Source organism: Thermoleptolyngbya sichuanensis A183 (genome assembly GCF_013177315.1).
Classification (GTDB): domain Bacteria; phylum Cyanobacteriota; class Cyanobacteriia; order Elainellales; family Elainellaceae; genus Thermoleptolyngbya; species Thermoleptolyngbya sichuanensis.
This window is the reverse complement of sequence record NZ_CP053661.1, coordinates 2,414,048-2,471,718: the sequence shown is the minus strand read 5'-3', so window position 1 is coordinate 2,471,718 and position 57,671 is coordinate 2,414,048. Positions and strand designations below refer to the sequence as shown.

42 protein-coding genes and 1 pseudogene (1 of these 43 cut by a window edge) are annotated in these 57,671 nt (G+C 57.5%); 20 read left to right on the top strand and 23 right to left on the bottom strand.

Annotated features, from left to right (window positions below):
* Nucleotides 1-884: the 5' portion of a gamma-glutamyltransferase family protein gene (locus HPC62_RS10355; protein WP_172355407.1), read on the bottom strand. 706 nt of this gene lie to the left of the window's left edge; the window shows 884 of its 1,590 coding nt (coding positions 1-884); it begins with the start codon at nt 882-884; its stop codon lies off the left edge, out of view.
* A 158-nt stretch (nt 885-1,042) separates the two neighbouring features.
* Here HPC62_RS10355 and HPC62_RS10350 point away from each other — a divergent pair, with 158 nt between their 5' ends.
* The 4 genes from HPC62_RS10350 (at nt 1,043) to HPC62_RS10335 (ending at nt 5,052) form a co-directional block, all read left to right on the top strand.
* On the top strand, nt 1,043-1,789 hold the full coding sequence (locus HPC62_RS10350; RefSeq protein ID WP_172355405.1) for a precorrin-2 C(20)-methyltransferase: 747 nt from the start codon (nt 1,043-1,045) through the stop codon (nt 1,787-1,789).
* 28 nt (nt 1,790-1,817) lie between these two features.
* Nucleotides 1,818-3,074: a hypothetical protein gene (locus HPC62_RS10345; RefSeq protein ID WP_172355403.1), complete on the top strand. Its 1,257-nt coding sequence runs from the start codon at nt 1,818-1,820 to the stop codon at nt 3,072-3,074.
* Nucleotides 3,075-3,089: 15 nt separating this feature from the next.
* Complete coding sequence (locus HPC62_RS10340) at nt 3,090-4,142, top strand: bifunctional heptose 7-phosphate kinase/heptose 1-phosphate adenyltransferase (RefSeq protein WP_172355401.1); 1,053 nt, start codon at nt 3,090-3,092, stop codon at nt 4,140-4,142.
* A gap of 322 nt (nt 4,143-4,464) precedes the next feature.
* A complete protein-coding gene (locus HPC62_RS10335; RefSeq protein WP_172355399.1) occupies nt 4,465-5,052 on the top strand; it encodes a YdcF family protein in 588 nt (195 codons plus the stop codon).
* A 201-nt stretch (nt 5,053-5,253) separates the two neighbouring features.
* Here HPC62_RS10335 and HPC62_RS10330 read toward each other — a convergent pair whose 3' ends face one another.
* The 6 genes from HPC62_RS10330 to rpaB all read right to left on the bottom strand — a co-directional run bounded on the left by HPC62_RS10330 (nt 5,254) and on the right by rpaB (nt 10,548).
* The gene (locus HPC62_RS10330; protein WP_172355397.1) at nt 5,254-5,547 is read right to left on the bottom strand and encodes a DUF2288 domain-containing protein; all 294 of its coding nucleotides are present in this window, start codon (nt 5,545-5,547) and stop codon (nt 5,254-5,256) included.
* Between the two features lie 329 nt (nt 5,548-5,876).
* Complete coding sequence (locus HPC62_RS10325; RefSeq protein ID WP_172355395.1) at nt 5,877-6,509, bottom strand: lysophospholipid acyltransferase family protein; 633 nt, start codon at nt 6,507-6,509, stop codon at nt 5,877-5,879.
* Between the two features lie 36 nt (nt 6,510-6,545).
* Entirely contained in the window at nt 6,546-7,436 is an 891-nt protein-coding gene (gene fabD, locus HPC62_RS10320) for an ACP S-malonyltransferase (protein WP_172355393.1), read from the bottom strand.
* A 101-nt stretch (nt 7,437-7,537) separates the two neighbouring features.
* Nucleotides 7,538-8,542, bottom strand: coding sequence for a beta-ketoacyl-ACP synthase III (locus HPC62_RS10315; protein ID WP_172355391.1), 1,005 nt, complete (start codon nt 8,540-8,542; stop codon nt 7,538-7,540).
* Nucleotides 8,542-9,615, bottom strand: coding sequence for a phosphate acyltransferase PlsX (gene plsX / locus HPC62_RS10310; protein WP_172355389.1), 1,074 nt, complete (start codon nt 9,613-9,615; stop codon nt 8,542-8,544). The genes HPC62_RS10315 and plsX overlap by 1 nt, the downstream gene beginning before the upstream one ends.
* Before the next feature lie 201 nt (nt 9,616-9,816).
* Complete coding sequence (gene rpaB / locus HPC62_RS10305; RefSeq protein ID WP_197673308.1) at nt 9,817-10,548, bottom strand: response regulator transcription factor RpaB; 732 nt, start codon at nt 10,546-10,548, stop codon at nt 9,817-9,819.
* Nucleotides 10,549-11,034: 486 nt separating this feature from the next.
* Between rpaB and radA the strand changes: the two genes are divergently transcribed.
* Complete coding sequence (radA, locus tag HPC62_RS10300; RefSeq protein WP_172355387.1) at nt 11,035-12,555, top strand: DNA repair protein RadA; 1,521 nt, start codon at nt 11,035-11,037, stop codon at nt 12,553-12,555.
* 94 nt (nt 12,556-12,649) lie between these two features.
* Here the strand turns inward: radA and HPC62_RS24295 are convergent.
* Nucleotides 12,650-12,733 (bottom strand): annotated as a pseudogene (locus HPC62_RS24295) (aspartyl protease); the annotation flags it as partial.
* A 267-nt stretch (nt 12,734-13,000) separates the two neighbouring features.
* On the opposite strand from HPC62_RS24295, the gene ppk2 reads away from it, so the two are divergent.
* Together ppk2 and HPC62_RS10290 are read left to right on the top strand one after the other, a co-directional pair.
* Entirely contained in the window at nt 13,001-13,975 is a 975-nt protein-coding gene (gene ppk2, locus HPC62_RS10295) for a polyphosphate kinase 2 (RefSeq protein ID WP_172355385.1), read from the top strand.
* A gap of 265 nt (nt 13,976-14,240) precedes the next feature.
* Entirely contained in the window at nt 14,241-16,415 is a 2,175-nt protein-coding gene (locus HPC62_RS10290; protein ID WP_172355383.1) for a glutamine synthetase III family protein, read from the top strand.
* 365 nt (nt 16,416-16,780) lie between these two features.
* On the opposite strand, the gene HPC62_RS10285 is transcribed toward HPC62_RS10290, so the two are convergent.
* Nucleotides 16,781-17,281, bottom strand: coding sequence for a GNAT family N-acetyltransferase (locus tag HPC62_RS10285; protein WP_172355381.1), 501 nt, complete (start codon nt 17,279-17,281; stop codon nt 16,781-16,783).
* Nucleotides 17,282-18,076: 795 nt separating this feature from the next.
* On the opposite strand from HPC62_RS10285, the gene HPC62_RS10280 reads away from it, so the two are divergent.
* Together HPC62_RS10280 and HPC62_RS10275 are read left to right on the top strand one after the other, a co-directional pair.
* On the top strand, nt 18,077-18,670 hold the full coding sequence (locus tag HPC62_RS10280) for a diheme cytochrome C (protein WP_172355379.1): 594 nt from the start codon (nt 18,077-18,079) through the stop codon (nt 18,668-18,670).
* Nucleotides 18,671-18,874: 204 nt separating this feature from the next.
* Entirely contained in the window at nt 18,875-19,648 is a 774-nt protein-coding gene (locus tag HPC62_RS10275; protein ID WP_172355377.1) for an HAD family hydrolase, read from the top strand.
* 71 nt (nt 19,649-19,719) lie between these two features.
* Here the strand turns inward: HPC62_RS10275 and HPC62_RS10270 are convergent, their stop codons facing one another.
* Entirely contained in the window at nt 19,720-20,316 is a 597-nt protein-coding gene (locus HPC62_RS10270; RefSeq protein ID WP_228721745.1) for a CPP1-like family protein, read from the bottom strand.
* Between the two features lie 1,181 nt (nt 20,317-21,497).
* On the opposite strand from HPC62_RS10270, the gene HPC62_RS10265 reads away from it, so the two are divergent.
* Nucleotides 21,498-22,214, top strand: a complete 717-nt coding sequence (locus HPC62_RS10265) for a response regulator transcription factor (RefSeq protein ID WP_172355373.1) — start codon at nt 21,498-21,500, stop codon at nt 22,212-22,214.
* Between the two features lie 721 nt (nt 22,215-22,935).
* On the top strand, nt 22,936-26,481 hold the full coding sequence (locus tag HPC62_RS10260) for a PAS domain-containing protein (RefSeq protein ID WP_172355371.1): 3,546 nt from the start codon (nt 22,936-22,938) through the stop codon (nt 26,479-26,481).
* Here HPC62_RS10260 and HPC62_RS10255 read toward each other — a convergent pair.
* On the bottom strand, nt 26,435-27,430 hold the full coding sequence (locus HPC62_RS10255; RefSeq protein ID WP_172355369.1) for a hypothetical protein: 996 nt from the start codon (nt 27,428-27,430) through the stop codon (nt 26,435-26,437). The genes HPC62_RS10260 and HPC62_RS10255 overlap by 47 nt on opposite strands.
* Before the next feature lie 313 nt (nt 27,431-27,743).
* Between HPC62_RS10255 and HPC62_RS10250 the strand changes: the two genes are divergently transcribed.
* From HPC62_RS10250 to HPC62_RS23415, 3 genes are all read left to right on the top strand, one after another.
* Nucleotides 27,744-29,159, top strand: a complete 1,416-nt coding sequence (locus HPC62_RS10250) for a tetratricopeptide repeat protein (RefSeq protein ID WP_172355367.1) — start codon at nt 27,744-27,746, stop codon at nt 29,157-29,159.
* 164 nt (nt 29,160-29,323) lie between these two features.
* Nucleotides 29,324-32,083, top strand: a complete 2,760-nt coding sequence (locus tag HPC62_RS10245) for a pre-peptidase C-terminal domain-containing protein (RefSeq protein ID WP_172355365.1) — start codon at nt 29,324-29,326, stop codon at nt 32,081-32,083.
* 236 nt (nt 32,084-32,319) lie between these two features.
* Nucleotides 32,320-33,135: a CAP domain-containing protein gene (locus HPC62_RS23415; protein WP_225906683.1), complete on the top strand. Its 816-nt coding sequence runs from the start codon at nt 32,320-32,322 to the stop codon at nt 33,133-33,135.
* A 49-nt stretch (nt 33,136-33,184) separates the two neighbouring features.
* Here HPC62_RS23415 and HPC62_RS10235 read toward each other — a convergent pair whose 3' ends face one another.
* Nucleotides 33,185-33,568, bottom strand: a complete 384-nt coding sequence (locus tag HPC62_RS10235; protein ID WP_172355363.1) for a hypothetical protein — start codon at nt 33,566-33,568, stop codon at nt 33,185-33,187.
* A 160-nt stretch (nt 33,569-33,728) separates the two neighbouring features.
* A complete protein-coding gene (locus tag HPC62_RS10230) occupies nt 33,729-35,210 on the bottom strand; it encodes an AAA-like domain-containing protein (protein ID WP_172355361.1) in 1,482 nt (493 codons plus the stop codon).
* A 119-nt stretch (nt 35,211-35,329) separates the two neighbouring features.
* On the opposite strand from HPC62_RS10230, the gene HPC62_RS10225 reads away from it, so the two are divergent.
* Nucleotides 35,330-36,247, top strand: a complete 918-nt coding sequence (locus HPC62_RS10225) for a histone deacetylase family protein (protein ID WP_172355359.1) — start codon at nt 35,330-35,332, stop codon at nt 36,245-36,247.
* 294 nt (nt 36,248-36,541) lie between these two features.
* Here the strand turns inward: HPC62_RS10225 and HPC62_RS10220 are convergent, their stop codons facing one another.
* Complete coding sequence (locus tag HPC62_RS10220; RefSeq protein WP_225910627.1) at nt 36,542-38,140, bottom strand: aminobutyraldehyde dehydrogenase; 1,599 nt, start codon at nt 38,138-38,140, stop codon at nt 36,542-36,544.
* 264 nt (nt 38,141-38,404) lie between these two features.
* Here HPC62_RS10220 and HPC62_RS10215 point away from each other — a divergent pair, with 264 nt between their 5' ends.
* A complete protein-coding gene (locus tag HPC62_RS10215) occupies nt 38,405-41,137 on the top strand; it encodes an MGH1-like glycoside hydrolase domain-containing protein (RefSeq protein WP_172355357.1) in 2,733 nt (910 codons plus the stop codon).
* A 215-nt stretch (nt 41,138-41,352) separates the two neighbouring features.
* On the opposite strand, the gene HPC62_RS10210 is transcribed toward HPC62_RS10215, so the two are convergent.
* Nucleotides 41,353-42,354: an ABC transporter ATP-binding protein gene (locus HPC62_RS10210; protein ID WP_172355356.1), complete on the bottom strand. Its 1,002-nt coding sequence runs from the start codon at nt 42,352-42,354 to the stop codon at nt 41,353-41,355.
* 334 nt (nt 42,355-42,688) lie between these two features.
* Here HPC62_RS10210 and HPC62_RS10205 point away from each other — a divergent pair, with 334 nt between their 5' ends.
* Nucleotides 42,689-44,506 (top strand): MASE1 domain-containing protein, encoded by a 1,818-nt coding sequence (locus tag HPC62_RS10205; protein WP_172355355.1) that lies wholly within the window; start codon nt 42,689-42,691, stop codon nt 44,504-44,506.
* Between the two features lie 100 nt (nt 44,507-44,606).
* Nucleotides 44,607-45,692 carry a 3-isopropylmalate dehydrogenase gene (gene leuB / locus HPC62_RS10200; RefSeq protein WP_172355354.1) on the top strand — a complete coding sequence of 362 codons (1,086 nt, stop codon included), beginning with the start codon at nt 44,607-44,609 and terminating at the stop codon, nt 45,690-45,692.
* Between the two features lie 132 nt (nt 45,693-45,824).
* On the opposite strand, the gene rsmI is transcribed toward leuB, so the two are convergent.
* From rsmI to HPC62_RS10185, 3 genes are all read right to left on the bottom strand, one after another.
* The gene (rsmI, locus tag HPC62_RS10195) at nt 45,825-46,649 is read right to left on the bottom strand and encodes a 16S rRNA (cytidine(1402)-2'-O)-methyltransferase (RefSeq protein WP_172355353.1); all 825 of its coding nucleotides are present in this window, start codon (nt 46,647-46,649) and stop codon (nt 45,825-45,827) included.
* Between the two features lie 55 nt (nt 46,650-46,704).
* Nucleotides 46,705-47,376, bottom strand: coding sequence for a glutathione S-transferase family protein (locus tag HPC62_RS10190; protein ID WP_172355352.1), 672 nt, complete (start codon nt 47,374-47,376; stop codon nt 46,705-46,707).
* A gap of 233 nt (nt 47,377-47,609) precedes the next feature.
* A complete protein-coding gene (locus HPC62_RS10185; protein ID WP_172355351.1) occupies nt 47,610-47,753 on the bottom strand; it encodes a hypothetical protein in 144 nt (47 codons plus the stop codon).
* Nucleotides 47,754-48,273: 520 nt separating this feature from the next.
* Between HPC62_RS10185 and HPC62_RS10180 the strand changes: the two genes are divergently transcribed.
* Nucleotides 48,274-51,348, top strand: coding sequence for a HEAT repeat domain-containing protein (locus tag HPC62_RS10180; RefSeq protein WP_205370100.1), 3,075 nt, complete (start codon nt 48,274-48,276; stop codon nt 51,346-51,348).
* A gap of 374 nt (nt 51,349-51,722) precedes the next feature.
* On the top strand, nt 51,723-52,211 hold the full coding sequence (locus tag HPC62_RS10175; protein WP_172355350.1) for a Crp/Fnr family transcriptional regulator: 489 nt from the start codon (nt 51,723-51,725) through the stop codon (nt 52,209-52,211).
* A 261-nt stretch (nt 52,212-52,472) separates the two neighbouring features.
* Here the strand turns inward: HPC62_RS10175 and HPC62_RS10170 are convergent, their stop codons facing one another.
* The 5 genes from HPC62_RS10170 to tmk all read right to left on the bottom strand — a co-directional run bounded on the left by HPC62_RS10170 (nt 52,473) and on the right by tmk (nt 57,671).
* On the bottom strand, nt 52,473-52,691 hold the full coding sequence (locus tag HPC62_RS10170) for a hypothetical protein (protein WP_172355348.1): 219 nt from the start codon (nt 52,689-52,691) through the stop codon (nt 52,473-52,475).
* Between the two features lie 138 nt (nt 52,692-52,829).
* Nucleotides 52,830-53,267: a calcium-binding protein gene (locus HPC62_RS10165; protein ID WP_172355346.1), complete on the bottom strand. Its 438-nt coding sequence runs from the start codon at nt 53,265-53,267 to the stop codon at nt 52,830-52,832.
* 556 nt (nt 53,268-53,823) lie between these two features.
* Nucleotides 53,824-55,320, bottom strand: coding sequence for an MBOAT family O-acyltransferase (locus HPC62_RS10160; RefSeq protein WP_172355344.1), 1,497 nt, complete (start codon nt 55,318-55,320; stop codon nt 53,824-53,826).
* A 720-nt stretch (nt 55,321-56,040) separates the two neighbouring features.
* Nucleotides 56,041-57,045 (bottom strand): DNA polymerase III subunit delta', encoded by a 1,005-nt coding sequence (holB, locus tag HPC62_RS10155; protein WP_172355342.1) that lies wholly within the window; start codon nt 57,043-57,045, stop codon nt 56,041-56,043.
* Nucleotides 57,030-57,671, bottom strand: coding sequence for a dTMP kinase (gene tmk / locus HPC62_RS10150; RefSeq protein WP_172355340.1), 642 nt, complete (start codon nt 57,669-57,671; stop codon nt 57,030-57,032). Before tmk ends, holB begins: the two co-directional genes overlap by 16 nt.

Here is a 57,671-nt window from a genome sequence, read left to right as displayed (position 1 = left end):
TCGATTTGCCAATGGAAACTGTCGGCCGAATCGCGGGGATAGCGCCCCAGGTCAACGCCTTCCAGAATGTTGAGCGCCATCAGTGCGGCGATGCCCTGGCCGTTGGGCGGCGGTTCCCACACCGTCAGGTCGCGGTAGGTCGTCGAAATTGGCGTAACCCAGTCGGCGGTATGACTTTCCAGATCTGCCAGCGTCAAAAATCCGCCCGTGCTGGCAGCAAAGCGGGTGAGGTTCTGGGCCAACTCGCCGGTGTAAAATGCCTCGCCGCCGGATTGGGCGATCGCCCGCAGGGTTCTGGCATGGCCCTCGCTGCGCCAAATTTCGCCCGCTCTAGGAGCGCGATCGCCCGCAAAAAACACCCGCTTGAACGGCTCAAATTCTTTCCCTTGCAGCGGCAAAAACACCCGCTCTGCCCGTTGCCATGCCCGCGCTGTCTCTGGCGACACCGGAAAGCCCTGTTCCGCATAGCGAATCGCAGGTTCAAACAATTGCTCGAAGGGGATCTGGCCCCACCGCTGCCAGAGCAATCGCCAGCCCGACACCGCCCCCGGCACCGTCACCGCCCGCCAGTCACACAGCGGCACTGTAGCCGAGTCGCCAAAGTCTGCCCGCGCCAGCCCTTGGGGACTCCGCCCCGACGCATTCAGCCCGTGCAGTTGCCCGTCCCACACCAGCGCAAACGCATCCGCCCCAATGCCGTTGGAGGTGGGTTCTACGACCGTCAGGGCGATCGCCATCGCCAGCGCCGCATCCACCGCATTCCCCCCTGCCCAGATCATCTCTGCCCCCGCCATCGTGGCTAGTGGCTGACTCGTCGCCATCGCGCATCGCTGCCCCATAATGACGCGACGACCGGAGGGATAGGGATAGTGAGTGAGGGTCATGCGGAAGCCTAGCAGTAGGAAATCTAGTGGGTCAGGGAAATAGAACGAAGCGTCATGCTGGATAGCATGATAGGGAGAGAGTTGCGTTGAGAACAGCAGGCTCTCCTCGTTTCCTCCCCCCATCATCTCACCCCCCTCCCAAACTCCCAATCTCCTTTATGACAGGTACCCTCTACGGCGTGGGCGCTGGCCCCGGCGACCCAGAACTCATTTCTGTGAAAGGGCTGCGGCTGTTGCAGTCGTCGCCCGTGGTGGCGTTTCCGGCGGGGCTAGGGGGCAAGCAGGGCGTAGCGCAGCAGATTGTGGCGCAGTGGCTGCGGCCAGACCAGGTGCAGTTGGCGCTGGACTTTCCCTATGTGCAGGAGGAGGCGACCCTGAGGCAAGCCTGGGAAACGGCTGCGGCACAGGTCTGGAACTATTTGCAGCAGGGCGACGACGTGGTGTTTGTGTCGGAAGGTGATGTCAGCTTCTACAGCACCTTTACCTATTTGGCGCAGACCGTGATGCAGCAACACCCCGAAGCGCAGGTAGAGACGATTCCTGGCATCTGCTCTCCAATGGCGGCGGCGGCGGCGCTGGGTCTGCCGCTGACTGTGCGGGCCGAGCGGCTGGTGGTGCTGCCCGCTTTATACACCGTTGCAGATTTGGAAACGGCGCTGGATACGGCGGATGTATTGGTTTTAATGAAAGTGAGTTCAGTGTACGAACAAGTCTGGCCTGTGCTGGAGCGGCGCGGTCTGCTTCAGCACAGTTACGTGGTCGAGCGGGCCAGCCAGCCCACGCAGGTAATCCATGCCGACTTGCGCGATCGCCCTTCGCTAAAGCTGCCCTATTTTTCGCTGTTGTTGGTGAAGTGTGGCACAGATCAGCAATTGCCGACCCCCACTCTGACCTCCCTACGCTAAAATTTCAGAGGCTTTCGACGAAGCGCGTATGACGTATTACTCTGCTGAACCCTATCCCGAAAATTGGCTGCAACGGTGGTCGCAGGAGCCGCTGTTCTGGGCGGCGCTGGCTTCAGTAGGGGCGCATCTATTGCTGTGGGCGTTTTTGCCGTTTTTGCCGGGGCAAAAGCTGCCGACCGAGCGACAGGTGCAGCGGCCTGTGTCGCTGGTGCAACTCACGCCGGAGGAACTGAGCCGCGTTCCCAGTTTTGCCCAGCCAAATTTGGAATTGCCCACCTTCTCGAATCCTTCTACGACGCTGCCGCAGCCCGCGCCGGGGTCGTCCTTTAGCCTGTCGCCGCTGCCGGGGCAAACGGGGCGATCGCCCTCTGCGCTGCCGCCCTTCTTTGTGCCGCCTGCGCCGCCCTTGCCGCCCTTGTCGTCCCTCAGTCCTCGCTTTAGCGCCACTAGCCGCCCCCGGACGACGCTGCCGCCTAGATCTACCTTTACGCTGCCCCCATCGTCCGCGCCCTCGTCGATTCCGTCGCTTGTGCCCTCGCCCTCTCCGTCAATTCCATCGCTAGACCCAGAGTTTTCCATCGATGGGCCCTCGCTGCGGCTGCCCTCTGGCTCCCAAAACAATTCGCCCCTGTTCCCCACGCCGCCGTCGGTGATTGCCAGCCCCTCGCCTGCGCCGTCGATTGCGGCCTCGCCCAGCCCCACAGCCTCGCCCAGTCCGGCGGCTTCTCCGACGGTCGAGGCCTCCCCAGCGCCCAGTCCTGCGGCTTCTCCGGCGGCTCCCAGTTCTCCAGCGGCTTCGCCAACCCCGACCGCACCTGCTCTGTCGCCTGCTCAGCAGCTCGCAGCCCTCCAGCGCGATCGCCCGGAACTGTTTGCCTACAATCCCCAGGGGACGAAGCCCGATGAGGCGAATCTGGCCTACATTGCCTGGTTTGAGCAGCTTGGCGTGGAAATTCCCGATCCCGATGCGGTGCGCCCCCGCGAGATTGCGGTCGAACTGCCGCTGAATGCTTGCCTGCTTCAGCTAGAGCTGGATGAAGATAAAGTGCCGTCGGCAGTGGTTGGTGTGGTGGTAGATGCCGAAGGCAAGCAGGTGCAGCCGCCGACGCTGCTGCGGAGTTCTGGCTACGGCATTTTGAACGCTGATGCGATCGCCGTCGTGCGGACTCGCCCAATTGAAAACACCACAGGCGAAACTCGTCCCTATTTGTTTGAAGTGAAATATTCGCAGAAGAATGAGCGCTGCCCAGACCTGCCTGTGCCCGCTCCGTCGCCTGCCAGCTAGAGAGGAGACAAGCGCATGGTAGAGGCAGCGTTTCTGGAACACCTGCGGGCGATCGCCCCCCGACTGAACGCGCTAATGGATCGGTTTACCGAGGCGCGGGTCATGGTAGCGGGTGACCTGACGCTAGACGAGTTTCTGACGGGGCAGGTGGAGCGGCTGTCGCGGGAGGCTCCGGTGCTGATCCTGCGGCACGAGGAGACGCGGCAAATTCCCGGCGGCGGCGCAAACGCGGTCTATAACCTGGCGAAACTGGGGGCGCAGGTCAAGGCCGTCGGGTTGGTGGGCAAAGACGAGCAGGGTGCAGTGCTGCGGCGCATTTTCGAGGCGGCAGGCATCGACACAGGCGGCATTTTGCTGGACGGCGATCGCCCCACGGTCACCAAAACGCGCATTTCCGGCCATGCTCGTCAGTCTGTGACGCAGCAGATCGTGCGGGTCGATCGCAAGTCCGACGCGCCCGCTGATCCAGACTTGCAGTTGGCGCTGGCGGACTATATTCGGCAGCACCTCAATACCGTAGACGCGGTGGTCTGTTCGGACTATGGCGACGGCGTGCTGAGTGCCCCGGTGATCGAGGCCGCCTTGCAGCATTCTCTCTGTGTCGTGGATACCCAGATCGACCTGCATCGCTTTGCTGGAGCCACGGTTTTCACGCCCAATCTGCCGGAAGCAGAGAAAGCCGTGGGCTATGGAATTACAGGGGGCGATTCGCGAAGCGCTCCTTCCGGGAATCGCCTTGCCCAGGCAGGAGCCGACCTGCTGCGTCTGACCCGCGCCCAGCACATGCTGATTACTCGCGGCGAGGAGGGCATGAGCCTGTTTAGCCAGGACGGTTCCCAGCACCACGTTCCTGCGTTTAACCGGACGGACGTGTTTGACGTGACAGGCGCGGGGGATACCGTGGTGGCGGCGCTGACGCTCGGGCTAATCGTCGGCGCAACACCCGTAGAAGCGGCGATCCTGGGCAACTTGGCCGCCAGCATTGTCGTCCGTCAATTTGGTACAGCTACGACCAGCGTGGCGGAAATGAAAGCTGCCCTCCGGAGCCTGGTGGAAGCCAGCAAGTAACCCGCTAATAATCGAAAGATTTCTATGGCCTGTTGGGATCTGCCCTAAAGTGATGCGATAGAGTGTAAGCACTTGAGTCGCCGTCTGCGGAGTCACCGTCTGCGGAGTCACCGTCTGCGGAGTCACCGTCTGCGGAGTCACCATCTGCGGAGTCACCGTCTGCGGAGTCACCGTCTGCGAAGAGACAATCGCCCAAATCGCACCCATGAAGTGCGGTGAGGCAAGTTCCCATGCCCACTGGGATTGCGGAAAAAGGTTTAGCTGGTTACCTTTTAAGGGTTCTCTCAAGTAAGATTGCTTCGGATTTGGATTACGCTGCGCCATGTCTTCTATCTTTCCTACCACTCGTCGTCGCCAGCGGCAATTTGGGCTTGCCAAACTGCTGGGTTTTGCCCTGGTTTTGGGGCTGGGCTATATTGCGCTCAAGGAGGTCAGGACTTTGCTGCGAGAGCCAGAGGCGGTGCTGGTGTTGGGTGGGTCAACGGCGCGAGAGCAGTTTGCAGCAGAGTTTGCTCGAAAGCATCCCGATCTGCCCGTTTGGATTTCGTCGGGCAGCAATCCAGAATATGCGGAATGGGTGTTTAGGGAGGCAGGAATTGAGCGCGATCGCCTCCGGTTGGACTATCGAGCAGTGGATACCCTCACCAACTTCACAACGCTGGTAGATGAGTTTAAGGCCCAGGGGATCAGCAGCATTTACCTAATTACGTCTGACTACCATATGCGCCGCGCCCGGGTGATTGGCAAAATCGTCTTGGGCAGCCGGGGTATCGAGTTTAAGCCAGTGGAAGTGCCTTCGACGCAGCCTGCCGAAACGACTGATAAGGTGGTGCGAGATGCCGCCAGAGCCGTGCTGTGGGTGACGACGGGGCACACGGGCGCGACGCTAGGCCGCTACTTTCGAGACTAGCCTCAGCCAGAAATCGGTCGCCTTGATCGGGCACATCCCAGTTGTGCAAGGTTGCCCTCATTCCCCAGCCCCTTCTCCCAAAGCGGGAGAAAGGGAGCCGGATTGGAAGTCCCTCTCCCGCCTTGGGAGAGGGATTTAGGGTGAGGGTTGTAAAAGTGGGATATACCCCCTTAATCCCATCATCTCTACGCCAATTCATCCCTACGCCAACACGTCTTGCACCAGTACGTAGGGCTGCAAAATCAGCGCGTTGAATCGCTTGTTGCGACTGCTGTTCCAGGTTTTGATTTGCTCAGGGCTGGGTTTTTGGATCAGTCCTTCGTCAATCCATCGTTGCACCGTTGTGGTGTGATCCGAGGCGATCGCCACGCCCACATCCAGCAAATCCAGACCTGTGGCCACCAGCACTAGCGCATTCCGCTCCGCATGGGGCATGAGCCAGTCCCACTCTGCCTCGCCCATCGTGCCCGCCAGCTCTGCCCGCAAATCCTGCATTCTGACAACCCTCGCTACTCAACATGGTTGGTCTAGTTCTATAGACCGCAGTTCGATGAGATTCCCCTAAAATCGGGCGGTTCCCTTACAAAAACTCTATAGACCTTCTCTGTAGACCTTAAGACCTTAAGACTTTACTGAGATCTGACTCAAAGTACAAATCATGTCATGTTCGTCGCACTGCACGCTGCAATGTAAAGCCCCGCATTCCAAATGTGGCTTGGACTTAGGAGTGCAAACCGCAAGCCCCTAAGCACTTCAGATTCCAACCCTCACCCTTGGACTTTCTCAGCCCAATCCGAGTTTTATTTATAATTCTTAACATAAATTTACCGCCCCAGGTCGTGCATTGCATGAATTGTTTCTACACAGCGCTGCGTGACCTGCTCTAGGGCAGCGCGATCGCCCGCTGGCGGCTGAATGGGCTGTCCTATTCGCACTGTAATGGGTACTGGGCGGGGAAATCGACTGCCCTTGGGGAGAATTGCCTCTGTACCCCAGAGGCTAACGGGTAGCAGGGGAGCTTGCACCTTAGACGCAATCATCGCCGCACCCAGCTTGGCGTCGGGAATGCGGCCGTCGGGGGTGCGCGTGCCAGAGAGGAAAATTCCCACCGCCCAGCCCTGCTCAAGCTGATGCAGGGCCGCTCGAATGGCGCTGCGATCCGCCGAACCCCGCTTTACTGGATAGGCTCCATAGAGGGCGATCGCCTGCTTTAGCACGGGCACGCGAAACAGTTCTTCCTTGGCCATGTAGGACACGGGCCGCCGCACACAGCACGACAGCAGCGGCGGATCAAAGTCGCTGGCATGGTTTGCCACCACAATCAGCGGCCCGCGCTGGGGGACGTTTTCCAGTCCATAGACCCGCCCGCGAAAGTAAAACCGCAGCATCGGTGCCACCACCGACCATTTGAACAGGTGGTAGAGGGCAAGGCTGACCGGGGGTTCGCGATCGCGCATGGTAGGACTGTTGGGTTGACGGGGAGTTCAGCGGCATCACACGGCCACGCGCTCGATGTCGGCGATCGCCCCCACGTTTTCCAGCGCTACGTCCGGGCAGGTGCGCTTGATAATACCCGTCAGCACCTTACCAGGGCCCACTTCGATAACCCGCTCGATGCCTGCCTGGGAAAGCTGGAGGGAGATTTCGCGCCAGCGGACGGAACCCGTCATCTGCCGATCGAGGCGGTCTCTTAGCACAGCAGCATCGGTGGCGGGCGTGGGGTCTACGTTCGACAAGACGGGGACTTGAGCCGTCTGAAACGCCACGCTATCCAGCACCGTGCGAAATTCTGCTGCCGCCTCCGCCATCAGGGGCGAGTGGAATGCGCCGCTGACGTTGAGCTTGACGGCCCGCTTGCACTTGACCCCAGACATGATGGATTCCACGGCGCTCGGCGTTCCCGAAATGACCACCTGACCGTCGTTGTTGTCGTTTGCCAGCACGACATCCGGCGTTTGGGCGATCGCCGCTTCGAGCTGCGCCCGGTCAAACCCCAGCAGCGCCGCCATCATCCCTTCGGACGCGCTATCCATTAGCTCAGCCCGGCGCTTCACCAGCCGCAGGCCCGACTCAAAATCAAACACCTGCGCCGCGTACAGTGCCACATATTCACCCAAGCTATGACCCGCTACCAGCGCAGGTTGTAGCCCCCTTTCCAGCAGCAAATCTGCCAGGATGCTCTCGACGGTGTAGAGGCAGGGCTGGGTGTAGAGCGTTTTGGATACCTTGTCGTCTTCGCTCTGGCAAATCTTTGGCACCGACCAGCCCAAAATCTCCGCCGCCTGCTCAAACCGCTGCTGAGCAGCGGGCAGGTCAAATAGGTCAGCCCCCATGCCAACTGCCTGCGACCCTTGCCCAGGAAAGACCCACGCTGTCTTTGTCATATTTCAACGCCTAGTGATCAAGACCGTGATCCAAACTGTGATCAGAACTCTAATTGTCTAATTCGCGTCTAACTCGCGCCTGACTCGCGCCTGACTCGCGCCTAACTTGCGCCCCAGCGAAACACCGCCGCGCCCCAGGTCAATCCTGCGCCAAAGCCTGCCGTGGCAATGATGTCGTCAGGCTTGATATCGCCCCGCCGCACGGCCTCGTCCAGCGCTAGGGGAATAGACGCAGCAGAAGTGTTGCCGTAGCTGGCCATGTTGCTGATGACCTTTTCGCTGGGAATGCCCAAACGCTCGGCAACGGCATCAAGGATTCGCTGGTTTGCCTGATGCATCACCAGCCAGTCAATCTGATCGACCGTCAGTTCAGCCCGAAATAGCGCCTTCTCGATGACTTCGGGAACCCGCTTGACGGCAAAACGGTACACCTCCTGTCCGTTCATCGTGATGGGCTGAAATGTACCCTGGGCGATCGCCACTCCGTCCACCAGTTCTCTATCCTGCCCCTGATAGGCCAGGTTCAGGCAGTGGTTCAGGGTGCCATCGCTGCGGAGTTCAAACCCCAGCAGGCGATCGCGCTCACTCGCTTCCATCACCACCGCACCCGCCCCGTCGCCAAACAGGACACAGGTGCGGCGATCGCTCCAGTCCACCCAGCGCGACAGCACATCCGCGCCGATGATCAGCGCCTTGCGATACACGCCATTTTGGATAAACTGCGCCGCCGTTACCAGCCCAAACACAAAGCCCGAACAGGCCGCCGTCAGGTCAAAGGCCGTTGCCTGCGTTGCGCCCAGATCATGCTGAATCTGGCTGGCAGAGCCAAACAGATCATCGGGTGTAGAAGTCGCCAGCACGATCAGATCAATCTCTGAGGCCGCTACCCCTGCCATGTCCAGAGCATTCTGGGCCGCCTGAGTGGCGATCGCCCGCAGAGAGCCTGCCGCATCTGCCAATCGCCGCTGCCGAATGCCCGTGCGAGAGGCTATCCATTCATCCGAAGTGTCCACCACTCGGCTCAGGGCTTCGTTATCGAGATAGCGCTCCGGCACTGAAGAGCCGCTGCCCGTAATCGCCACCCCCGCTCCAACTCGTTGCGCCATTATTCAACACTCTCTGGTTGTTCACCGCCGCGCGACAGCGACGACTGCCCATCTGCAACTGCCAGTTCTGGCGATTCATACTGCGCCCGAATCCGGCCCAAAACGCCATGATCGACCGCCTCCTTTGCCATCCGAATCGCATTGAAAATCGAAGGAGCCTGAGAACTGCCGTGGCTAATGATGCAGATGCCCGCTACGCCCAGCAGCAGCGCACCCCCATGCTCAGCGTGATCCATCCGCTGCTTAATGCGGCGCAGGTTCGGCTTGAGCATTGCAGTACCCAGCTTGCCGTTCAAACCCTGAGGCAACTCCTCGCGGACAATTTGCAGCATGACGCTGCCCACCGCCTCGGCAAACTTCAGCAGCACATTGCCCACAAAGCCGTCGCACACTACCACATCAAAGTCGCCCGACAGCACATCGCGGCCTTCTGCGTTGCCAATAAAGGCAATCCGCGAATTTTCTTGCAGCATTTGATGGGCACGAACTGCCAGATCGTTGCCCTTAGAAGACTCTTCGCCAATATTCAGCAGTCCGACCTTGGGTTCTGGAATGCCGAGGACGTACTTGGAATAAACCGACCCCATCACGGCAAACTGTTCCAGAAACTTGGGCCGACAGTCCACATTTGCGCCCACGTCCAGAATCAGCACGGGCTTAGCCGTCATCGTAGGCAGCACCGCCCCAATCGCCGGCCGATCAATCCCCGGCAGCCGCCCTAGCCGCAGCAGCGCTGCCGCCATCGCCGCACCCGAATGCCCCGCAGACACCACCGCGTCGGCCCTGCCCTGGCGCACCAAATCCATCGCCACGTTAATAGAAGCATTGGGCTTGCGACGAATTGCCGTCAGCGGCTCCTCGTGCATTTCCACCATGTCTTCCGTTGGCACAATTTCCAAACCGGGAGGCACGCTATGGTGCTTGAGCGCTTCCTGAATCTGATCGGGCTTGCCGACCAGCAGAATATCTGCATCTAACTCTGCCTGGGCCCGCAGGGAACCCAAAACAATCTCCACCGGGGCAAAGTCCCCGCCCATTGCATCAACGGCAATCCGTGCTCGAGTTGAACCCATCGATCAACGTTATAGAAACCTCACAAATTTTATCAGATGGACTCTACCGGAAACCGGAGCGAGTCAGCGGAGTGCCCTGAATTCTTTGCCCTGAGTCTTTACAGACCGGATCAGCGCATTGGGGTGCATTGATAGAAGGTGCATTAGTTTCAGATGCATTAGCTCAAAGATGCGAGAGACAGGCGCAACGGAGACGCAAGATTACTCCACTTCACCCGGCGGCACAATCCGCTGGAACAGGTAGCCTGTTCCGCGTGCCGTGAGGATGAGTTCGGGGTTGCTGGGGTCGTCTTCGAGCTTAGCCCGCAGTCGAGAAATGTGAACATCGACCACGCGGGTATCGACATGGCGTTCTGGCGTGTAGCCCCACACTTCTTGCAGGATTTCGGAGCGGGAGAAGGGTTCGCCCGATCGCCCAACGAGCAGCTCCAACAGGCTAAACTCCATGCCCGTCAGCCGAATCCGCTCGTCGCCCTTGTAGACCTGGCGCTTGTTGGTATCAATCCGAATCGTGTTGATTTGGATAACACCGGAACTGGGAATACCCGTTGTGCCCGTTTTTTCTACTCGGCGCAGCACCGAGCGGATGCGGGCCTCTAGCTCCTTGGGCGAGAAGGGTTTGACCACGTAGTCGTCTGCACCCAGTTCTAGCCCGGTGATGCGGTCAGCCACGTCGCCCAGGGCCGTCAGCATAATGATCGGTACGTCGGACTCTTTGCGAAGCTCTTGGCAAACCCCATAGCCGTCGAGCTTGGGCATCATGACATCCAGCACAACCAAGTCTGGATCGGAATGGCGGAAGGTTTCTAGCGCTTCTTCGCCGTCGGCAGCGGTGACGACATCGTAACCAATCATGGAGAGACGAGTTTCAAGAATGCGTCGGATGCTGGCTTCGTCGTCAACGACCAGAATTTTTTCTTTGTGATTCTCCAATTTAGTCAACACTCCTTGAAGCGATTATTTTTGATAGTTAATTCTTCCCAGACTATCATTAACAATAGTAGCCTATGGGCCTGTCTTGAGCGCGTGAAATTCCCAATCTCCCTACATTTCAGAGTTTTTTAACATTTCTTGCGAACTCTCAGATAGTAATAAATCTATGAAAGATTTCGCCTCGTTTCACATTAAGAAACATTAATCTCGAAGGGTTTCAAATTGTCTTTGTGGGGTTGGGCTATAAGTTGGGCTTACGTCGAAAATTGCTGCTCTGAGATGGAGCCGTTGGGATAGCCCCTACCAGGACGGAACTTTGATTCTTTGGGACTGGCGATCGCCCCTTTGAGGGAGGTGAACGCAGGCGGAAGCAGGCGGACGATCCGCTTTCTTGGGTGTATTGATTGAGTAAATCCCTGAATTCACTAAACTTCTCACTAAGTTTCTCACTGAACTTTAATTTTTGTGCTGACCAGGTCTGCTGCTATGCCCAAGCCTCGAACAAGCTATGTCTGTAATGAGTGTGGCGCAGACTCGCCGCAATATTTTGGCAAGTGTCCCTTTTGTGGAAGCTGGAATTCGCTGGTGGAGCAGACTGTTGCACCAGCCAGCAGCGCCAAGACCGCGATGGGAGCCGTGAGCCGATCGCCCAAACGGGCCAGCGCCAATTCCAAGGGGGAACCAAGGGCGATCGCCGCGCTCACCCTCCCCGAAATTTCCGACCATCCCCAGACCCGCATTGCCTCCGGCTACGGCGAACTGGATCGGGTGCTGGGCGGCGGCATTGTGCCTGGTTCTCTAGTGCTGGTGGGCGGCGATCCGGGCATCGGCAAATCTACCCTACTGCTGCAAGTGGCCAATCAGCTTGCGGCGCAGCACCGGGTTCTCTATGTCTGTGCCGAAGAGTCGGGGCAGCAGGTGAAGCTGCGGGCGCAGCGGCTAGGCGTGGGGAGCGGGGTGAAAATAGGGGAAGAAAGAAAAGAGAAAACTCAAGACCCTATCACCCTGTTGCTACAGCAGGCCAACGCCTCAACATTCCACTCCCTTTATCTTTTGCCGGAAATTGACCTAGAGACGATTCTTTCTGAACTGGAGTCGCTGCGGCCGACGGTGGCGGTGATTGACAGTATCCAGGCGCTCTATTTTGCCACGCTCAATTCGGCTCCGGGGTCGGTCTCGCAGGTGCGCGAGTGTACGTCGGCGCTGATGCAACTGGCAAAGCGGGAGCATATCACGCTGTTCATCGTGGGGCATGTGACGAAGGAAGGGGCGATCGCCGGGCCGAAGGTGCTGGAGCATCTGGTGGATACGGTGCTGTATTTTGAGGGCGATCGCTTTGCCAGCCACCGCCTGCTGCGCTCGGTGAAAAATCGCTTTGGCGCAACCAATGAACTGGGTGTGTTTGAAATGGTGGATCGCGGGCTGGAGGAGGTGCAAAATCCCTCGGCGCTGTTTTTGAGCGATCGCGATGAGGAAACCCCCGGCACGGCCACCATCGTCGCCTGCGAAGGGACGCGCCCGCTGGTGGTGGAGCTGCAAGCGCTGGCCAGCCCGACGAGCTATCCGTCGCCCCGCCGCACGGCCACGGGCATTGAATACAATCGACTGCTGCAAATTCTCGCAGTGCTAGAAAAGCGCGTGGGCATTCCCCTGTCGAAGCTGGATGCCTACGTGGCGTCGTCGGGCGGCATTAACGTGTCGGAACCCGCCGCCGATTTGGGCGTGGCGATCGCCGTGGCGGCCAGTTTCCGCGATCGCGTCGTCGATCCGGGCACAGTGCTGATTGGCGAAGTGGGGCTGGGCGGCCAGGTGCGCTCGGTGTCGCAGATGGAGCTGCGGCTGAAGGAAGCGGCCAAGCTGGGATTCAAGCGGGCGATCGTGCCGGCCAGTCAGGCGGAGCATCCGGGACTGGGACTCGACATTATTCCCGTGGCGCGGGTGGTGGATGCGATCGCGGTTGCCCTGACCAGCGGTAACCTGTCTACCCAAAAGAGCGGGCAAGAATGAGTCGGGCGTGAGGGAACCTGCAAAACTGCGCTCAGATGCGAAACCGCGCTCAGATAAGTTTGCTCTGGCGTAATCGGCAGTGCCTGCAACTGCTCAACTGCTGATGCTGCAAATCTGGCTCCAGACCCAGCGCCTCCAGCGGAATCATGCCCAGCAGCGCATTCTGTCTGCCGGGTAGTCAATCCGGCTTGTAGATGGGTGGGCGCTCCGGCTTGTAGATGGGTGGGCGATCGCCAAATATTGGAGCTTTTCTGAATTCCAAGCCAAAATCCGCAGTTTTTTGCATTTACGTTGCGATTGCTACTTTTTTCCCCAGGTCATGGCGTTATCTTGGGGCGATGCTTAAAACTTAGCGTATTTTACTCTGATCGCTATCTCTGGGCTGGTCTTATCAGCCCGATCTGTCCCAATCTGTAAAGTTTCTGCGGCTTTGGAGGATGTAGCCATGCACAGCACAAGTCTGGACGCAGGCAAGAGCGCGAGTCAGGATGGGCGGCCTGCGGGACAAGCCCTGCTGATAGGAGAAGCTGCTTCCAAAAAGGGCAAGAAGAAAAAGAAAAAGAAGAGTCTCGCGCCAGAGAAGCGGGCAAATCTCTCCAGTTCAAACGCGCTTTATCGCCCCTCTGAGCAGGAGGGTATTTCTAAACTCTCCAGCAAAAAATACGAAAAGGAACTGGCTCGGTTGCAGCTTGAACTGGTCAAGATGCAGTACTGGGTGAAGCACACAGGCGCTCGGATTGTGATTTTGTTTGAGGGGCGCGACGCAGCGGGCAAGGGCGGCACGATCAAACGCATCACCGAACCGCTCAACCCGCGCGGCTGTCGTGTGGTGGCGTTGAGTACACCGAGCGATCGCGAAAAGACCGAGTGGTATTTTCAGCGCTATGTCGCCCATCTGCCTGCGGCGGGCGAGATCGTCTGCTTTGACCGCAGTTGGTATAACCGGGCGGGTGTAGAGCGGGTGATGGGCTTCTGCACGGATGAGGAATACCAGGAATTCATGCGCTCTTGCCCAGAGTTTGAGCGGATGCTGGTGCGCTCCGGCATTATCTTGCTGAAGTACTGGTTTTCCGTCAGCGATGAAGAGCAGGAGCGGCGGTTTCAGTCGCGGACGCTCGATCCGGCGCGGCGCTGGAAGCTGAGTCCGATGGATCTAGAATCGCGCGATCGCTGGGTGGAATATTCCCAGGCCAAAGATGCAATGTTTGCCAAGACCAATATTCCCGAAGCGCCGTGGTTCACGGTCGAAGCGGACGACAAAAAGCGGGCCCGCCTCAACTGCCTGCACCATGTCCTGTCCAAGATTCCCTATGTAGACATGACACCGGAGCAAATGGAACTGCCGCCCCGCCAGATTGCGCCCCACGACTACGTGCGATCGCCCCGCAACGAGCAGTTCTTCGTGCCCCACGTTTACTAGCAGCGATGATCGACGCACGCGCCTATCGCCTTGAATGCAAGTTCAAATTCAATGCAGGTTCAATGCAGGTTCAATGCAGGTTCAATGCAGGTTCAATGCAAATTTAATGCCAATGCCTTTCTGATTACCTTCTAATAATCGCCTTTCTGATTTTTCTGCAACTGTTCAGTCCCCAGAAACCAGCAGAGACGCTCTGGGGCTGAAGAGATTTCCAGCCCCGCTGACTGTTCAACTCACCTTCAAACAAACCAAGGTACATTGCTGTATGAGTGCTAACGAGCTACGGTTTCAAACCATCTGTCAAATCACCGAACGCCAGCCCGTCGCCCCCAAGGTGCCCAGCCGCCTAGAAGACCTGTGGGCGGTGGACGTGTTCACCCTCAACAAAATGCAGGCCTGCCTGCCTAAGGAAGTGTTTCGCTCGCTAAAACACACCATCCAGACGGGCGGCAAGCTGGATGTGTCAATTTCAGGTATCGTGGCCGCCGCCATGAAGGACTGGGCTATCTCCAAAGGAGCGCTCTACTACGCCCACGTCTTTTATCCGATGACCAACATCACGGCGGAAAAGCACGATGCCTTTATTTCGTTGCAATCCGACGGCACGGCCATCACTGAATTTACGGGCAAGGTGCTGGTGCAGGGCGAACCCGATGGCTCCTCCTTCCCCAACGGCGGCATCCGCTCCACCTTTGAGGCACGGGGCTACACGGCCTGGGATGTCACCAGTCCTGCCTACATCATGGAAACGGACAACGGCGCGACCCTCTGCATCCCCACGGTGTTCATTTCCTGGACGGGCGAGGCGCTGGACAAGAAAACGCCGCTGCTGCGGTCGAATGCGGCCATGAGCAAGGCGGCCACTCGCCTCTTGAAACTGCTCGGCCATACCGACGTGGCTTCCGTAAACTCTAGCTGCGGTGCAGAGCAGGAATATTTCCTGGTGGATGCCCACTTTGCCCACAGCCGTCCTGACCTGCTGCTGGCGGGGCGTACTCTGTTTGGCCGGCCCGCTGCCAAGGGACAGCAGTTTGATGATCACTACTTTGGCGCGATTCCTGAACGGGTGCAGGTGTTCATGCAGGACGTGGAGGAAAAGATGTATCGGCTGGGCATTCCGGCCAAGACGCGACACAACGAGGTGGCTCCGGGTCAGTTTGAAATTGCGCCCTATTTTGAGGCGGCGAACGTGGCCAGCGACCACCAGCAGTTGACCATGACCCTGCTGCGAAATACGGCGAAGAAGCACGGGTTTGTCTGTTTGCTGCATGAAAAGCCGTTTGCGGGCATCAACGGCTCTGGCAAGCACGTCAACTGGTCGGTGGGCAATGCCACCCAGGGCAACCTGCTCGATCCGGGCGACACGCCCCATGCAAACCTGCAATTTTTGCTGTTTTGCGGCGCGGTGATTCGCGGGGTGCATCAGTATGGGCCGCTGCTGCGGGCTGTCGTGGCGACGGCCAGCAACGACCACCGCCTGGGCGCAAACGAAGCGCCGCCTGCGATTATCTCGGTGTATCTGGGTTCGCAGCTTGAAGACGTGTATGAGCAGATCAAAAATGGCGATGTGCAGGGGTCAATGCGACCTGGCCTGATGAACTTGGGCATCGACACGCTGCCGGAGTTTCCCAAAGATCCGGGCGATCGCAACCGCACCTCTCCCTTTGCCTTCACGGGCAACCGCTTCGAGTTTCGTGCTGTTGGGTCAAACCAGTCCGTGTCGGGCCCGCTGGTGGCCATGAACACCATCCTGACCGACTCCCTCACTTGGGTTGCCGATCGGCTAGAAGCCGAGCTGGGCGAGGGCAAATCCCTCGATGCCGCTGCTTACAACATCCTCAAGGAGGTGATGGAGCAGCACGGTGCGGTGGTGTTTGGCGGCGACGGCTACTCTGCTGAGTGGCACCGGATGGCGGTAGAGGAGCGGGGCTTGCTGAACCTGCCCACGACGGCCGACGCGCTGCCCATGCTGAAAACAGAATCCATCAAGGAACTGTTTGTCAAAACTGGTGTGTTGTCGGAGAAAGAACTGGAAAGCCGGTTTGAAACCTATTCGGAGCAATACATCCGCGTGATCGATATGGAAGCCAAGCTGGTGATTAGCATGACGAAGACGCTAATCTATCCCGCTGTGCTGCGCCATTTGTCGGAGATTGCGGGGGCGATCGCCAGCCTGAAAACCATCGGGCTGCCCTTTGAAACCGCCAACGTCGAGCTAATCTCTGACCTGACTAGCAAAATGATGACCACCGTCGGCGAACTCAGCAGCGCCCTTGCTGTTCATGACTTCGCCACCACCGAGGAGCATATGCAGTATTGCGCTAAAACCCTGCGTCCGCTCATGGATCGGGTGCGCGGCTATGCCGATGCGCTGGAGGACGAGGTGGCAGACGACCTGTGGCCCCTGCCCAAGTATCAGGAAATGCTGTTCATCAAGTAGCGTCATCAAGTAGCGCTTTCTCCTGCCCCTGCTGTGCCCGATTTAGCCAGGGTGCGAGATGGGCAATTCGCGGACAATCCAAGTGCAAGGCGTTTGTCTAGACAGCGCCTTCCACGGGAACCGGGACTTCGACGAGAAGCGCGAGACGACTCTTAACCAAGACTACTCCCGATCGAGACTACTCCTAACGAGACTACTCCTAATAGTGACAAAAGGCGCACTTATCCAAGAAGGTGCGCCTTTTCCCTAAATTTTCCCTGAATCTGGTCAAATTTAGTCGCCTATGGCGAGCTTTGGAGTCTTGAACCGCGATCGCCCGAATCCCTGGCCCTAGAGACTTTGGGGACACCTCCCTGAGGATGCCTCTAGGACTCCTCCTTTGAGACTTCGGCCATGTAGACCATAGCAGGCAGCCCCTCCTGCGACACGGGCTGATTAAATAGCACCATCGTCGTCGTCTGGTTTTCCTCGAAACCGATGCGAGAGTAGAACCGCTGCTCGTTGGTGGTCATCAGATAAACGCGCTCGGCCCGGTTGACATGGGGATGCATCAGCACCGTTTCCACCATCTTGCGGCCCAGCCCTGCGCCCTGATAGTCAGGGTGAATCACCACGTCCCAGATGGTGGCGCGATACACGCCGTCGGAGGTGGCGCGAGAGAACCCAATGAGGCGATCGCCATCCCAGGCTGTCACAATTGGGTTGCTGTGGGCGATCGCCGTGGCCAGGTCTTCGATGCGTCGGTTTTGCGCCCAAAATGCCGTCACGTTAAACAAATCCTGAAGCTGGTGCAGGTCGATCTCGCGGGCCGCAGCGGTCTGTGCAGAGGAGTCGTGTATACAAAACTGAACGTGGCTGCAATCCATTTCGGCAAAACTCCTTGATTCCCTTAGGTCAAATTACGTCCAATTAACATTCAATTCCGTCAAGCAATTCCGTCAAGCAATTCCGTCAAACAGGTGAAGACCGTTGGCAGCATCTCCGGCTACCTCAAGGTTCCGATAGAACAGGTTAATCAACAGGCCAGCAAAATCAAAACCCAGACAAGTTTCGCAGCGCTTGCTTGCCGGAGTGACATCGCTGCCAATACATTACGGCATGTAACTCAAAACGTGCCTCACCCAGCCAGACGAATGCTACCCGGTGATCCGGTCGCGTAAATGGGCTGAAACGCTTGATAAAAGGGCGATCGCCCCTCTGTCGCCCGCTCAAAACCACCCCAAAAAAGCATCCATTCGTTGGGAATTCATGACAGAATGACCCGTCAGAGGTTTGGGTTCCAGGCGTTGACTTTGGGGAACTGTAGGGATCTGTTTTCAGGGAGTTCGGTTTCAGGGAGTTCGGTTTCAGGGAGTTCGGTTTCAGGGATCTATTTCCGCATTCCGTCCGTCTATCTATACTCAAGCCACAGGGTGTATCCCACTTTTGTAACCCTCACCCTCTCTCCCAAAGTAGGAGAGGGACTTCCAATCCGGCCCCCCTTCTCCCAAAAAGGGAGAAGGGGCTGGAGGATGAGGGCAAACTTGCATAACGGGGATGCGCCCAAGCCACAGCCCACCTTTGGCTAAAACTCCCAAGCCCAAAACTCCCAAGCCCAAAACTCCCAAGCCCAAAACTCCCAAATTTTAATTTCTTTCAATTTCTAGTGTTCGAGAGACCTCATGGCAATCCAGCAGCTTCTTCAGTCGATCTCATCCCGCTCTCGCCGTTTCCTGAGCCGGGCCAGGCGGACATCGCTTGTGCTGGCGCTGGTCTTGGGTTGGAGCCTCAGCCTGGGCTGGGGATTGTCGCAGGTAGGTGGGGCACAGGAAACGGAGCGGGCGATCGCCGCCACCCCTCCGGCAAACACGGTCGAAATCGGCACCGTCGATATCGTGCCCACACAACTCCAGCTTGGACAGCGACTCTATTTCCAAAACTGCTCCGGCTGCCATTTTGCCCCGCCGCCGGAGGTGATGCCGCTGCAATCCTGGGCGGCCATTCTGCAAACGCCCCAGCACTACGGCACAGTCATCACCCCACTGCAAGACCCTGCCCGTCGCATCATGTGGAACTATGTGCGTGCCTCTTCGCGCTCCATTGTGCAAAACGAAACCGTTCCCTCTCGGTTTGCCCAATCCCGCTATATGAGAGCGCTCCATCCCGGCGTAGAGCTGCCCGAACCCCTCTCCTTTGGCTCTTGCATCAGTTGCCATCCCGCCGCTATCGATTTCAACTTCCGTCGCCTCAGCCCAGAATGGCAGGCGAGGGAATAGTCCCCTGCTTTATCTGCCCTGATAACCAAGGGTGAACCTCTTACGAGAGCCTCTTATCAAAAGGCCAGTCTCCAAACTACGCGAAGACTGGCCCTTTTGATTGTTTTTGATTAGGATTTAGCAAGAGAGTATAAATACTCAAAGAGGTTACCCGATTCCCTCTTCTTCGGGCTAATCTGTAATTAAAGTTCATAAAACAGAGCAATGGTTCAAAAAAAATTACGAATCATCACAGATTTTGATGGGCCCATCATGGACGTGTCGGAGCGCTATTACCAGGTCTATCAGGTTTGCCTGGAGCAGGTGCGCCGTCCGGGGCAGACGGTCAAGCGATTGTCTAAGGCGGAGTTTTGGCAACTCAAGCGATCGCAGGTGCCAGAGCGCCAAATTGGTCAAATGTCCGGTCTGGACGAGCTACAGGCTCAAGACTTTGCCCGGATGCGGCGAAACACGGTTCACACGCCTCCCTACCTGAGTTACGACACGCCCATTCCAGGCGCAGTAGAAACTCTAGAGCGCATTCAGCAGGCGGGCATTGATCTGGCGGTGATGACCATGCGACGCACCAGCGAGCTAGACGAGGCGTTTCAGCGGTGCAATTTGGGACGATTCTTTGGGGGCGATCGCCGCTACTGTCTCAGCAATGATTACGTCAAAACGACTGACGTGCAGGACAAGCCCCTGCTAATGCAGCGGGCCCTCAGCGAACTGCCCCCCGCAGAAAACTGGATGATCGGCGACACCGAAGCCGACGTCGCCGCAGCAAAGGCCCACGGCATCCCTGTTGTATCCGTACTCAGCGGCATCCGCGATCGCACTCAGCTCAGCAAACACCAGCCCGACTGGATTGTGAATAACTTCGCCGAAGCCCTTGACGTGATCGTGCAACACGCAGGCTGGGAAAGCACAGTTCGGAAAGACATCGCCTGGCAAAATGCAGGCAGCAGCGACACCTACTCTAGCGCTGGGAACCGCTAGCGTAGTGGAATATCGAGAATACAGAGTGAGATTGGGCAAGGCAGCGACACCTACTTTAGCGCTGGGAACCGCTAGCGCAGGAAACTGCTGATCAGCCAGAGGATAAACAGGGCAATCATAGCGGCGGCGCTAGGCCCGCCCAAGTTAATCTGGGCAAGCTGGGGGGCGATCGCCTCCACCAGCGCCATCCCCAGCAGCACGCCCAGCAGCAGCCCTGCCAGCGACAGTAGAAACGCTCGTCCAAACTTATGCTCTTTGCGGTTCAAAAAGAAAATACTAATCCCTACGCCCAGCGCCAGCGCCAGAGACGGTGAGCTAAGGCCAAGCAGCCCTGCCCCTAGCAACAATCCGCCTGGCCAAAGAATATCGGCGCGGCTGGGTGTGTCAATCCACTGCCGAAGCCAATTGGGGGAAGGGCTGGGCACAGCAGGCGCAAAATCTGGCGGTGGCTCGGCAGTCCGTTCAGGAAAGCGAATCCGATCGGGCACCTTGATCTTGCCCTCCTGTCGCTGTCGCAGCCGATCCATCAGGATTGCATCGTAGGATGCTTCAATCGCCTCTAGTGTGCGTGGGTCGCCCTCATGCTCCTGGGTCAAACGCGCCTTCGCCGCCTGAATCTCTTCAAACGTCGCTGTTTCGTCTACACCCAGTCTTTCGTAGTGGCTCATGTCCTCCATTCGTGCCCTCCAGCCGAATCCCCACGATAATTGATTATGAATCGTCGTTTATGATGAATAGTATCAGTCGCGGCCTTAGTGCAAAAAATTGACGGAGCTTAATATTACAATCAATTTCGTTTCAGAAATGATTGGCAGCAAGGTTCAGATAGCAGTCAGCAGCAGACAGCGGAAAAGCATCAGATCGAGAACTTGCCCAGGGCCAGTTCTCCTTTATCCGGGTTGCAAGTCTCAGGCTTAGGCACAGTTCGACCATTATCGTTTGACCTTGAGTACTGAACGCCAGGTTTAGTCAGGCACTCCTGCTGAATCTATGCTGCTGACAAGCACTTGGGTTGCTCCAGCGCTAACAATTCCCAGTTATCTCCAGTTATCTATTTAGTTACCGATTACAGGTTGCCCGTCCCAGAGCCACTCGCTGTAGTCAGGCATCCAGGTCAAGTATCCAGCATCCAATAGTCAAACCCATGAGTCAAACACATGATTCAAACACGATGGTCAAACAATTGTGGTCTACCACTTATGGTCTAACACTAGAGTTTCAGGATGTCACTGAACTTCGAGATGCCACTTAAACTACTTAAACTATAGCTCTTGAATCCACTGCTCCTGAGTTCACTGGTGCTAAACCCACACTACCCTCAACTTCTGAGTTGAACACTTCTGAGTTAAACAGCAACGCTCCGACTGGCGATCGCCCCGGTTTTTGTGCTTAAACTGATCAGGTCAGGTTTAAATTCTACCTGCATCTCCCTTCCCTCGTCCCACCCCCATGATTCCTTAGTGTAGCCACCCGGTTCTACCAGGCAAATGCGTCTACAATACAAGCCCCTTCTCTCCGAGGCAATCTCTAGCAAGCCCGCGCCTATCCATAGCGGATCTTTAATGTCCTCACAATAATCCCTCACATAATCAACAAAATTTGTTTTACGCTTAAGTGCAACTATTTGCGACTATTACAGATTTCTATGCGGATACGGTTTTTTGGGGCGGCTTAATGTAAGTAGGGGCATGGCGGAGACTGGCGCTGGGGCTGGCCAGTGGACTACCAGAATCTACCCACCCGCTCTGGCTTGCTTCTTTATTCGCTCTTGATCCAAAAGTTTCAGTTTAGGGTTTACATTTACAATTTCACTCAACGTCCCTCTATTCATCGACCCAAGGTTACAGTCATGGCTTCAGCCAAGATTCTTGTCGTTGACGATGACCGTCACATTCGTACGCTGGTGCATCGTTTTCTCTCCACCCACAGCTATCAGGTCGAATCCGCCGAAGATGGCAAAGGGGCAATGGCGATTTTTGAACAGTTCAATCCCGACCTGGTGATCTTGGATGTCAACCTGCCAGACGCAACAGGCTACACGCTTTGTCAAGAGATGCAGAGCCGGACGGGTGTGTTTGTGTTGATGCTGACCAGTCGCGCTGACGAGGCTGATAAAATCCACGGGTTTTCTAAGGGCGCGGATGACTATCTCACCAAGCCGTTTGGTTTGGCGGAGCTAGAGGTGCGTGTAAAGGCGATTCTGAAACGGCAGCGCCCGGTCACAGCAGCGGAGCAGCAGTGCCTCACGTTCAACGGATTATCCATCGATCCGGTACGGCGTGAGGTGACGCTGAACAGCGAGATGGTGCCGCTAACGGCGCTGGAGTTTGATTTGCTGCATTTTTTGGCGAGTCACCCCGGTCGCGTGTGGCGGCGGGCAGAGTTGATTCAAAAAGTATGGGATTACGAGTATGTGGGCGATCAGCGGGTGGTTGATGTTCATATCGGGCAAATCCGCAAGAAGATTGAAATTGACACCCAGCAGCCCAATCTAATTCAAACTGTACGTGGTGTAGGCTATAAGTTTGAGGCTCCTGACACAGCAGGAGAAGAGGCTGCTTCCTAAGCCTCTTCTGAATCGCTGTTTTCGTGAAGTCGCAGAATTAGAATTGTAGGGCTTGGGGAGAGTGTGGGGCGATCGCTCTGCACTCTTTGCTTCTCTGCACTCTTCTTTATGGACGGCGTTGCTCTGCACTCCTCTTTCCCAAGGGGTTGGGGATTCCTAGCGGCATCTCCTGCCCTAGTGAGGTATGGAAGACTGCCCTGGAAAAACGCAGCTTTCGGGCCCCCTTGCTGAGTTTACTGACTGGGGAACTGGCTTCGGAAGCGCTGTATGTGCTTTAATTTCAGCTTTCTTTGATGAAGAAGCGATGAGTAAGAGTTAAGGCAAAACAGTTTTGTGGAACTCTAGAGGGGGTTAGATCATCCAAAGATGGTGAGATTCAGGGAAAATTGGCTGTATTTGCACAGGGCCGCTAGTATTTCTTTTAGATACTTTGTTAAAGCCGTTTTTTGAGAACCACTTCTTAAAGCTGTTTTTGCATCCTTCTGATTGAAAGCCTGATTGTGGAAGTCTCTAACGGTAGCAAAGCTAGACATGGCCAAGGCGTTCAATCCCTAGACAGGTTTGAACGGTTGGAAAGTTTTTGCAGGCGTTATGAGAGGGCGATCGCCCAGACCTGCCAAGACCTTATGCGGAGAAATGAGTGGTAAGGAGCCGAATGCCAGACTATCCAGAACCCAGGAAGCTACTACTAGAGGTAAACTCAGGGTCTGCTCAGGCTGAGATGGGGCTGGCATCGCAGCAGCACCTTGCAGACCTGCTGGCAGAAAACGAACGACTGCGCCAAGAGCTGGTTGAGCGGGAGTGCAGCCTCCGTCAGCGTCAGCAGGCCGACGCAACTCAGCAGGAGAATCAGCGGTTCATTCAGCAGATTTTGGAAACCACACCCAATCTGCTCTATCTCTATGCCGTAGACGCGAAGCGAATTCGATTTATCAATCGCCGGGTTTCCGAGATGCTGGGCTACCCTGCCCATCAGGTCTATGAAATGGATTCGGAAGCATTGCGATCGCTCGTCCATCCATCCGACTTGCCCTTGCTCCGCAGCAGCATCCAGGAATTGCAGCAAGATTCTGTTGGACAAGGAGTGGAGGTGACGTTTCGGCTGCGTCATGCCAGTGGCGAGTGGCGCTGGCTGCAGTCTCGTCAGACCGTCTTTAGCCGAGATGACGCGGGCAATTTGGTGCAACTGCTGGGCACGGCGCAAGATATTACCAGCCGCAAACAGACTCAGGAAGCGCTCGCCCAGAGCGAACAGCGGTTTCGCTCCCTGGTTTCGCATTTGCCGGGGGTGGTGTTTCGCTCCCGCTACGGCCCCCAGCGCGAGGCAGAGTTTGGCTGGGTCATTGAGTTTATCAGCGAGGCGATCGCCGACTTGACGGGCTATCCCGCAGAGGATTTTTTGAACAACCAGGGGCGGCACTACGCCAGCATCGTGCATCCTGAAGACCGCGATCGCCTGTTTCAAGTTGTCCTGAGCCGCGCTCGCGCAGGCCAGCCCTACACCCTAGAATATCGGCTGATTCACCGGGATGGCAGCCTGCGCTGGGTCTACGAAAAAACGCAGGTGGTTGAAGAGGCCAAGGATCTAGTCATAGAAGGTGTACTGCTGGACATTACTGAGCGCCACCTGGCCGAAGCTGCGCTGGAGCGGCATCTTCAAAAAACCCTCTTGCTCCAGCAAATCACTGAGGAAATCCGCCAAAGTCTCGATCCGCAGCAGATTTTCCAGACCGCTGCAACGCAGATTGGGCAGACGTTTCGCGTCAGCCGGGTGCTGATTCATACCTACGTTGCAGAGCCGGAGCCAGAAATTCCTATCGTAGCGACCTATCTGAAGCCAGAGTACGAATTTGAGCATGTGATGAAATCTGTACCGATTACAGGCAACCTCCATGCTCAAACCATGATGGCGCAGGATCAGGCGGTGGCTTCTGGAGACGTGTTGTGTGAACCGCTGCTGAGCAATCTGCATCCGCTGCTGCAAGCGCTGAAGATCCGATCCATGCTGGCAGTTCGCACCTCCTACAAAGGTGAACCCAACGGCGCGATTTGCCTGCATCAGTGCGATCGCCTGCGGCGCTGGAGCGAAGACGAAATTGACCTGCTAGAGGCGGTTGCAGCCCAACTGGGCATTGCCCTGGCCCAAGCCCAACTGCTGGAGCAAGAAACCCAGCAGCGCCAGGAACTTATGATCAAAAACAAGGCGCTAGAACAGGCTCGGCGCGATGCCGAAACTGCAAACCGGGCCAAGAGCGAGTTCCTGGCCACCATGAGCCACGAAATTCGCACGCCAATGAATGCGGTCATTGGCATGTCATCTCTGCTGTTGAGTACGCCCCTTACGCCTCAGCAAGAGGAATTTGCCCAGACCATTAGCAGCAGCGGCGAAACGCTTCTGAAAATCATTAACGACATTCTGGATTTCTCCAAGATCGAGTCGGGCAAGCTAGAGCTAGATCTGGAAACCTTTAACCTACGACAGTGCGTGGAGTGTGCCATTGACCTGGTGATGCCAAAGGCGCTGGAAAAAGACCTAGAGGTAGGCTGCCTGTTTGAACCAGAGGTGCCCGACTGGGTGATTGGCGACTCGACCCGTGTGCAGCAAGTGCTGGTCAATCTGCTGAGCAATGCCGTGAAGTTTACATCACAGGGCGAGGTGACGGTGACGGTCAGTGCCCACTGCATCCATTTGAGTGCCGTGCCCGAAGAGGCGGGGGTGCCAACCTGCACAATTCGACTGGCAGTCAAAGATACAGGCATTGGCATTCCCACGGATCGGCTCGATCGCCTGTTTCAGCCTTTTTTGCAGGGCGATTCTTCGATTAACCGCACCTACGGCGGGACAGGGTTGGGATTGGCCATTAGCCAGCGGCTTGCGGAGCTTATGGGAGGGCGGCTGTGGATGGAGAGCGAAGTGGGCGTTGGCTCTACATTCTATTTTTCGTTTGTCACTCGATCCTGTGCTGGAGCCAGCGTGTCGGTTGACTATCGCAGCCCGTTTGAGGGGCGATCGCTCTTATTGGTAGACAGCCAGACCATTCACCGCGAAAATTTAGTTCATCAGGCAGAGTTTTTGGGGCTGCGGGTCGTGGCAGTGGGCAGCAGTGAGGCGGCGCTCCATTATCTCCGGCAGGCTGCACCGCAGGGCGATCGCCCAGATCTGATCGTGCTAGAAGCCCATCTTTCCACTGATTCCGGCAGCGCGTTAGTTGATGAAATCTCCCAACTGCCGGGTTGCAAAACCATTCCGCTTGTATTCCTGACTCGTCTCGATCGTTCTCTTCAGTCGGCTCGCTACGCCCTAACGCATTCTAGTAGGGCGATTGCTATCCCACGGTTGGCCAAGCCCGTTAAACAGTCTCAGTTTTATGCCATGTTAAGCAACTATTTCGGTGCAACTCCGCATTTTCCCTCTGGTATGGTGCATTCTGGCGATTCTCTTGGTGCTGGTTCTGCCCTAGACAACACCCATGAGCTAGGTTTGGATGGCGACGTTCACTCAGAAAAAGACAGTGATCTGCGAATTCTGATTGCCGAAGACAACCTAGTGAACCAGAAAGTGCTGCTGAGAATGCTTCAGCAGTTGGGCTACCATGCGGATGTGGTGTCCAACGGAACGGAAGCAGTCGAAGCCGTTTTGCGCCAAACCTACGATGTTGTCCTGATGGACGTACAGATGCCAGAGGTGGATGGCATCATGGCGACCCGGATGTTGCGCGATCGCCTACCGTCTGAGGAGTTGCCTTACATCGTCGCGGTCACGGCAAACGCTATGATGGGCGATCGCGAAGATTGCCTGATTTCGGGCATGGATGACTACATCAGTAAACCGATTCGGCTCGATCAGCTCTCAGCCCTGCTGAAGAAATGCCCCCGACGGGCGATCGCCCAACCTGTTTCCCAGTCTTCTCCTCTGGATGCCCGGTTCATCAACAGCTTCATCGCGGACATGGGCGACCAGGCTGCCGCGATTTTTACAGAACTGATCGACTGCTACCTCATCGAAGCGCCCAAGATGGTCGCCAGCATCCGCAACGCAGGCGCAATGCTCGACACTAGCGCCATCATGCGGACGGCTCATACCTTCAAGTCCAGCAGCGCCGTGGTGGGAGCCACCCGCCTCTCAAAGCTGTGTCGCTATCTAGAAGACACCGCTCACCAAAGCACCCCCGATGAAATTACCGCTCAGATCGACAAGCTGGTCGCAGAATATGAACAGGTTAGCGCGGCCCTGAGGGCGGAACGTCAACGCCTAACACCGGGCTAAAGCGCGGGCCCACGTACATCCACGCCAGCCCGTCGGGGTCGAGGCTCTGCGTCCATGCGGAGAAATCTTCTTGATACTTGCGGCGGCTGAGGGTGGTGCGGCTGGTGCCGAGTCGCCGGGCCAGCGCTGTCGCTGTCCAGCCCGATTTCTGGCTTGCCGCGTCAGCAGTTAAATCCACATAGAGTTGCCAAATGATCACCGCAATCAAATAGGCAACGAAAATGACTGCTTCCGGCCGCTGCCACAGATCGGATTGGGGCGCTTCCTCTGATAGCACTGCGGATGGCAGTGCAGATGGAACATCTGGCGGCACTGCGGATGGCACTGAAACCGGAGACATTGCATCCGATGAGGCAACCGGGCCCGCTTCAAATGGCCCCTCTTCAAAAAGCGGTTCGCCAGGGGGTGGGAAGACGTTCAAGCTTGCATCCAGATCGATGGAATCAGTTGCAGGGTCGGGATGCCCCTGAGAGTCGGGCGTTTGAGTCGCAGACATGGGGGAAAGTGCTGGGGAAAGAGCGGCAGGCTGGGACGGAAGATCGGTAGTTGGTTCAGAAATGGGCTCAGGAATAGATAGTCCGCCCTCGTCTTGCCTCCATGCTACCGAGTTATGGGGCGCAGGTTGTGTCCAGTTTGTCTGTGTCCGGTTCCTCTGCGGTTCCTGAGACGGCGAGGTTTCTGGCGAAGAATGCCGGGGTGCGTCTGGAGCAAGGGCGATCGCCACCGTTGGAATATAGGGAATATCGAGCTGGCGAATGACCTGATGCACCAACTGAGTCACGGTCGTTTCTTCTACCGGGTGCGATGCTAAAAGCTGAATCTCCAGCCGAATTTCGTGCCGCACCACAGTTGCCGTTACGCCGTAGGGTTTCAGCACATGGTTGAGCAGACTGGTCAACACGGTTGGGTCGCCAGCCTTGGCGAGACGCAAGATTTCCTCAGAAGCCATAGGAGGGATTGGAATCGAGAATAGGAATGAGGGAAAGCAGGCGACAACGGTGGGTATAGATTGTGGGGACAGATGCGGATGTAGCTGAAGAGAGAGCCTGCTGACGACTTCTAGATTTATCACATCAGGGGCAATGCTCACTGTGTCCTGCTCCAGCGCGATGTCTGATCCCGATGGTCGGCGCAGCCGCGCAACAGTCCCCAACCTCTGAACCCCCAACCTCTAAACCCCTAACCTCTAAACTAGGGCATCCTAGAGAGGGAGGTTCGGCGCTCACGCTCTATTCCCCGCCCCCATAACCCTGAGATTTCCAATGTTAATCGTTGCGCTGTTTGTCTTTGTGGTGTGGATTGCGTCGGTGTGCCTGCATGAGTTTGGACATGCGCTGGTGGCCTACTGGGGGGGCGATCGCTCGGTCAAAGACAAAGGCTATCTGACCCTGAATCCGCTAAGGTATACCGACGTGGGCACTAGCTTGGTGATGCCGCTGATTTTTTTGATGCTGGGCGGCATTCCCCTGCCCGGCGCAGCAGTGTATATCGACTCGTCCAAACTGCGGGGGCGGCTTTGGAAAAGTGCTGTATCGCTTGCGGGGCCGCTGATGACGGCGCTGGTGGCGCTGGTGCTGGCGCTTCCATTTTGGCTGGACTGGGCACCCGCCAGCCCGACGGGTGGCTGGAGTCTGCCTGACTTGCTGCGATCGCCCCTCCCCTTCAGTCCGCTCTGGGCTGCGCTGGCGTTTTTGGTCACGCTAGAAGTTGCAGGGGTGCTGATCAACCTGCTGCCCGTACCGCCGCTGGATGGCTACGGAATTTTAGAACCCTGGCTGCCCGAAACCCTGCGCCACCAGGTCAATCGCTGGAGTCGGTATAGCATGATTGCGCTGTTTGGGATCTTGTGGACCGTGCCAGCGGCAAACCGGGCGCTGTGGGATGGAGTAGACGCGATCGCCAGTTGGCTGGGCGTGCCTGCGGAGTTGTCTTGGCTGGGCTATTCGCTCTTTCGGCAGTGGGGCACGATTTTGCTGCTGGGGGCGCTGGCCGTTACTGCTATCGTCATGCGGCGATCGCCCCAGTTTCAAAATTCGGCTCACTATTGGGGCGGCAGCACAGGAAAACGCGACCCCAGCCTGGATCGATTTCACGCCTCAGCCCAGTATTTGAATTATTTGGTCGAGCAGCAGCGCTATGACCGGGCGATCGCCCTCTGCGACCAGGCCATCAAAAGTGCGCCCCACCGCTACGAACCCTGGCAGACCAAGGGCAATATCTTCCTAAAGGCAGAGCGCTACGCCGAAGCCCTCGCTGCCTACGACCAGGCGATCGCCCTAGAGCCAGACTTCTATGGCGGTTACCACGGGCGGGCCCTGGCCCTCAAGCAGTTGCAACAGCCACAGGCCGCGCTGGCATCCTTCGACGACGCTTTGCAGCGATACGAGTCCGACCCCAGCCTGTGGAGCGATCGCGGCTCTCTGCTCTACGAACTTCAGCGCTATGAAGACACGATCGACTGCTATACCCACGCGATCGCCCTAGAGCCAGACAATGCCCTATTCCACTACAACCTGGCCTGCTGTCATGCGCTGCTGGGAGACTCTGAAACAGCGCTGGACTGCTTGAACCGGGCGATCGCGCTGAATGACCTGTATCGGGCGATCGCCAAAACCGATCCCGACTTCAACACCCTGCACCAGACCCCCACCTTCCAGGCTCTCGTGCTTGACGCTTAGGCAAAACACCATAAACATTCGAGAAAATTACGAGAAAGTTATCGCAAGGGCATAAGTACCAAACTTTACCTTACGTCCGCCTTTCAAAGTTCAATAATTTTAACGATATCTTCTGGTGATGATTTGGGCAACCTAGCCATTGTCTAATACTACCCACAGAGACCATGGCGATAGATGCAGGCAATACCCGGAGAACCGCTCGTCGAATTAACGTAGGGCCAAACCCCAGAGTCTTCCGAGATTCACTGAGTAGCAGCGATCGCGATGACTTCTTCCGCTTCGTGGTTCGAGCGCGAAGCAGCTTTGACGGCGAAGTCTTTAACATTCCCCGAAACTCCAACTTCAACTTTCAGCTTCAAAACGCCAATGGCCGAGTCATCGCCCGCTCAACCCGGCCAGGCAACCAACCCGAAAACATCAACCTGAACCTCGATCCAGGAACTTACTTTGCCCGCGTGTTCTGGCGCAGAGGGCAGGGGGCCTATCGGATGCGCCTCAGCCTCAATCCCGATACAGCCGGAGAAACCCTGGACACCGCCCGCGACCTCGGCAACCTCACGAGTTCCACAGGCGTTGATGAATACATTGGACGCTCCGACCCTGCGGACATCTACCGCTTTACAATAGACGAGCGATTGACCGTCGGCGCAACCCTCACGCCCTTCAGCGCTGGGGCCGAAATCTCGCTCCTGGATGCCAGCGGCAACGTGCTTACGGGCACCTCTGGCAGCGGCACAGAAGCCCGCAGTCTCCAGCGCGTGCTTGATCCAGGCACCTACTTTGTTCGAACTACCCCCGTTCCAGGCGGCAATACGCGCTATAACCTGACGCTGAACGCCGGCCCCGCCCCCGACCAAGGCGGCAACGACTTTGGCAGCGCCTCGGCATTTCCTGGGTTTGGCTTTTTTCCAGCGTCGGTTCAGGAGTATGTGGGCAACAGCGACCCGGTTGACTACTACACCTTTACTACAACCATCGGAGGCGATCTGAAGATCGACCTCACCAACATTGCACCAACCGCTGACCTTAACATCACCCTGTTTGACCAGTTCCAGCAGATCCTAGCTTTCCAGGGCGGCGCTGGCCCCGGCGGCAACGAGCAGATTATCTTCAACAACGCTGCTCCCGGTCAGTATTTTGTGTTGGTGCAGACCGCCGGGCCAGGCAATAACTCCACCTACAGGCTGACAGCCGTCCTCACGCCCGAAGACAAATTTGGCGACACCTTTGCAGATGCAACCTCCATTACTGACCCGCTCTCAACCTCACCGGCTGGCCTAGCGCCGCTCAGCAATGATCTGGATAATCCCAGCATCTATCAGGATTTTGTGGGGGCAGGCGATGTCGATGTGTTCCGGTTTACCCTGACTGAGCCAAAGAACTTCTTTGCGACCCGCCTCAAGGACTTTACGGGCAACATCACCTTGCAACTCTTCCAGGCAGGAAACCCAACCCCGCTCTCCGGCGGCGGTTCGGCCTTGCGGGGGGCGCTTGGCCCAGGTACCTACTTCCTGCGCGTTTTGGCCGGTGGCCCCACCGATGCCTCGACCTACACCCTGGAGGCTGCCTTCGGCGAGCGTGAGAGCGGTATTATCGTCCGCGACGTGAACCCAGGGGCGCTCGATGCCAACGCTAACTTCCTGACCGACGTGAATGGTGTGCTGTTCTTCGCGGGAACCGACGGGACTCCGGGCGCACCCGTGGGGCTATGGCGCAGTGAAGGCACGCTGAACACAACCGTCAAAGTTGGCTCGTTTACTAACATCACTGGCATCGCGAACGTCAACGGTACAGTCTACATTGCAGGTAGCACGACGCAAACGGGCGTAGAACTGTGGAAGTGGCAGCCGACGGGCGGTTCCTTGGGTACGCTGTCGCTGGTAGGAGACATTGCTCCAGGGCCCGGCCTGTCGTCTTCTCCGACCAACCTGACGGCGGCTGGAAACAACCTATTTTTCTTGGCGACTCCCACGGGTAACCCGGTCGGACGGCAACTCTATTTCAGCAACGGTGGTGCGCCAGTGGCGATCGCCAATGCAGGCGACAGCATCCAAAACTTGGTCTATGTGCAGGCGACCGATACCCTTTACTACGTCGCAAACCGGACGGGCGTTGGCACTCGACTCCTGTTCCGGATCAACAACGCTTCGACTGCCAACCCAAGCGATCCCGTATTGCTGGAAAATATCGGCAGCCCATCCTTCTCGCCTCGCTTTGTCGATAGCCTGAAGGTGGTTGGAGGCGATTTGTTCTTTGTCGCTAGCGAAGCAGTGAACACCGAAAACCGCGAACTGCGGCGGATCGCTGCCAACGGCACTGTGTTTACCTACGACGTAGACGGTGACCTGAATCAAGCCTCGATTGCTTCGGGTAATCTGAGCTTGGCAGTGGTCGAGTCGGGCGGTAATAGATACGTCTATTTCAGCGCTTCTTTTGAAGATCCTGTTGAAGGCCTTGTTCCTTCATTAACCCGTGTCAACCTGACCAATGGAACCGCTGAGCGAGTCTCGACTAACGTTAGCGGTACGTTTACAGCAAATAACTTGACCGTGTTTGAGGGCAAGGTGTACTTTACGGCAACAACCTCCGCTGTAGGGACGGAACTGTGGGTGACTGACCCGGCAGGCGCATTGGAAGTGACCGCCCTCGATAATCTGGTACCTGGAGCAGATAGCTCGTCGCCCGCCAATCTAGTGGTGGCTGGCGGCACGCTGTACTTCACCGCAGAGACGAATGCTACGGGCAGAGAACTCTATCGTCTGGATAGCAATGGTTTGCCAGAGCTGGCGCTGGACATCAACCCTGGGCCGACTTCGTCGAACCTGAATAACCTGATTGCAGCGGGTAATCTGTCGGCGGGTCTGGGGCAACTGTTCTTTGTGGCAGACGATGGCGTGAATGGACGGGAAGTGTGGACGGTGTAGGAGCCTGACTCGACCGTTTGCTTGATTTGCTGGGTCTGCTTGGTAACTAGAGACAAGGGGTTTCGGCCCCTTGTTTTTTTGTCTTTTTTAGCGGAAGTCGAGAAATGAACCAGAATTCAGTCCGCACAAGCACTGAGCCGATTGTGAGCGGCTGATAAAGTTCAACAAAATCACCGAACACTCCAGACTGTGCTGAAGGCAACACTGGTCGTTGGCAGTGCATCAGGAGTCTCGGAGTGAGTAGCTACCCTCAACGAACAGACGGATTTCGCGACGTTGGGCCGGCTCCCTTTCGCAGTCGGGAGTCCGGTAGAACGGTGTATTCCGGGTGGCTGGGCGGCAGGAACCCGCTGGATATCATTCGGCTGCGGGTGGCTCGTCGCAGCCGGGTAACGCTGGATTTGTCTGAACTGAGCGCGGGCGCGATCGCCCAGTGGTTCGATGAGACAGGAAAAGCAGTGGGGCGATCGCACGTCCTATCCACCCCTGACTCGGTTGCGCCCAAGGTCACCTTCAAACCCGGAACCTACTATCTGAAACTGTCGGCAAGATCGGGCGTTTCGTCCTATCGGCTGAGTCTGGCGATCGCCTCTCGTCCCCGTTCTGCCCAAAAGTCCCTGCGATCTTTTTCAGACCATGCGGGCGATCGCTTTGCGCTGAAAGTGCTGACGCTGACCAACGACTATCGCCGCCAATACGGGCTGCCTCCGCTGCGGCTGAATCCGATGCTGAGTGCGATCGCCCAAGCCCACAGCCAGGACATGGCCAGCAACGACTTTTTTGACCATCGCGGATCCAATGGCTCCACCGTTTTTGACCGCTTTTTGCAGGGGGGCTATGCCTATCGCAGCGGCGGCGAAAACATTGCCGCAGGTTTCAGCACACCAAAAAGCGTGGTGAACGCCTGGATCAAGAGTCCGGGCCATCGAGCCAATTTGCTCACGCCGTTCTTCCAGGAGATGGGCGTTGGATTTGTGCATTTGCCCAGCGACCCCGGCACGATCAAGCTGCGCTATTACTGGACGCAGGATTTTGGCGTGCCCGCAACCTGAAGATTAGCGATATGAACACTTCGAGCGCGTTGCGTAGAAACAGCCGACACTACACTGCGCCATCGCCCTGGCTAGTAAAGATAGCAAACAGTCGATAGAACAGGTTCATGCTGACAATCAGCAGAGGAAACGCAACCCCTGCCAGCGCAACCCAGTTGACCAAACGCCCAGACAGCATTCCCGCCCAGCGCTTGGCCTTGCTGGTGCTGGCTCTGGAAGCTCCCACAAGGCGGCTAGCAGAGGCAAGCAAGAACGAGCCACCCATTCCCAGGACGACGCTTGCCCAAAACCAGGGATTGGTCTGGGAGAAGGAGATGTGATCAAACCCAATGGCGGGCATTAGCCTAAAGGCAATGAGTTCCAGCGTCAGCCAGATGCCCAGACAGGTGAAAAAGTCGCGCCGTGCGCCTTCGCTTAGGGACAGGTGTTGCATGGGTCAAGGGGAAGAATTGGATCGGGAAGCGGTTGCGATTTTGGATTGGCGATTTTGGATTGCTGAACCAAGGGTTTGTGAGGCTCTTTTTTGACTGTACGCCACGGCGAGAAAATAATCTAGCTGGGCAGTCGCGTTAGCGTTGCAGAGCAATCTCGCGTTAGCGTTGTGGAGACATATTGCCAAAATAGCGCCGATACAGCCCGTAGCTCAGCGCCACCCGGTTGCCGTGAAGATGCACCAGCCCCATGCTGCGGAGCTTAAACGCCTGCATCTGCTCCACCTCGACAGGCGCAGACGACTTCGCCACCTGGTCAAACGTGGCGGCCAGGTCAGGATGTTCCTGCAACTGCCGCAGCAGGCGATGCAGATGATTGGAGTAAATGCCCGAATCGGTCGGAGCCGTTTGCCAAAACTCATCCAGCGTCAGGTCTTGCCGCGCCAGGTGGTAGATGGCACGATGCACCAGGTAGGGATGCCCACCGACGAGTTCTTGCAACTGTTGCAGATCGGCTGCTGCAAGCGATAGCCCGTAGCGCTGGGCCAGATCCATCACCTGGGCTGGGGTAAATTCTTGCAGCTCCACTGCCAGCCCTACGTTAAAGGGCGACTGGTTAATATCGAGCGGCAAATAAACCTCGGTGGAATGCACAATCACCAGCCGCAGGTGTTGCCAGAGGGGATTGCCGCTGTCGCCGTAGGCCGCTTCTTCGTACCATGCCCGCAGCAGCGCAAAAAAGTCGTGGGCAATTTGCGGATGCAGAAACACGTCATCCACTCGATCGAGCGCCAGCACCAGCGGTGCATTCAGATCGGGCAGCAGGCAGTCTTCAAAGTAGGCGGTGCAGTTGCCCTTGCTGCCAAAGGTGGGACTCCAGTATTCTTCAACGCGATGGGGCAGGCGCAGCTTGCGGGTGATCAGCGCACAAAACCAGCGGAGAAAACCGTCTAAATCGTTGAGCGCTTGACTGTCTGCCTGCTGCAAACTGAGGGCGACGGTGTGGATTGGGCGATCGCCCCCTTCCGACAAGCGCCGCGCCTGCTCCAACACGCGCACCATCAGCGAAGTCTTGCCCATCTGGCTGGGGGCTTTGATGCGAATCAGCGCACCCGGTCGCAAAATCTCGTCATAGCAGCGGGTTTCCGACGGGGGGCGCTCGACGTAGACCGGAGAATTGAGCGCTACTAGCCCCACCGGGGGGTCGAGATCCTGCGGACGAACCGTGGAGGCTTGAGTCAGGGCTTGATCGGGAGGGGCGATCGCGCTCCTGTCTGCTGTCGAGGGGATGGGAGTCGCGCCGTTTTGCGAGACAGCCGAGCCGTTCGACTGGGCAGCCCGCTGCGACAACACTGCGACGAGATTCGTCTTGCTCACGCGCTCCCCTAGGCTAGAGGAGAGCAACTGCCATAGCTTTGGCCCGACATCGTGTTTGATATATTCCGGCGTGTAGCCTGTTTCTTCGGCGATCTCATCATACTTAAAGCCGTGCCATGTGCCCTTTAGCACGGCCACTTCAATATTTTTCAAATGGCGGGACGCGGCCGCCAACACTGCTGCATCGGCAGCCTGAAGCGCGGTTTCAAACAGGATGGGTTGGTTGCCGCTGGATGCTCGGTTGGCATCTGGCAATGGCTCATTCATGGGCGTTTTAGATCACGGCTTCCCTGCTCTGAGCCTAGCCTAATGCAAGAATAAAAACTCAGAGGCTCACGATTGAGATCGTCTACACAAGTTCGTTTATTTTACTCCTTCCCTGCGGCGTGGATTTGCCCCTGGTATACCATTCAGACTATGTTGCGCCCCTGCCCGATAGCCATCGCTTTCCGATGGAAAAGTTCCGGCGGCTTTCGGAGCTTTTGGTTGCAGATGGCGTGGCCCATCCCAGCCAGTTTCACACGCCGGAGCTGCCGCCGGTGGACTGGCTGGAGCTAGTGCATACGCCCGATTATGTGCAGCAGTATCGCGCAGGCACGCTGGATGCGCGGGCGCAGCGGCGAATCGGGCTGCCCTGGAGTCCGGCGCTGGCAAACCGCACCTGCATCGCCGTAGGCGGCACGGTGTTAACCGCAAAGCTAGCGCTGGAGCATGGGCTGGCCTGCAATACAGCGGGCGGCACGCACCATGCTTTCCCCAGTTTTGGGTCGGGGTTTTGCATTTTCAACGACATGGCGATCGCCACTCGCGTCTTGCAACACCTGGGACTGGTGAAAAAGGTGCTGATCGTCGATCTAGACGTGCATCAGGGCGACGGCACGGCGGTCATTTTTCAAAACGACCCCAGCGTGTTCACCTTTTCCATGCACTGCGAAGTGAATTTTCCCGGCACTAAGCAGCAGAGCGACCTAGACGTGCCGCTGCCAGAGGGTGTGGAAGACGACGATTATCTGCGGACGCTGGCAGACTATTTGCCCGATTTGCTGTCGCAGGTGCGTCCCGACCTGGTGTTGTTTGACGCAGGCGTGGATACCCATGTGGGCGATCGCCTCGGCAAGCTAGCCCTGACGGATAGCGGCCTCTATCGCCGCGAGATGCAGGTACTCAGCACTTGCGCCGCCCAGGGCTATCCGGTCGCCTGCGTCATCGGCGGCGGCTATGCCAATGATTTCAACGCACTGGTGTATCGCCACTCGCTGGTGCATCGCGCCGCCAGCGAGGTGTTTCGGCAATATCGGCTGTGATCCCCCTCAATTCCCCTTAGCTAAGGGGGACTTCCGGACGGCTCGGTTCCCCCCTCGCTAAGGGGGGCGAGGGGGGATCTCCGATACCTCAAGCTCCGATCCGATCCCCCTCAATTCCCCTTAGCTAAGGGGGACTTCCGGACGGCTCGGTTCCCCCCTTGCTAAGGGGGGCGAGGGGGGATCTCCGATACCTCAAGCTCCGATCCGATCCCCCTAAATCCCCCTTGGTAAGGGGGACTTCCGGAAAGCGGCTCGGTTCCCCCCTTGCTAAGGGGGGCGAGGGGGGATCGACCGCTACGCCTCACCGAAGGTGGTGAAGTGCCAGCCCTTGCGCTGGTCGCCCGTGATGTCGAAAACGACGTGCTTGACGATGGTGTATTCCTCCAGCGCGTAGTGCGACATATCTTTGCCAAAGCCGCTTTGTTTGAAGCCGCCGTGGGGCATTTCGCTGGCGATGGGCAGGTGGTCGTTGATCCATACGGTTCCGGCTTGCAGGGCCTTTGCCATTCGCATGGCCCGCTGCACGTTCAGCGTCCAGCAGCTTGCGGCGAGACCGTAGGGCGTGTCATTCGCCAGGGCGATCGCCTCTTCTTCCGTCGAAAAGCGCTTCACCACCGCCACCGGACCAAAGATTTCCTCACAGACGCAGTTGGCGGTTTGCGGCGGATCTACGATGATTGTCGGCGGGAAGTAGAAACCCTTGTCGGGTACGTCGCCGCAGGTAATCACCTGAAGACCCTGCTGCTTGGCCTCTTCAACGTAGCCCTTCACCTTGTTCAACTGGGCCTGGCTGGAGAGGGGGCCGATGTCTGTGCCTTCGGCAAAGGGATCGCCCACTTTCACCTGCTTCGACAGTTCCGTAAACCGCGCCAGGAATGCGTCAAACACCGACTCGTGGACATACATTCGGGTAGCGGCGGTGCAGTCTTGCCCAGAGTTGACGTAGGCTCCGACGACCGCGCCGTGGGCGGCGGCTTCGATGTCGGCATCCTCAAACACCACAAAGGGTGCTTTGCCGCCCAGTTCCAGGGTGACGCGCTTGATCATCGGGCTAGCGAGTTCTGCGATGCGCTTGCCCGTGCGAGTGCTACCCGTAAAGCTGATCATGCCGATATCGGGGTGGGTGCAGATGGCTTCGCCAACTTCCACGCCGCCCGTGACGATGTTGATCAGTCCGGCGGGCAGTCCCGCTTCCAGGGCGATCTTGGCCATCTCGATCGTCGTGGTGGGCGTGTTGGGGGCAGGCTTGAGGACGATGGCATTGCCAGCGGCGATCGCCGGCGCAATTTTCCACACCGCCATCATCAGCGGATAGTTCCACGGGGTAATCGCGCCTACCACGCCGATCGGCTCCCGCCGCAGCAGGCTGGTGTAGCCGCCGACATACTCCCCAGCGGCCGCGCCCTCTTGCCGCCGCACCACCGACGCAAAATAGCGAATATTGTCAACCGAGAAGGGAATATCGCCGTTAATCGTCAGCTTCAGCGCCTTGCCCGCGTTCTTGCTTTCTAGGTGGGAGAGTTCCTCGCTCTTGGCTTCCAGCAGGTCGGCAAATTTCATCATGGCGGCGCAGCGCTCGCCGTAGGACAGCGCAGCCCAACCGGGTTGAGCCGCTTTCGCCGCTGCCACGGCCCGATCTACGTCTGCGGTGGTGCCCATCGCCGCGGTTGCAAAGACTTCGCCCGTGGCAGGGTCGATCAAGTCCTGGCTGCCGCTGCTGACTAGCTCTTCGCCAATTACCATCGGGTAGTGGATTAACTTTTCTGTCGTAGAAACCATAAAAACCTCGGTTCGGGGTAAAAATCCCAAAAAGCTCGTCAATTGCGTTGCGTTGGGCATCTTGCGCTGTCGGGGCAGGGTGCGATCGCCCCATTGATCGAGCGATCGCCCCATTGAATCCTTCCGCCAGCTTCGCCAAGCTGTTCTGCCAATTCGTACAGATAACTTTGTACAGATATAACAATCGCGACTCGCGGCGAAGTCTAGCTGTATACCACCCTAGTATCTGTCGGCAGAAGTGGGGGAGGAACGTCATATTTTTTTGTGGCGCTGGGTGTTGGGCGACATTTCTCCTCATAGGAAGGATACGCTACAATCTCTACCCAAATTACACACACAGATTACCTGTTGCATAGTGACCTTTACAGGAGCAGCGGCATGACATCCCACTCTTCCAACCACTCTTCTAAAGCTGAAGCCCAGCGGCTCGATGCCGCCAACGCGAAAATTTCCGCTTGGAAAAAATGGGGACCTTATCTCAGCGAGCGACAGTGGGGCACGGTGCGCGAAGACTATAGCCAGACGGGGGATGCGTGGGGCTATTTCAGCCACGACCAGGCGCGATCGCGGGCCTATCGCTGGGGCGAAGACGGGCTAGGCGGCATTTCCGACGATCGGCAGCAGGTTTGCTTTGGGCTGGCGCTGTGGAACGGGCAGGACGCGATTTTGAAAGAGCGGCTGTTTGGGCTGACCAACAGCGAAGGGAATCACGGCGAAGACGTGAAGGAGTATTACTTCTATCTCGACAGCACGCCGACGCATTCCTATATGAAGTTTCTCTACAAATATCCGCAGGCAGCCTTTCCCTACGAGGATCTGGTGCAGACCAATTGCCACCGCAGCCGCCTGGAATTGGAATACGAGCTGATTGACACGGGCATATTTGATGAGCAGCGCTATTTTGATGTGTTTGTGGAATACGCCAAGGCGACCCCAGAGGAACTGCTGATCAGAATCACGGTGGAAAATCGCGGGCCTGAAGCGGCGACGCTACATGTTTTGCCGACCCTGTGGTTTCGCAACACCTGGGACTGGTTTCCCGAATCGCCGCCCAAGCCCCGCCTTCATCAACTGAATGGGCAGGCGATCGCCGCTCTGCATCCAGACCTGGGAACGCGCTACCTGTATAGCGATCGCCCCGTTTCCGCCCTCTTTACCGAAAATGAAACTAATCAAGAGCGCGTGTTTGGGTTGCCCAACGCCTCGCCCTACGTGAAAGATGCGTTTCATCGCTACGTGATCAACGGCGACGTGGAGGCGGTCAATCCTGAGAAAACGGGCACTAAGGCGGCATTTCACTATGTCCTGGAGATTCCAGCCGGGGGCGCGGAGGTGATCCAGCTAAAACTGGGCGATCGCCCCCAAGAGCCAGAACTACTCGGATTTGGACTGGCGTTTGACGAACTCGTGCAAACTCGCATCACCGAAGCAGACGAGTTCTATGCCGATATCATTCCTGCAAGCATGTCAGACGACCAGCGGAACATAATGCGGCAGGCGTTCGCCGGAATGCTCTGGACAAAGCAATATTACTATTACCCCGTGCGGGCCTGGCTGCATGACGAAATCTTGCCGCCCGACTGCAAGGTACGGATTCCCTTACGGAATCGTGAGTGGTTTCATCTGGAGAGCGCAGATATCTTATCCATGCCCGACAAGTGGGAATATCCCTGGTTTGCCGCGTGGGATTTGGCGTTCCATACCCTGGTGCTGGCGGCGGTGGATATGGAGTTTGCCAAAGACCAACTGCGGCTGATGACCCATCAGGTTTATCTGCACCCCAATGGGCAAATTCCCGCCTATGAGTGGAACTTTAGCGACGTGAATCCGCCCGTCCACTGCACGGCGACTTGGCAGGTGTATCTGATCGACAAGGCGCGGAACCACGGCAAGGGCGATCGCCCATTTTTGGAAAGTATGTTCCACAAGCTGCTAATGAACTTTACCTGGTGGGTCAACCGCAAAGATTCTACTGGCAACAACCTCTTTGAGGGCGGCTTTTTGGGGCTGGATAATATTGGCGTGTTTGACCGCAGCGCCCCGCTGCCCACAGGCGGTACGCTAGAACAGGCCGATGGCACAGGCTGGATGGCGATGTTTTGTCTGGATATGCTGTCGATCGCCCTGGAACTGTCTGCCGAAAACCAGGTTTACGAAGAACTGGCCTGCAAGTTTTACGAGCATTTCATGTACATCGCCGGGTCGATGGATCGCATCGGGCAAAACGACGATGAGCTATGGGACGAAGAAGACGGCTTCTATTACGACGTGCTGCAGTTTCCCAATGGTTACTCCACGCGCCTCAAAGTGCGATCGATGGTGGGGCTGATTCCGCTGTTTGCCTCGTCTGTTTTTGATGACAGCATTCTCAAAAAGCTGCCTGTGTTTGCGGCTCACGTTGCCCGGTTTACCCAGGAATATGCTAAGCATTTGGACAACCTCAGCGATCCGCGCAAACTCGGCGTTGCGGGTCGTCACCTGCTGTCTCCCGTGAGCGAGGACAAGCTCCGCCGCATTTTGCAGAGAATGCTGGATGAATCGGAGTTTCTTAGCGACTATGGCATTCGCGCCCTGTCTCGCTATCACAAAGACCATCCCTACCTCTTCAATGTAGGCAGCACGTCCTATCGGGTAGACTACGAGCCAGCAGAGTCTTCGACGAACCTGTTTGGCGGCAACTCCAACTGGCGCGGGCCGGTCTGGATGCCCGTTAACTCCCTAGTTACTCAATCGCTTCGCAAGATGTATGCCTACTATGGCGACGATTTTAAGGCCGAGTGCCCCACTGGGTCGGGCAACTGGCTGACGCTGTGGGACATTGCCAACGAAATCGACTTGCGTCTCAGCCGCATTTTTCTCCGCAACGAGCAGGGAGAGCGTCCGGTCTACGGCGAGACTTCGATATTTCAGAATGATCCGCACTGGCGCGACCTGATTTTGTTTTACGAATACTTCCACGGCGACAATGGCGCAGGCATCGGCGCAAGCCACCAGACGGGCTGGACGGGCTTGGTTGCCCGACTGATGACGATGCCCTTGACCAAAAATCCTCAGGAAGTGCTGGAACACGGTTTCTTGACCGTGACACTGGACAAGCAGAGCATTGTCTGATCCCAGCGCCGATCGAGTGAGGATTGTCTTGGGTGTATCCCACTTTTGTAGCCCTCACCCTAAACCGCTCTCCCTAGGCGGGAGAGGGACTTCCAAGCCGACTCCCCTTCTCCCTTTTTGGGAGAAGGGGCTGGGGGATGAGGGCAAACTTGCATAACTGGGATACGCCCGATTGTTTTTTGGGATTTTTGGGACTTTCGGGATTTTGGGGCGGGTCAGGATGAGACGTTGGCCGATGCGCCAGGGTCGCTGTTGGGATGGCGCTGGCTCACCTGCTCCACAAAAAACTCTTCGAGCGATCGCCGCGCTAGGTTCATCCCCACCAACTGCCCGCGCATTAGCTCTAGGCTGGCGATAAAGTCCTGCGGGTGGCCGTGCAAATGCCCCTGCCACAGCCCTTCTTTGAATTCCAGGTCGGGAATCCACTGCTGCAAAACGCTAGGCGTGCTGCCGCTGACTTTGACGAAATAGCGGTCGGCGGTGCCCAGCAGTTCTGTCAGCGTGCCGATGGCAATGAGTTCGCCCTGGCACAGGATGGCAATGCGATCGCACACCTTTTCCACATCGGACAGGACGTGGCTATTGAAGAAGATCGTTTTGCCCTGGTCTTTCAGCAGTTGGATAATTTCGCGGATCTGGTAGCGGCCGAGCGGGTCTAGCCCCGACATCGGTTCGTCTAAAAACACCACTTCGGGATTGTTGATTAGCGCCTGAGCCATGCCAACTCGCTGCAACATGCCCTTGGAGTATTGCCGAAGCTGCTTTTTCTCCGCAGCAGCCCGCGACAGCCCCACCAGGTCAATCAGTTCGGGAATGCGCTTGCGCTGCACGTCGGCAGGAATCTGGAACAGCCCGGCGGCGTATTGCAAAAACTCGCGCCCGGTCAGATAGTCATAGAAATAGGGATTTTCGGGCAGATAGCCGACGCGCTGCTTGACCGCGCGATCGCCCAGGGGTTTGCCCAGCAGCAGCCCGCGCCCCGCCGTGGGTCGAATAATGCCCAGCAAAATTTTCAGCAGCGTCGTTTTGCCTGCGCCGTTTTGCCCCAGCAGCCCGAAGGTTTCCCCTTCGTAGATTTGCAGCGAACAGTCTTTGAGGGTCGAAATTTTTTGGTTGAGCCAGAAGCCCGTGCGATAGACCTTGCGGAGATGAGAGGTCAGCACGACCGCAGGGCGATCGCTAAGACTAGACAGGGCAGCAGGAGGAGACGAATCCATCGGAATAGCTGAGGGGACGGCATCTGTAAGAAGCTGTACTCAATCTTAGACCAGGACAGGGGTGGTGAACCCTCCCGCAGATCTTCCAGAGAACCTCCTAGAAAATGCAGGAAAACGGGGTAGTGCAAATATTTTACGAAAAAGCTTGTAGCTCAAGCAGATTTAAATCCTACCCTGGGGTATTGTGCAAACATCAGCGCTACTGTTAAGGCCATCGTAGCAACGGATGACGATCGCCCAAGTCTTGCTTCAAACTCTGCGGATAATCGGGTGATTAGCCTGCGGCTGGCTGAGTTTGACCACACGCCCCAACGCTTACCTTCTATAAAAATCTGTGACCCTCCCTGCCCGATCGGTGATTTTCCCCCGCCCTCTCCGATTCGCACAGCTCAGCTTCGCCTATGTTTGGAAACAGGGCGCTGTTGCGGTTGCGTACTACGCTGCGGCTCAGTTTTCGATTGCCTACGCCACACTGCCCGATGCTGCCTCTACGCCCGTCTGGTTTGCAGGGGGCATTGCGGTGGGGGCGATGCTCGCCTATGGAGTCGAACTTTGGCTTGGCATCTTTGCCAGCATTCTGGTGCTGGAGTTTATCTTCTTTAAGGGTTGGGAAAGCACCAACAGCCTAATGCTGGCGATCGCCGTCACCTTCATCGCCACGCTGGGCAAAGTTATTGCGGCAGTGTGGAGCGATCGCCTCACCCAGTCCCGCTCTCCCCTAGACTCGCCAGCCGATGTGGTGCGGTTTATCCTGGCGGCGTTCCTCAGCCATCTGCCGATTGGGATGCTCTGCGCGGCGCTGGTTTGCAACTTTGGCAAAGCGCCCTGGACCGCCTATCGCCAGATCTTCATCACCTGGTGGCTGAGCGATGCCTTTGGAATCGTCCTGGTGGCTCCGCTGCTGTTGGCCTGGAGCAGCACGCGATCGCTCGATTTGTTCCAGTTTCGCAACGCCATTCGGCGGCACTGGCTAGAGGCGGTTGCAATGGCGGCGCTGGTCATCGGCATCAGCGAAGTGGCGCTGGTGGACAAATACCCAGTGGAGTATCTGCTGATTCCGGTGATTGTGTGGGCGGCGTTTCGGTTTCGGTCGCCAGGGGCCACGCTGGTGATGGTGCTGCTGTCGCTGCTAGCGGTGATTAGCACGGCAAAGGGTTTGGGTTCCTTTGCCCGCAGTTCGATGAACGAGTCGCTGCTGCTGCTTCAGTCGTGCATCGCGGCGATCGCCCTGACGACGCTGCTCCTGTGCGCCGTGCTGTACCAAAACGACCAGTCCAAACAAGCGCTGCGAGACGCAAATCATAGCCTGGAAGACCGGGTGCAGCAGCGCACAGCAGAACTGGCCCAAGCCAACGCAGCAATTGTGGATTTGAACGAGCGGCTCAAGCAAGAAAACCTGCGAATGGCGGCCGAACTGGACGTGGTGCGCCAGATTCAGGGCCTGATCCTGCCCACGCCAGAGGAACTGAGCGCAATTCAAACGCTGGACGTGTCTGCCTTGACTGATCTGACCGATGAAGACAGCACCGACTATTTCGACGTGGTGGAAACCGACGGCATCGTCACCCTCAGCGTTGGCATCGTGGGCGGGCGCGGTCTGGAAAGCGGCGTGCTGATGCTGATGGTGCAGACGGCCGTGCGGACGCTGGCAGAATTGCGCGATCGCAGCTCGGTGCGCTTTTTGCAAACCCTGAACCGGACGCTGTATAAGAACATCGAGCGCCTCAGCGCCCAGCAGCAGCAGCTGCTGACCCTGGCCGTGCTGAATTATCTCAACGGCAGCCTCAGCGTCAGCGGGCAGCATGAAGATCTTGTGGTGGTGCGGGCTTCGGGGCGCGTCGAGCGGGTCAGCATGACCGATCTGATTCTGCCGCTGGGGCTGGAGTTTGACATCACCGCCTTCACCAAACGCGCCTCCGTTGAACTGCAACCGGGCGACGGCATTGTGCTATATACCAGCAGCCTGCCCAGCGCCCTAGATGAAAATGGCGTGATGTATGGTCTCGATCGCCTATATCGCGTCGTGGGTCAGCATTGGGCCCAGCCAGCCAGCGCTGTTCACCGAGCCGTCATTCAGGACGTGCGCCAGCACATGGGGCAGGAAAACGTGCTGGATAATCTGTCGCTGCTGGTCTTGAAGCGCCGCCTGTAGGTCAACGCAGGGCCGCTGAGCGGTAAAATAGGCGATCGCTGTGCGTCTCCATCCAGCGCCCAGACCGAATCCCTAATCTCTAACCCCAGACTCCCGAACTATGACCCAGACCTACCGCATTACCCTCCTCCCTGGCGACGGCATCGGCCCCGAAATCATTGCGGTGGCGGTCGATTTGCTAAAAAAAGTGGGGCAACAGCATGACCTCCGCTTCGAGTTTCAGGAGGCGCTGCTGGGTGGGGCGGCCATCGACGCAACGGGGAGTCCCCTCCCTGCTGACACGCTGGAACTCTGCAAAAACAGCGATGCCGTGCTGCTGGCGGCGATTGGCGGCTACCAGTGGGACACGCTGCCCAACGACCAGCGGCCGGAACGCGGCCTGCTGGGGCTGCGGGCTGGGTTGGAACTGTTTGCCAACCTGCGCCCCGCTAGCATTTTGCCGCAACTGGTCGATGCCTCCAGCCTCAAGCGCGAGGTGGTGGATGGCGTGGACATTATGGTGGTGCGAGAGCTAACGGGCGGTATTTACTTTGGGCAGCCGCGGGGCATCTTTACTAGCGAAACGGGCGAACGGCGCGGTGTAAACACGATGGTCTACACCGAGTCGGAAGTGGAGCGGATTGGGCGCGTTGCCTTTGAAGCTGCCCGCAAGCGCCGCAAAAAGCTCTGCTCCGTAGATAAATCCAATGTGCTGGAAGTCTCGCAACTGTGGCGCGACACGATCACGAAACTGGCGGCTGACTATCCCGACGTGGAGCTAACCCATATGTACGTGGACAATGCGGCCATGCAGCTTTTGCGAAACCCCAAGCAGTTCGACACGATCGTTACGGGCAACCTGTTTGGCGATATTCTCTCCGACGCGGCGGCCATGCTGACGGGCAGTATCGGCATGTTGCCGTCTGCCAGCCTTGGCTCCTCCGGCCCCGGCCTGTTTGAACCCGTCCACGGCTCTGCCCCGGATATCGCAGGTCAGGACAAGGCCAATCCTCTGGCGCAGGTGCTGAGCGCGGCGATGATGCTGCGCTATGGGCTGAACGAACCGCAGGCGGGCGATCGCCTCGAACAGGCCGTCCTCAAAGTCCTCGACCAGGGCTATCGCACGGGCGATATTATGTCCGACGGCATGACCCTGGTGGGCTGCAAGGCGATGGGCGAGGCGCTGCTGGCGGCGCTGGAAGACTAGCAGGTTGCCCTGATCCTCCAAACCCTTTTCCCAAGTCGCAAGCAGGGGAGCAAGAGAGGCTTGAAGTCTCTCTCCCGCTTTGGGAGAGGGATTAAGGGTGAGGGGAATCAGCAACGTTGCACATCCCGTTGCTTAATCCGGCAGCGTCAGGGCTAACTGGTAGAGGTCGCGACGGGGGAGTTGGGTTTGCTGGGCAAGCTGGCGGCTGGCCTGGGAGCGGGAGAGTCCCTGCTGCATCAGAGCAACGAGTTCGGCTTTAAGGGCGGCTTCCGACAAAACGACGGGGGCGGCTATGCTGCCGGCCAGCAGGACGGTGTATTCGCCCTGGGGGTCGCGGGTTTCGTGGTGGGCGATCGCCTCCTGCACCGTGCCGCGCCAAAATTCTTCATGCAGTTTGGTCAGTTCCCGCGCCAGCACAATGGGGCGATCGCCGCCAAAGGTTTCCGAAAAATCCGTCAGGGTTTGCCGCAGGCGGTGGGGCGACTCGTAAAACACCAGCGTTCGTGATTCGGACTGGAGCGCAGCGAGGCGATCGCGCCGCTCTTTCCCCTTGGCCGGCAAAAATCCCTCAAACACAAACCGATCGGTGGGCAGTCCGGCGGCGCTGAGGGCCGTCACCACGGCGCTGGCTCCCGGAATCGGCACCACGGGAATCCCTGCCTCGACGCAGGCCGCCACCAGTTCATAGCCCGGATCGGAAATTCCCGGCATTCCGGCATCGCTGACCAGCGCAATGGACTGTCCCTGCTTTAGGCGGGCAAGCAGTTCCGGCAGGCGGCTGGTGCGGTTGTGGTCGTGATAGCTGATCTGCGGCGTGGTGATCTGGAAATGCTGGAGCAGTTTGCCTGTGTGGCGGGTGTCTTCGGCGGCGATCGCTTCCACCTCCCGCAAAATCCGCACTGCCCGAAAGGTCATATCTTCCAAATTCCCGATGGGCGTAGCGACAACGTAGAGCATTTTAGAAATTTCAAAGGCAATCTGGGTCAGCGACTCGCACCGAGCTAGCTTCAATCTAAGCCAACCCCGGCGGTAGGGGTTCTCCGCAGCGCTGATGCACAGTGGCGATTTTCTCAAATAGCCAGGGATGGGCCGCCCGATAGTGGGGCAGCAGGGCCAGCGGGCTGAGCAGGGCCGCAGTGGTCAGGTCGGCGGCGGTGATTTGGCTTCCCACCAGAAACTCGCGGTCTTTCCAGTGCTGCTGGAGGTATTGGAGAGCATCGGCCAGGCGATCGCCCGCCAGCCTGACCCGCGCTGCATTCATGCCATACTGGCGGCGCACGATGGCAATCATGGCCTGGCTCATCAGCGACGGGTCGATGGACTTGCCCGCGCCCGCACGATAGTCGTAGTAAACAAAGCGGGTGGCAACGCCGATGCTCTCATCGAGCCAGTCTTCAAGCTGCTTCACCTGGCTGCGCTGAACCGGATCGGCGGGATAGAGGGGCGGGTCGGGCTGGTGCTGGTCGAGAAATTCAAAAATGTGGCTAGAGTCGGCGATCGCTCCTGCCTGCCCCTCTAGCTCTGGCAGCAGCACAGGCACGGTAGTAGTCCCCGTCAGCGGCTTTAGCTTCAGCGCGTGCAGCCCCGGAGTCAGATTTTCCACCGTAAACGGCAGTTGCTTATAGCCCAGCGCCAGCCGAGCTTTGCGGCAATAGTGGGAGGTGCTGAATTGCAGCAGGTGCATGGGTCTTGGGCCAATAAAAATCCACAGCAGATGCCTCTCTCAGCATACGCGCATTGGAATACACGCATTGCCAGAATTTCTAGAGGGGCGATCGCCGTGGATGGCTGATCGAGATGAAAGTCAGGTGAATGAAGCTAGAACACGAGAATGCACTGAGTTAGCCAATACCAGCGACAGACAGCCAAGCGATGAGTCAACAGTGAATGCGAAACGGCAGGCTAACTCCCAACAAACTACGGCGTGGTCGTTGGCGAAGGCGCGGGCGACTCGGTGCCAGCGGGCGACTCGGTGCCAGCAGGCTCACTGCCACCACCACAAGCGCCCAGCATTGCTGCCAAACCCAGCGTGCAGACCAAAGCAACTAGCTTCTTGTACATTCGTAGCTCCTCATTCGTAGGGGTTTAAGTGTGTAGAAAAACATCCGAGAGGCTCGGAAGCAAAGCACTGTCTGCGTTTCAGACAGTCGCACTTTACCGCAGGTGAATGAACAAAAATGAACCAAATCAGTTTTATCAGATCCCGTGAACAATGTGTCTCAGCCAACAATCAGAGGTTTTAATCGGTCGCAGGGCATAGCTTTGAGTTGCCCCGTCACTTGAATATTTCAGGTGAATATTTCAGGTGAATATTTCAGGTGAATATTTCAGGTGAATATTTCAGGCTGTCTTGGCTGGATCTATTCCAGCCCGTTTTGGGAACGCTGAAGGCAGTCGCTGGCAACCGAATGACCCAAAGCGACCCACATTCAAGTTCTGCCTCAAGCTGTTTCGGTCTGGCCAGCCATCCTCCAGCAAACAAGCTTTAGAAAATGGCGAAAACGGTTCCAGACCTTCCCAGCTTGCATAAGATGTAAGGCAGATATCAGGTATCGCTTCCTTCACGAGTTCCCTGGACAGCATGGCACGGACGGGTGGATCATCGCGCACAAACCCAGCAAAGAAATCCCGGCTTCCCTCCGGGCGGACGCTGCTGCAATGGCTCAACCTGCGGCCAGAGGAAAGCGAGCGCACCTTTTTGATGTTTGCCTTCTACACCGCCACGTCGATTGGCGTGCTGTGGCTGGAGGTCAGCATTGCCGCCCTATTTTTGGATGAATATGGCGCAAACTCGCTGCCCTGGATCTACATTGTCAGCGCAGGCATTGGCACGGTTCTGGGCTTCTTTTACTCGCTGCTGCAAAAGTTTCTGCCGCTGCGCCAGGTGATTGTGGTGATCGCGGTGCTGATGGCGCTGCCGCTGCCGCTGTTTCGGCTGGGGCTGGCGATGCCGCTGATGATGGGCTACAGCGTGTTTCTGATGCGGCTGTGGATGGAGGCGATTTACGTACTCAATGAGCTGACGACCTCGATCACTGCCAACCAGTTGTTCAACATTCGCGAAATCAAGCGAGCCTATCCCATGATTAGCAGCGGTGTGCTGCTGGCAGATGTGCTGAGCGGGCTGTCGCTGCCTGTGCTGCGATCGCTCGTAGGGCTAAATAACGTCGTGCTGCTAGCGGGGGCCATGCTGATGATCGGGGCAGGCATTCTCTATCGCCTCAGCCGCTCCTACAGCCAATTCTTCCCCGATTCGCCCCGGAGACTGCTGCAAGAACGCCAGCCCGACTTCACCACGCGCCGACTGCGGCGACCGCTCCAGCGGTATGTGGTTTTGCTGGTGGCGTTTTTTGTGATGGCGCAGGTGCTATGGCTGCTGCTGGATTTTCAATATCTGGCGCAGCTAGAGCGACGGGTCAGCGGCGAGCAGCTTGCCGACTTTTTGGCCTTTTTCAGCGCAATTTTGGGGACGTTTGAACTGCTGGTGCAGTGGTTTGTCTCCAGTCGGGCGATCGAGCGGCTGGGCGTGTTTGTGGTGACGATGGCCCTGCCTGCACTGATCTTCATCATCAGCCTGGTGTCGATGATGGGCTGGCTCAGCCTGTTTGTCGGCATGGTGATTTTGAAATTTGCCGATGAACTGCTGCGCTATACCGTGCTGGCCAGTACCGGCCCAATTCTGTTTCAGCCTGTGCCGGACAACGTTCGTAGCCGCGTACAGTCCATCGTGCGGGGCATTGCCGAGCCGTTTTCCTCTGGGCTGACGGGCGCGGGTATGTTGACGACGCTGTGGCTGTGCCAACACGTCTTCAGGGGCAGCGACCCGGCCGCGCTGCAAGATGCCGAAAGCCTGGTGTTCATGTTCCAGATTATGCTGTGCGGGGCGCTGTGGTTTGTGACGGTGTGGCTGCTGCGATCGCGCTACGTCGATTTGCTCGTCATCAGTGCTGACCGGGGCGAACTCAGCCTGTCCGATGTGGATCTGCGGACATTTAAGCGGGCGGTAATCGAGGCGCTGGGCAAGGGAACCGATGCCGACAAGCAATCTTGCATTGAACTGCTCAGCCATATCGACCCGAAAGGCGTGGGCGAGGTGCTGGCTCCCATGTTGTATGACTTTTCGCCCGCGCTCCAGCGCCAGAGCCTGCTGGTGATGACGGAAAACCCCAACCCGCTGTTTTTGCCACTGGTGCGATCGCTCATCGAACAACCATTGCCGCCTGATGTGCTTTCCATCGCCCTGCGCTATATCTGGCTGACTGACCCCGACCCCGATATCGAGCGGCTACGCCCCTACCTCAACCCGTCGGCTGATCCCGAAGTGCGGGGCACGGCGGCTTCCCTGATGCTGCGGCGGGGCACACTCGAACAGCGGGCCGAAGCTACCGACACGCTGCGGCGAATGCTGACCCACAAGCGCGAACGAGAGCGGGTGATGGGCTGTCGGGCGTTGGGTGAGGCGCTGTACCTGCAAGCCTTGCGAATCTACATCGAGCCATTGCTGCGGGACGAGTCGCTGCGGGTGCGCTGTGCCCTGCTAGAGGCGATCGCCGCCACCCGCACCGAAGAATACTACCCCTCGCTGCTGCGGGCGCTGCAATTCAAATCGACCCGCGAAGCCGCCATGCAGGCGCTGACTCGCCTGGGCGACGATGCAATTCCGCTGCTGATAGCGCTGGGTAAAGATATCTACAAACCCGAAATCATTCGCGCTTGCGCCTGGAAAACGCTGGGGCGCATTGGCACGCCCGACGCGGTTCGCGCCCTGGTTCGCAACCTGGAAACCGCCTGGGGGCCCAGCCGCCGCACCATTCTACGAACCCTCTTAAAAATTCCTAACGAAATTGGCATTGATGCAGCAGCCGACGAATTGGGGCGGAGTGGCGTAGAGGAATTGATCAACCTGGAGCTAATGCTGATTGGGCAGGTCTATGCCTGTCTACTGGATTTGCCGCCGGAGCGGGTGCCGGGGCAAACCGCCGACCTGCTGCGCCGCGCCCTCAGCGATTTGCAAGACGATGCCCGCCAGCGCCTCTTTTTGCTAATGCGGCTGCTGTATCCCTCCAGCGCAATTCAGGCCGCCGCGTTTAACCTGCAATCCCATTCTTCGGAAAGCGTGGCGCGGGGGCTGGAAATTCTGGATAACACGCTCGATATCCAGAGCAAGCGGGCGCTGCTAAGCATTCTCGATAGCCGCCCCGATTTGGAAAAGCTGGAAAGCCTGGATGAGTTTGTGGACTATCAGCCCCTATCGCCGAGCGATCGCCTGCGATACCTGCTGGATCTGCGCCATTTTCTGTCCGATTGGGCCCTAGCTTGTGGTGTCCACGTTGCCCGTGAAAACCGCTGGAGCCTCACACCCGCTCAGATTATTGCCTGTCTGCAACATCCCACAGGGTTTGTGCGGGAGGCAGCAGTGGCCTATTTAGAAGTCGCTTCGCCGCGCACGCTGCGGGAGTTGCTACCCATGCTCCGCCGCGACCCCAATCGACTCGTCGCTGCCCAGGTCGAGCAACTGTTACACAAGTACAGCGCGGTTTCCACTCACAACGGCAACGGCAAGGTTCTCACCCATCCTGCAAAACTGCCCGACCCACCGCCGCGTTTCAACCCACCCCGCCCGCCAGACCTGCCGATGGGCTGGGAGCCGACTTGACCGTTTCCAGGCAAAACTCGATTCGCAAACTGATTAGGCTCGGTGAGTCTAGCAAGTTTGAGTTCAGCAAATTTAGCGAGTTCAACCTTGGTTCCATGCGGTTCAATAGACGTTCATGGTTCTTTCCTTCCTGGGTTTTTAATGTTCACGGCCCTTCAATGAACGACTCGACTAGCGAGCCATCAAGCTGGCTCCGGCTGTAAATTTTCCTTTCGGTCGTGATTCAGCGAAATTTCTGGACAAAAGATGAATAGAATTCTCTGCATGGGCAACCTACGGATGGAACAGACAACACGCAGGGACTCACGCGCTGAGGACTGGGCATTTGGGAGCGGATGCTACAGGCTTTGGGTCGGGGTAGGGTTCACATTGGTATGCTGACGAGCGTTGATCGCCTTCTATTTGTGCGCGGTGTCCCCATTTTCAAAGAACTGCGGGACGACTTTTTGGTGCGCCTCGCTTCCATCATGGACGAGCAAGAATTTCCGCCGCAGCACACAATTGTCAGCCAGGGACAGGAGGGGCGATCGCTCTATATTTTGGTGAAAGGTAGTGTGCGCGTCCATGCGGACAACCAGGAAATTGCCCGGCTCGACAAGGGCGCGTGCTTCGGGGAAATGTCGGTGTTTGACGCGGAGCCGCGTTCTGCCTCTGTCACGACCATCGACCGCTGCGAGTGCCTGACGTTAACCCAGCAGCAGCTTTATGAGGCAATCGAAGAAACCCCCAGTATTGCTGTCAACATCATTCGTCTGCTGTCGCGCCGCATCCGCGAACAAAACCAGAAAATTAACAAACTCCAAAACGGCAATATCAACCGTCGCCTGTCTGATGGAATCTATCAAAAACTGACTGGTGTTTGAGTTGGGACACGGCACGAGGAGGCTGAGGGACGAGGTTAAGGGCGAGCGGACTGGCTAGATGACCCGGCTAGATTGGGCACTGACATACTTGAGACAGCAACCTTACTGCCCTCATCCCCCAACCCCTTCTCCCAAGCGGGGAGAAGGGGAGTCAGACATAGGTTTGAAGTCCCTCTCCCGCTCTGGGAGAGGGACTTAGGGTGAGGGCTGAAGTTTCTGCGTGAAGTATATTTAGTGCCCTAGATTGTCTAGATGACTTGCCTAGATTACAAAGTTCAGTGTGCTGAAGCTGGCGATCGACGTGTTGTTGATCTGGGCGATCGCCACGAAGTCTTTACCTTCGCCCGCACCATCTGAGTCGATCAGCACCTGAGTTGCAGTGCCCGCCTGCGCCAGCTTGACAAACTCCCGCAGCCGCTGGAACGGCGTGCCGCCTCCGCCAAACGCGGGCTGTTTGAAAATGCCCCGCAGGTCAATCACATCCAGTTGGCTAAGAGCTAATTTGTAAAGGAGCCTGAAAGCCTTGTTAATCAAGGATTTCCGAGAAACCGCTTTTCCTGGGCAAACATGACCTCAAAGCCACACATGCCAAGAGTTTCAGGCTTCTTAAGATTTGCTTCATAAATTAGCTCTAAAGCCCAGAATCGTGTCGATGCCTTCGTTGAGGCTATTGAATACGTACATATTCTTGCCGCCGCCCGCCAGCGTGTCATTTCCCAGCCCACCAATCAGCACGTCGTCGCCGGCCTGCCCAAACAGGCGATCGTCGCCTACGCCCCCTACAAGCTGGTCGCCGCCATTGCCGCCGCGCAGCACATCATTTCCTGCGCCGCCGCTGACTAAATCGTTGCCGCCCAAGGCCTTGACGGTATCGTTGCTGCCGCGAGCCAGAATCCGATCGCTCTTATTGGTTCCCTTGAGGCGATCGGCACGGTTTGTCCCGTTGATCCGCTGCGGCCGCCTGCCCAATTGGAACAGGACGGGCGCGCCCAACTCCCCATTTGGCGCGGGGGGAATATCCTCAGGCTGAGGGAATCTCAAGTCGTCGAAAGCCATTTGCCAGGTGTCGAAGGCGGCCTGTGCCAGCGGGTTGCCCGCCAGATCGCTGATGTCGTTGATATCCAGCGTCAGTTGATAGCGACCTGTTCGACCCGTGGAAAACTGTAGCCCGCGCAGGATAAAGGTCTAGTTGTTGATGGTGGACAGCATTGCGCCCACCAGCGGGGCGATCGCCCCATGAAACTGAGCGGCTCTTAAAAATTAGAATTGGCAGGAGTCATCAACAGGGAAAAACCTTTACACGGTCTGATCTGTGAAGCAGTTCCTTACATCTCGGCATAAGCCAAGGCACTCTACAGATTTACCGAAATCACTGCCAATTCATACTGTCTAGAATGGCAGGGGCGATCGCCCTTTTTCTAGCAAAAACCCTTAGCTTTTACAAAGCCTTTAGATTTTTGAGAAAAAGTATGCGGCTTCTGACTTTTCTCGAAAACTATCCGGATTTTCTGAATGCGATAGGATTCACGCAGTGAGACGGTTTCTCACGGGCTGCACCCGTGAGAAATCATCCAAAATCCAGAAAACTTATCGCAAGTGTGTCAGTCCCGTACTAGAAGTCGAAATAAATGTAAGGCGGGCTTTCGTTGGGGGCCAGCAGCCAGGCCGCGAACAGGCAGAGGGGAACCAGCAGCAGCTTGACGGGCCAGTTGAGCCGCAGCTTTAGCCAGCGGTTGACCGTATACACCAGCGTCATGCCGCCGAAAAGCGCCAGCAGCAGGAGCGAAAGATGGAGGCGATCGCTCTGAAACGTCTCAACATAAATCTTTTGGGCAAACTGCACGTCGGCGGGGTGTCCCCACAGCCGCTGCACCACCAGCAGTGAATCTTGCAGGTTGGGCAACCGGAAAAAGATCCAGGCAAACAAGACGGAAGCCTGTGTCAGCCCCCAGCCCAGCAGCGTTCCCGGTACGCTTTTCCAGCCTGCCCTCAGCCAGCCCCACCGCTCGCTCAGCGCGTCCGTCAGGCGATGCACCACCAAGAACAGTCCGTGCAGCGCTCCCCAGACAATGAAGCCCCAGCCCGCGTCGTGCCAGAGTCCGGCGATAATCATCACCACCATCAGGTTGAGGCAGGTTCGCACCAGGCCTTGGCGGGAACCCCCCAGCGGAAAATACAGATAGTTGCGGAGCCAGTCGCCCAGCGTCATGTGCCAGCGTCGCCAAAAGTCCGCAATGCTAGCGCTGAAGTAGGGAAAGTTGAAGTTTTGCGGCAGGGTGATGCCCAGCAGCGCAGAAAGGCCCCGCGCCACATCGACATAGCCGCTGAAGTCGAAATAAAGCTGGAACCCGTAGGCGGCGATCGCCAGCCACAGGTCGCCGCTGCCCGCCCGCGCTATGTTGTCGAAGCTAAGATTTACCAGCGTAGCCAAATGGTCGGCAATCAGCAGCTTTTTCACTGCGCCACAGGCAATGAGCCACAGACCCTCAGCAATTTGGGGCGTAGTCAGCGACGGCTGGGCCTGAAACTGCGCCGCCAGCGGGTGAAACCGGGTAATTGGGCCCGACAGCAGCTTGGGGAAATATAGCTTGTAGGCTGAAAACTTGAGCCAGTCGAAGGTAGCAGGCGCACCGCGATACACGTCCACCAGGTAAGCAATGCACTCAAAGCAAAAGTAGCTGATGCCCAGCGGCGCGATGAGGGTTTGCCCAAGGGTGGCCGCCCCCGTCGTCAGCGCAGGCAGCTTGAGCCAGTTGCCCAGCACCGCCCCAAAAAACGGAATGTACTTGAACCCCAGCAGCAGCAGCACATTCAGCCCAATGCCAACGATCAGCAGCCGCAGCCGCCGACGGTTCCAGTCGTGCTGGGCAAACTGCCAGTTTTCGTTCTCGATCCGCCAGTCGATGGGCGCACTCAGCCCGATGCCGATGCGATAGGTCATGATCATCATCACTAGCAGCAGCGGCACGTATTGAAATTGCAGCGAGCTATAGAACACCAGGCTGGCAGCCAGCAGCACCCACAGTTTGAGCGATCGCCCTGGCGCTGACCAATACAGCCCCAGCACGCTGAGGAAAAACAGCCCAAAGAGAATCGAGAGCAAAGTCATGGCGGCGGGATTCGTTTCAAGGGGCAGATTGCGAGTTACCAACCGAAACTCGGCGGGAGGGGATGCTTTGATCCCCCCTGACCCTCCTTAAACCAGGGGGGAACTGAACCCAGAATGACCCGAAGCAGGCAGAACTGGATCGAAAGTCCCCCTTCTTAAGGGGGATTTAGGGGGATCGGTTCGGGTGCGAGGCTTCTGGAAATCCCCCTTACCCCACTCAAATAAGGGGGGAGAACTGAATCCAGAATGACCCGAAGCAGGCAGAACTGGATCGAAAGTCCCCCTTCTTAAGGGGGATTTAGGGGGATCGGTTCGGGTGCGAGGCTTCTGGAAATCCCCCTTACCCCACTCAAATAAGGGGGGAGAACTGAACCCAGAATGACCCGAAGCAGGCAGAACTGGATCGAAAGTCCCCCTTCTTAAAGGGGATTTGGGGGGATCGTTCAAAGCCTGACGCAAACAATCGAGATGTGGGTTCACAGTAGCCCCAAGGGAGAGGGACTGCCGATCCGGTTCCCATTCTCCTTTGGGAGGAGGGCTGGGGGATGAGGGCGACTCGGAACACCAAATCACAAAATCAAATGTTGCCAAGCTAATTTAAGACTCTAAGTTAAGACACTTATTTGGAACACTCATTTGGAACACTTAACTGTATCTCAGGTTTGCAAGATCAGACGCAGTTTTTGAACAAGCGCCCCCACATCTAGCGTGTGGGTTCATCTAGGGTGGGGATTTTGCAGCAGCGATTTCCATGAGCGTCACTTCCCACACCAAGCGCGGCTGCACATAGCCCAGCAGGTGACGGCGGGCAGTTTCCAGGCGTTCCAGGTGGATGGCGGGCTGCTGCGATCGCCAGTAGGCTTGCTGCACGTAGTCCACCAGCCAAAGCTGGGCTTCCAGGTCTAGCGCCTGATCGATCTGGCGGGCCAGTTCCAGCGCGGCACGGAGGGACGTGGGCACCTGAAGCGCGGCGTGCAGCAGATCCGGCGGAACCGACTGGCGTTGTTGCCACTGGGCGATCGCCTCACCGGGGCTGCCCTGGGCCAGCGCCAGCAGGTCTGGATGCTGCAAAATCTCATCGTGCCCCAGGTGTCGCAAAACGGTGGCTAAATCGTCGGTGCTGAGGCGGCGAAAGGGAATCCGTTGGCAGCGCGAGACGAGTGTGGGCAGAAGTGACTCCACGCTGGGCGCAATCAGGATCAGCGTGGCGCGGCCGGGTTCTTCCAGGGTTTTTAGCAGGGCATTGGCAGCGGCTTCGGCCATGGTGTGGGCATCGTCCACCACGACGACGGCGCGGGGCGCTTCCAGCGGCGGACGACTGAGAAAAGTGGCGATCTCCCGAATTTGCTCTAGCCGAATCTGCGGGGGCGATCGCCGCTTGATGCCCTGTTCCGCTGCCTCGGCCGCCGACAGCCGCTTGCCCTGGTGTAGATAGGTTGGCTCTATCCAGAGAAAATCGGGATGGTTGTGCTGGGTGATGCGCTGCTGGCGGGCGGCTGAAAATGGCTCCTGAAAATGATGCGCCAGCAGCCGCTCGGCAAAGCCCAGAGCCGCCAGACTGCGCCCCACGCCTGCTGGCCCAGCAAACAGATAGCCCGGCGCAATGCGATCGCGCTGGAGGGCGCTCTGCAATAGCTCGATGGCCTGCGGCTGGCCGACGAGATTTGCAAATGCCCTGGTTGTAGTACCAGTTGGATCAACGGAACCCGTTAGGGGCTGCACCATTGGGCGATCGCCTCTTGCAAAATCTGCTGCACGTCCTGAAACACCTCGTCGGCACTGCGGTTTGCGTCCACCCGCCGAATTCGCTGGGGATACGCCGCTGCCAGTTCACAAAATCCCTGCCGCACCCGCTGATGAAACTCGACCTGGTTTTGTTCCATGCGGTCGGCGCTGCCCCGCCGCTGGGCCCGGCTGAGGCCCGTGGTCACGTCTACATCCAGCCACAGCGTTAAATCCGGCTCCAGCCCGCCCGTGGCAATCTGGTTAAGCTGGTGAATCAGCGCCAAATCTAGCCCGCGCCCATAGCCCTGATAGGCCACGGTAGAATCCGTAAAGCGATCGCACAGCACCAGCGCCCCCCGCCGCAACGCCGGCCGCAAAAATCCCTCCACATGCTGCGCCCGATCGGCCGCAAACAGCAGCAGTTCTGCCCGATCCTGCGTTGGCTCTGCCAGATCGGGATGCAACAGCAGTTTCCGAATCTGCTGCCCCAGTTCTGTGCCTCCTGGCTCTCGCGTTTTTACAACCGTAAAGGAACTGCCATCAAACTGGTTCATGAGCCAATCGTGCGATCGCCCCAGTTGTGTCGTTTTGCCGCTGCCTTCGCCACCTTCAAATACAATGAGCAT

Bases quoted from the DNA above. Each gene is read 5' to 3' on its own strand.
- HPC62_RS10350 (WP_172355405.1), top strand. From the start codon at position 1,043: ATGACAGGTACCCTCTACGGCGTGGGCGCTGGCCCCGGCGACCCAGAA.
- HPC62_RS10345 (WP_172355403.1), top strand. From the start codon at position 1,818: ATGACGTATTACTCTGCTGAACCCTATCCCGAAAATTGGCTGCAACGG.
- HPC62_RS10340 (WP_172355401.1), top strand. From the start codon at position 3,090: ATGGTAGAGGCAGCGTTTCTGGAACACCTGCGGGCGATCGCCCCCCGA.
- HPC62_RS10335 (WP_172355399.1), top strand. From the start codon at position 4,465: ATGTCTTCTATCTTTCCTACCACTCGTCGTCGCCAGCGGCAATTTGGG.
- HPC62_RS10330 (WP_172355397.1), bottom strand. From the start codon at position 5,547: ATGCAGGATTTGCGGGCAGAGCTGGCGGGCACGATGGGCGAGGCAGAG.
- HPC62_RS10325 (WP_172355395.1), bottom strand. From the start codon at position 6,509: ATGCGCGATCGCGAACCCCCGGTCAGCCTTGCCCTCTACCACCTGTTC.
- fabD (WP_172355393.1), bottom strand. From the start codon at position 7,436: ATGACAAAGACAGCGTGGGTCTTTCCTGGGCAAGGGTCGCAGGCAGTT.
- HPC62_RS10315 (WP_172355391.1), bottom strand. From the start codon at position 8,542: ATGGCGCAACGAGTTGGAGCGGGGGTGGCGATTACGGGCAGCGGCTCT.
- plsX (WP_172355389.1), bottom strand. From the start codon at position 9,615: ATGGGTTCAACTCGAGCACGGATTGCCGTTGATGCAATGGGCGGGGAC.
- radA (WP_172355387.1), top strand. From the start codon at position 11,035: ATGCCCAAGCCTCGAACAAGCTATGTCTGTAATGAGTGTGGCGCAGAC.
- ppk2 (WP_172355385.1), top strand. From the start codon at position 13,001: ATGCACAGCACAAGTCTGGACGCAGGCAAGAGCGCGAGTCAGGATGGG.
- HPC62_RS10290 (WP_172355383.1), top strand. From the start codon at position 14,241: ATGAGTGCTAACGAGCTACGGTTTCAAACCATCTGTCAAATCACCGAA.
- HPC62_RS10285 (WP_172355381.1), bottom strand. From the start codon at position 17,281: ATGGATTGCAGCCACGTTCAGTTTTGTATACACGACTCCTCTGCACAG.
- HPC62_RS10280 (WP_172355379.1), top strand. From the start codon at position 18,077: ATGGCAATCCAGCAGCTTCTTCAGTCGATCTCATCCCGCTCTCGCCGT.
- HPC62_RS10275 (WP_172355377.1), top strand. From the start codon at position 18,875: ATGGTTCAAAAAAAATTACGAATCATCACAGATTTTGATGGGCCCATC.
- HPC62_RS10270 (WP_228721745.1), bottom strand. From the start codon at position 20,316: ATGAGCCACTACGAAAGACTGGGTGTAGACGAAACAGCGACGTTTGAA.
- HPC62_RS10265 (WP_172355373.1), top strand. From the start codon at position 21,498: ATGGCTTCAGCCAAGATTCTTGTCGTTGACGATGACCGTCACATTCGT.
- HPC62_RS10260 (WP_172355371.1), top strand. From the start codon at position 22,936: ATGGGGCTGGCATCGCAGCAGCACCTTGCAGACCTGCTGGCAGAAAAC.
- HPC62_RS10255 (WP_172355369.1), bottom strand. From the start codon at position 27,430: ATGGCTTCTGAGGAAATCTTGCGTCTCGCCAAGGCTGGCGACCCAACC.
- HPC62_RS10250 (WP_172355367.1), top strand. From the start codon at position 27,744: ATGTTAATCGTTGCGCTGTTTGTCTTTGTGGTGTGGATTGCGTCGGTG.
- HPC62_RS10245 (WP_172355365.1), top strand. From the start codon at position 29,324: ATGGCGATAGATGCAGGCAATACCCGGAGAACCGCTCGTCGAATTAAC.
- HPC62_RS10235 (WP_172355363.1), bottom strand. From the start codon at position 33,568: ATGCAACACCTGTCCCTAAGCGAAGGCGCACGGCGCGACTTTTTCACC.
- HPC62_RS10230 (WP_172355361.1), bottom strand. From the start codon at position 35,210: ATGAATGAGCCATTGCCAGATGCCAACCGAGCATCCAGCGGCAACCAA.
- HPC62_RS10220 (WP_225910627.1), bottom strand. From the start codon at position 38,140: ATGGGGCGATCGCTCGATCAATGGGGCGATCGCACCCTGCCCCGACAG.
- HPC62_RS10215 (WP_172355357.1), top strand. From the start codon at position 38,405: ATGACATCCCACTCTTCCAACCACTCTTCTAAAGCTGAAGCCCAGCGG.
- HPC62_RS10210 (WP_172355356.1), bottom strand. From the start codon at position 42,354: ATGGATTCGTCTCCTCCTGCTGCCCTGTCTAGTCTTAGCGATCGCCCT.
- leuB (WP_172355354.1), top strand. From the start codon at position 44,607: ATGACCCAGACCTACCGCATTACCCTCCTCCCTGGCGACGGCATCGGC.
- rsmI (WP_172355353.1), bottom strand. From the start codon at position 46,649: ATGCTCTACGTTGTCGCTACGCCCATCGGGAATTTGGAAGATATGACC.
- HPC62_RS10190 (WP_172355352.1), bottom strand. From the start codon at position 47,376: ATGCACCTGCTGCAATTCAGCACCTCCCACTATTGCCGCAAAGCTCGG.
- HPC62_RS10185 (WP_172355351.1), bottom strand. From the start codon at position 47,753: ATGTACAAGAAGCTAGTTGCTTTGGTCTGCACGCTGGGTTTGGCAGCA.
- HPC62_RS10180 (WP_205370100.1), top strand. From the start codon at position 48,274: ATGGCACGGACGGGTGGATCATCGCGCACAAACCCAGCAAAGAAATCC.
- HPC62_RS10175 (WP_172355350.1), top strand. From the start codon at position 51,723: ATGCTGACGAGCGTTGATCGCCTTCTATTTGTGCGCGGTGTCCCCATT.
- HPC62_RS10165 (WP_172355346.1), bottom strand. From the start codon at position 53,267: ATGGCTTTCGACGACTTGAGATTCCCTCAGCCTGAGGATATTCCCCCC.
- HPC62_RS10160 (WP_172355344.1), bottom strand. From the start codon at position 55,320: ATGACTTTGCTCTCGATTCTCTTTGGGCTGTTTTTCCTCAGCGTGCTG.
- holB (WP_172355342.1), bottom strand. From the start codon at position 57,045: ATGGTGCAGCCCCTAACGGGTTCCGTTGATCCAACTGGTACTACAACC.
- tmk (WP_172355340.1), bottom strand. From the start codon at position 57,671: ATGCTCATTGTATTTGAAGGTGGCGAAGGCAGCGGCAAAACGACACAA.